This window comes from Cytobacillus oceanisediminis 2691 (assembly GCF_007678455.1).
Taxonomy (GTDB): domain Bacteria; phylum Bacillota; class Bacilli; order Bacillales; family Cytobacillaceae; genus Mesobacillus; species Mesobacillus oceanisediminis_A.
The window spans coordinates 1-55788 of the sequence record NZ_VEEP01000014.1; the positions used below are offsets into that span (position 1 = coordinate 1).

At 45.0% G+C, this 55788-nt stretch carries 70 protein-coding genes and 2 other annotated features (1 of these 72 only partly in view); of the genes, 4 read left to right on the forward strand and 66 right to left on the reverse strand.

The genetic code is table 11. The features are described 5' to 3' along the window. Nucleotides 1-173: 173 nt before the first annotated feature. The 3 genes from FS736_RS21715 to FS736_RS21725 form a co-directional block, all read right to left on the reverse strand. Complete coding sequence (locus FS736_RS21715; RefSeq protein ID WP_144481238.1) at nt 174-1232, reverse strand: Mrp/NBP35 family ATP-binding protein; 1059 nt, start codon at nt 1230-1232, stop codon at nt 174-176. Nucleotides 1233-1384: 152 nt separating this feature from the next. Next, the gene (cwlD, locus tag FS736_RS21720) at nt 1385-2101 is read right to left on the reverse strand and encodes an N-acetylmuramoyl-L-alanine amidase CwlD (protein WP_144481239.1); all 717 of its coding nucleotides are present in this window, start codon (nt 2099-2101) and stop codon (nt 1385-1387) included. 74 nt (nt 2102-2175) lie between these two features. Further along, complete coding sequence (locus tag FS736_RS21725; protein WP_144481240.1) at nt 2176-2619, reverse strand: YbaK family protein; 444 nt, start codon at nt 2617-2619, stop codon at nt 2176-2178. Between the two features lie 261 nt (nt 2620-2880). On the opposite strand from FS736_RS21725, the gene FS736_RS21730 reads away from it, so the two are divergent. From FS736_RS21730 to FS736_RS21740, 3 genes are all read left to right on the forward strand, one after another. Then, the gene (locus tag FS736_RS21730; protein WP_144481241.1) at nt 2881-3846 is read left to right on the forward strand and encodes a S8 family peptidase; all 966 of its coding nucleotides are present in this window, start codon (nt 2881-2883) and stop codon (nt 3844-3846) included. Next, nucleotides 3843-4616 (forward strand): endonuclease I family protein, encoded by a 774-nt coding sequence (locus FS736_RS21735; RefSeq protein ID WP_144481242.1) that lies wholly within the window; start codon nt 3843-3845, stop codon nt 4614-4616. Before FS736_RS21730 ends, FS736_RS21735 begins: the two co-directional genes overlap by 4 nt. Before the next feature lie 323 nt (nt 4617-4939). Next, nucleotides 4940-5623 carry a hypothetical protein gene (locus FS736_RS21740; RefSeq protein ID WP_144481243.1) on the forward strand — a complete coding sequence of 228 codons (684 nt, stop codon included), beginning with the start codon at nt 4940-4942 and terminating at the stop codon, nt 5621-5623. Nucleotides 5624-6036: 413 nt separating this feature from the next. Here the strand turns inward: FS736_RS21740 and rpsI are convergent, their stop codons facing one another. The 60 genes from rpsI to ispD form a co-directional block, all read right to left on the reverse strand. Beyond that, on the reverse strand, nt 6037-6429 hold the full coding sequence (gene rpsI, locus FS736_RS21745; RefSeq protein WP_023626399.1) for a 30S ribosomal protein S9: 393 nt from the start codon (nt 6427-6429) through the stop codon (nt 6037-6039). A gap of 20 nt (nt 6430-6449) precedes the next feature. After that, on the reverse strand, nt 6450-6887 hold the full coding sequence (gene rplM / locus FS736_RS21750) for a 50S ribosomal protein L13 (protein WP_079504238.1): 438 nt from the start codon (nt 6885-6887) through the stop codon (nt 6450-6452). A 173-nt stretch (nt 6888-7060) separates the two neighbouring features. Continuing rightward, complete coding sequence (gene truA / locus FS736_RS21755; protein ID WP_186326890.1) at nt 7061-7825, reverse strand: tRNA pseudouridine(38-40) synthase TruA; 765 nt, start codon at nt 7823-7825, stop codon at nt 7061-7063. A 5-nt stretch (nt 7826-7830) separates the two neighbouring features. Beyond that, the gene (cbiQ, locus tag FS736_RS21760; protein WP_144481244.1) at nt 7831-8628 is read right to left on the reverse strand and encodes a cobalt ECF transporter T component CbiQ; all 798 of its coding nucleotides are present in this window, start codon (nt 8626-8628) and stop codon (nt 7831-7833) included. After that, entirely contained in the window at nt 8625-9494 is an 870-nt protein-coding gene (locus tag FS736_RS21765) for an energy-coupling factor ABC transporter ATP-binding protein (protein WP_144481245.1), read from the reverse strand. Before FS736_RS21765 ends, cbiQ begins: the two co-directional genes overlap by 4 nt. Next, on the reverse strand, nt 9470-10309 hold the full coding sequence (locus FS736_RS21770) for an energy-coupling factor ABC transporter ATP-binding protein (RefSeq protein ID WP_144481246.1): 840 nt from the start codon (nt 10307-10309) through the stop codon (nt 9470-9472). The genes FS736_RS21765 and FS736_RS21770 overlap by 25 nt, the downstream gene beginning before the upstream one ends. A 617-nt stretch (nt 10310-10926) precedes the next feature. Continuing rightward, nucleotides 10927-11289: a 50S ribosomal protein L17 gene (gene rplQ / locus FS736_RS21775; RefSeq protein WP_144481247.1), complete on the reverse strand. Its 363-nt coding sequence runs from the start codon at nt 11287-11289 to the stop codon at nt 10927-10929. A gap of 76 nt (nt 11290-11365) precedes the next feature. After that, nucleotides 11366-12310, reverse strand: coding sequence for a DNA-directed RNA polymerase subunit alpha (locus tag FS736_RS21780; protein ID WP_144481248.1), 945 nt, complete (start codon nt 12308-12310; stop codon nt 11366-11368). A gap of 176 nt (nt 12311-12486) precedes the next feature. Then, nucleotides 12487-12876 (reverse strand): 30S ribosomal protein S11, encoded by a 390-nt coding sequence (gene rpsK, locus FS736_RS21785; protein ID WP_023626407.1) that lies wholly within the window; start codon nt 12874-12876, stop codon nt 12487-12489. Between the two features lie 24 nt (nt 12877-12900). After that, nucleotides 12901-13266 (reverse strand): 30S ribosomal protein S13, encoded by a 366-nt coding sequence (rpsM, locus tag FS736_RS21790; protein ID WP_144481249.1) that lies wholly within the window; start codon nt 13264-13266, stop codon nt 12901-12903. 23 nt (nt 13267-13289) lie between these two features. Next, a complete protein-coding gene (gene rpmJ / locus FS736_RS21795; RefSeq protein WP_003156543.1) occupies nt 13290-13403 on the reverse strand; it encodes a 50S ribosomal protein L36 in 114 nt (37 codons plus the stop codon). A gap of 34 nt (nt 13404-13437) precedes the next feature. After that, a complete protein-coding gene (gene infA / locus FS736_RS21800; RefSeq protein WP_009791305.1) occupies nt 13438-13656 on the reverse strand; it encodes a translation initiation factor IF-1 in 219 nt (72 codons plus the stop codon). Between the two features lie 216 nt (nt 13657-13872). Further along, nucleotides 13873-14619, reverse strand: a complete 747-nt coding sequence (gene map / locus FS736_RS21805; protein ID WP_144481250.1) for a type I methionyl aminopeptidase — start codon at nt 14617-14619, stop codon at nt 13873-13875. After that, complete coding sequence (locus FS736_RS21810) at nt 14619-15269, reverse strand: adenylate kinase (protein WP_144481251.1); 651 nt, start codon at nt 15267-15269, stop codon at nt 14619-14621. Before FS736_RS21810 ends, map begins: the two co-directional genes overlap by 1 nt. Before the next feature lie 56 nt (nt 15270-15325). After that, on the reverse strand, nt 15326-16621 hold the full coding sequence (secY, locus tag FS736_RS21815; protein WP_144481252.1) for a preprotein translocase subunit SecY: 1296 nt from the start codon (nt 16619-16621) through the stop codon (nt 15326-15328). Next, nucleotides 16621-17061, reverse strand: a complete 441-nt coding sequence (rplO, locus tag FS736_RS21820) for a 50S ribosomal protein L15 (protein WP_144481253.1) — start codon at nt 17059-17061, stop codon at nt 16621-16623. Before rplO ends, secY begins: the two co-directional genes overlap by 1 nt. 32 nt (nt 17062-17093) lie before the next feature. Further along, entirely contained in the window at nt 17094-17276 is a 183-nt protein-coding gene (gene rpmD / locus FS736_RS21825) for a 50S ribosomal protein L30 (protein WP_125482127.1), read from the reverse strand. A gap of 13 nt (nt 17277-17289) precedes the next feature. After that, a complete protein-coding gene (gene rpsE, locus FS736_RS21830) occupies nt 17290-17790 on the reverse strand; it encodes a 30S ribosomal protein S5 (RefSeq protein ID WP_144481254.1) in 501 nt (166 codons plus the stop codon). Nucleotides 17791-17814: 24 nt separating this feature from the next. Then, the gene (rplR, locus tag FS736_RS21835; protein ID WP_144481255.1) at nt 17815-18174 is read right to left on the reverse strand and encodes a 50S ribosomal protein L18; all 360 of its coding nucleotides are present in this window, start codon (nt 18172-18174) and stop codon (nt 17815-17817) included. A 32-nt stretch (nt 18175-18206) separates the two neighbouring features. Beyond that, nucleotides 18207-18743: a 50S ribosomal protein L6 gene (gene rplF / locus FS736_RS21840; protein ID WP_144481256.1), complete on the reverse strand. Its 537-nt coding sequence runs from the start codon at nt 18741-18743 to the stop codon at nt 18207-18209. Between the two features lie 32 nt (nt 18744-18775). Continuing rightward, the gene (gene rpsH, locus FS736_RS21845) at nt 18776-19174 is read right to left on the reverse strand and encodes a 30S ribosomal protein S8 (RefSeq protein WP_023626417.1); all 399 of its coding nucleotides are present in this window, start codon (nt 19172-19174) and stop codon (nt 18776-18778) included. 30 nt (nt 19175-19204) lie between these two features. Next, nucleotides 19205-19390: a 30S ribosomal protein S14 gene (rpsN, locus tag FS736_RS21850; protein WP_009499044.1), complete on the reverse strand. Its 186-nt coding sequence runs from the start codon at nt 19388-19390 to the stop codon at nt 19205-19207. 25 nt (nt 19391-19415) lie between these two features. Then, entirely contained in the window at nt 19416-19955 is a 540-nt protein-coding gene (gene rplE / locus FS736_RS21855) for a 50S ribosomal protein L5 (protein ID WP_041966519.1), read from the reverse strand. Nucleotides 19956-19981: 26 nt separating this feature from the next. Next, nucleotides 19982-20293, reverse strand: a complete 312-nt coding sequence (gene rplX, locus FS736_RS21860) for a 50S ribosomal protein L24 (RefSeq protein ID WP_144481257.1) — start codon at nt 20291-20293, stop codon at nt 19982-19984. Nucleotides 20294-20327: 34 nt separating this feature from the next. Further along, nucleotides 20328-20696, reverse strand: a complete 369-nt coding sequence (rplN, locus tag FS736_RS21865; protein WP_044393899.1) for a 50S ribosomal protein L14 — start codon at nt 20694-20696, stop codon at nt 20328-20330. Between the two features lie 40 nt (nt 20697-20736). Beyond that, nucleotides 20737-21000 carry a 30S ribosomal protein S17 gene (rpsQ, locus tag FS736_RS21870; RefSeq protein ID WP_023626421.1) on the reverse strand — a complete coding sequence of 88 codons (264 nt, stop codon included), beginning with the start codon at nt 20998-21000 and terminating at the stop codon, nt 20737-20739. Between the two features lie 19 nt (nt 21001-21019). Then, nucleotides 21020-21220 carry a 50S ribosomal protein L29 gene (gene rpmC, locus FS736_RS21875; RefSeq protein ID WP_079504261.1) on the reverse strand — a complete coding sequence of 67 codons (201 nt, stop codon included), beginning with the start codon at nt 21218-21220 and terminating at the stop codon, nt 21020-21022. Then, nucleotides 21210-21644, reverse strand: a complete 435-nt coding sequence (gene rplP, locus FS736_RS21880; RefSeq protein ID WP_102264859.1) for a 50S ribosomal protein L16 — start codon at nt 21642-21644, stop codon at nt 21210-21212. The genes rpmC and rplP overlap by 11 nt, the downstream gene beginning before the upstream one ends. A 1-nt stretch (nt 21645) precedes the next feature. Beyond that, nucleotides 21646-22302: a 30S ribosomal protein S3 gene (rpsC, locus tag FS736_RS21885; RefSeq protein ID WP_144481258.1), complete on the reverse strand. Its 657-nt coding sequence runs from the start codon at nt 22300-22302 to the stop codon at nt 21646-21648. A gap of 3 nt (nt 22303-22305) precedes the next feature. Further along, a complete protein-coding gene (rplV, locus tag FS736_RS21890) occupies nt 22306-22647 on the reverse strand; it encodes a 50S ribosomal protein L22 (protein WP_079504264.1) in 342 nt (113 codons plus the stop codon). 18 nt (nt 22648-22665) lie between these two features. Further along, entirely contained in the window at nt 22666-22944 is a 279-nt protein-coding gene (rpsS, locus tag FS736_RS21895) for a 30S ribosomal protein S19 (RefSeq protein WP_044393904.1), read from the reverse strand. Nucleotides 22945-23001: 57 nt separating this feature from the next. After that, a complete protein-coding gene (gene rplB, locus FS736_RS21900) occupies nt 23002-23832 on the reverse strand; it encodes a 50S ribosomal protein L2 (protein WP_144481259.1) in 831 nt (276 codons plus the stop codon). A gap of 29 nt (nt 23833-23861) precedes the next feature. Next, nucleotides 23862-24146, reverse strand: a complete 285-nt coding sequence (gene rplW / locus FS736_RS21905) for a 50S ribosomal protein L23 (protein ID WP_144481260.1) — start codon at nt 24144-24146, stop codon at nt 23862-23864. Further along, entirely contained in the window at nt 24146-24769 is a 624-nt protein-coding gene (gene rplD / locus FS736_RS21910; RefSeq protein WP_144481261.1) for a 50S ribosomal protein L4, read from the reverse strand. The genes rplW and rplD overlap by 1 nt, the downstream gene beginning before the upstream one ends. 26 nt (nt 24770-24795) lie before the next feature. Further along, entirely contained in the window at nt 24796-25425 is a 630-nt protein-coding gene (gene rplC / locus FS736_RS21915) for a 50S ribosomal protein L3 (protein WP_144481262.1), read from the reverse strand. A gap of 38 nt (nt 25426-25463) precedes the next feature. Next, nucleotides 25464-25772 (reverse strand): 30S ribosomal protein S10, encoded by a 309-nt coding sequence (rpsJ, locus tag FS736_RS21920; RefSeq protein ID WP_009791329.1) that lies wholly within the window; start codon nt 25770-25772, stop codon nt 25464-25466. A 985-nt stretch (nt 25773-26757) separates the two neighbouring features. Beyond that, nucleotides 26758-27945, reverse strand: a complete 1188-nt coding sequence (tuf, locus tag FS736_RS21925) for an elongation factor Tu (protein ID WP_144481263.1) — start codon at nt 27943-27945, stop codon at nt 26758-26760. A gap of 123 nt (nt 27946-28068) precedes the next feature. Next, entirely contained in the window at nt 28069-30147 is a 2079-nt protein-coding gene (fusA, locus tag FS736_RS21930; RefSeq protein WP_144481264.1) for an elongation factor G, read from the reverse strand. Between the two features lie 48 nt (nt 30148-30195). Further along, nucleotides 30196-30666, reverse strand: coding sequence for a 30S ribosomal protein S7 (gene rpsG, locus FS736_RS21935; RefSeq protein WP_023626435.1), 471 nt, complete (start codon nt 30664-30666; stop codon nt 30196-30198). Between the two features lie 40 nt (nt 30667-30706). Continuing rightward, a complete protein-coding gene (rpsL, locus tag FS736_RS21940) occupies nt 30707-31129 on the reverse strand; it encodes a 30S ribosomal protein S12 (RefSeq protein WP_023626436.1) in 423 nt (140 codons plus the stop codon). 101 nt (nt 31130-31230) lie between these two features. After that, nucleotides 31231-31479: a 50S ribosomal protein L7ae-like protein gene (locus FS736_RS21945; protein WP_144481265.1), complete on the reverse strand. Its 249-nt coding sequence runs from the start codon at nt 31477-31479 to the stop codon at nt 31231-31233. A 180-nt stretch (nt 31480-31659) separates the two neighbouring features. Continuing rightward, a complete protein-coding gene (gene rpoC, locus FS736_RS21950) occupies nt 31660-35262 on the reverse strand; it encodes a DNA-directed RNA polymerase subunit beta' (protein ID WP_144481266.1) in 3603 nt (1200 codons plus the stop codon). Nucleotides 35263-35375: 113 nt separating this feature from the next. Beyond that, nucleotides 35376-38939 carry a DNA-directed RNA polymerase subunit beta gene (gene rpoB / locus FS736_RS21955; protein WP_144481267.1) on the reverse strand — a complete coding sequence of 1188 codons (3564 nt, stop codon included), beginning with the start codon at nt 38937-38939 and terminating at the stop codon, nt 35376-35378. A 245-nt stretch (nt 38940-39184) separates the two neighbouring features. Next, a complete protein-coding gene (locus FS736_RS21960) occupies nt 39185-39787 on the reverse strand; it encodes a class I SAM-dependent methyltransferase (RefSeq protein WP_144481268.1) in 603 nt (200 codons plus the stop codon). A 316-nt stretch (nt 39788-40103) separates the two neighbouring features. Beyond that, nucleotides 40104-40469 (reverse strand): 50S ribosomal protein L7/L12, encoded by a 366-nt coding sequence (gene rplL, locus FS736_RS21965; RefSeq protein WP_144481269.1) that lies wholly within the window; start codon nt 40467-40469, stop codon nt 40104-40106. Nucleotides 40470-40526: 57 nt separating this feature from the next. Further along, nucleotides 40527-41027, reverse strand: coding sequence for a 50S ribosomal protein L10 (gene rplJ, locus FS736_RS21970; protein WP_144481270.1), 501 nt, complete (start codon nt 41025-41027; stop codon nt 40527-40529). A gap of 32 nt (nt 41028-41059) precedes the next feature. Continuing rightward, nucleotides 41060-41196: a sequence feature (ribosomal protein L10 leader region), on the reverse strand. A gap of 50 nt (nt 41197-41246) precedes the next feature. Continuing rightward, nucleotides 41247-41939 (reverse strand): 50S ribosomal protein L1, encoded by a 693-nt coding sequence (gene rplA / locus FS736_RS21975; protein WP_125482148.1) that lies wholly within the window; start codon nt 41937-41939, stop codon nt 41247-41249. A 227-nt stretch (nt 41940-42166) separates the two neighbouring features. Then, nucleotides 42167-42592, reverse strand: coding sequence for a 50S ribosomal protein L11 (rplK, locus tag FS736_RS21980; RefSeq protein WP_144481271.1), 426 nt, complete (start codon nt 42590-42592; stop codon nt 42167-42169). Between the two features lie 173 nt (nt 42593-42765). Next, nucleotides 42766-43299, reverse strand: coding sequence for a transcription termination/antitermination protein NusG (gene nusG, locus FS736_RS21985; protein ID WP_144481272.1), 534 nt, complete (start codon nt 43297-43299; stop codon nt 42766-42768). Nucleotides 43300-43575: 276 nt separating this feature from the next. Continuing rightward, nucleotides 43576-43758, reverse strand: coding sequence for a preprotein translocase subunit SecE (gene secE, locus FS736_RS21990; protein ID WP_144481273.1), 183 nt, complete (start codon nt 43756-43758; stop codon nt 43576-43578). 51 nt (nt 43759-43809) lie between these two features. Beyond that, a complete protein-coding gene (rpmG, locus tag FS736_RS21995; RefSeq protein ID WP_079504286.1) occupies nt 43810-43959 on the reverse strand; it encodes a 50S ribosomal protein L33 in 150 nt (49 codons plus the stop codon). 146 nt (nt 43960-44105) lie between these two features. Continuing rightward, the gene (sigH, locus tag FS736_RS22000) at nt 44106-44756 is read right to left on the reverse strand and encodes an RNA polymerase sporulation sigma factor SigH (protein ID WP_079504287.1); all 651 of its coding nucleotides are present in this window, start codon (nt 44754-44756) and stop codon (nt 44106-44108) included. Between the two features lie 68 nt (nt 44757-44824). Beyond that, a complete protein-coding gene (locus FS736_RS22005; protein WP_144481274.1) occupies nt 44825-45334 on the reverse strand; it encodes an NYN domain-containing protein in 510 nt (169 codons plus the stop codon). Between the two features lie 2 nt (nt 45335-45336). Next, nucleotides 45337-46122: a 23S rRNA (guanosine(2251)-2'-O)-methyltransferase RlmB gene (rlmB, locus tag FS736_RS22010; RefSeq protein ID WP_144481289.1), complete on the reverse strand. Its 786-nt coding sequence runs from the start codon at nt 46120-46122 to the stop codon at nt 45337-45339. Nucleotides 46123-46321: 199 nt separating this feature from the next. Then, the gene (locus FS736_RS22015; RefSeq protein WP_144481290.1) at nt 46322-46726 is read right to left on the reverse strand and encodes a Mini-ribonuclease 3; all 405 of its coding nucleotides are present in this window, start codon (nt 46724-46726) and stop codon (nt 46322-46324) included. 3 nt (nt 46727-46729) lie between these two features. Then, nucleotides 46730-48127: a cysteine--tRNA ligase gene (gene cysS / locus FS736_RS22020; protein ID WP_144481275.1), complete on the reverse strand. Its 1398-nt coding sequence runs from the start codon at nt 48125-48127 to the stop codon at nt 46730-46732. Then, on the reverse strand, nt 48108-48803 hold the full coding sequence (gene cysE / locus FS736_RS22025; RefSeq protein ID WP_144481276.1) for a serine O-acetyltransferase: 696 nt from the start codon (nt 48801-48803) through the stop codon (nt 48108-48110). Before cysE ends, cysS begins: the two co-directional genes overlap by 20 nt. Before the next feature lie 428 nt (nt 48804-49231). Beyond that, nucleotides 49232-49471 (reverse strand) — a binding site (T-box leader). Between the two features lie 68 nt (nt 49472-49539). Further along, nucleotides 49540-50997, reverse strand: coding sequence for a glutamate--tRNA ligase (gene gltX / locus FS736_RS22030; protein WP_144481277.1), 1458 nt, complete (start codon nt 50995-50997; stop codon nt 49540-49542). A 73-nt stretch (nt 50998-51070) separates the two neighbouring features. Further along, entirely contained in the window at nt 51071-51553 is a 483-nt protein-coding gene (ispF, locus tag FS736_RS22035; RefSeq protein ID WP_144481278.1) for a 2-C-methyl-D-erythritol 2,4-cyclodiphosphate synthase, read from the reverse strand. A 43-nt stretch (nt 51554-51596) separates the two neighbouring features. Next, nucleotides 51597-52292 (reverse strand): 2-C-methyl-D-erythritol 4-phosphate cytidylyltransferase, encoded by a 696-nt coding sequence (ispD, locus tag FS736_RS22040; RefSeq protein WP_144481279.1) that lies wholly within the window; start codon nt 52290-52292, stop codon nt 51597-51599. Nucleotides 52293-52421: 129 nt separating this feature from the next. Here ispD and FS736_RS22045 point away from each other — a divergent pair, with 129 nt between their 5' ends. After that, nucleotides 52422-52607, forward strand: coding sequence for a hypothetical protein (locus FS736_RS22045; protein WP_144481280.1), 186 nt, complete (start codon nt 52422-52424; stop codon nt 52605-52607). A 128-nt stretch (nt 52608-52735) separates the two neighbouring features. Here FS736_RS22045 and FS736_RS22050 read toward each other — a convergent pair whose 3' ends face one another. From FS736_RS22050 to radA, 3 genes are all read right to left on the reverse strand, one after another. Further along, on the reverse strand, nt 52736-53827 hold the full coding sequence (locus FS736_RS22050; RefSeq protein ID WP_144481281.1) for a PIN/TRAM domain-containing protein: 1092 nt from the start codon (nt 53825-53827) through the stop codon (nt 52736-52738). Nucleotides 53828-54107: 280 nt separating this feature from the next. Beyond that, entirely contained in the window at nt 54108-55181 is a 1074-nt protein-coding gene (gene disA, locus FS736_RS22055; RefSeq protein ID WP_144481282.1) for a DNA integrity scanning diadenylate cyclase DisA, read from the reverse strand. A gap of 4 nt (nt 55182-55185) precedes the next feature. Continuing rightward, nucleotides 55186-55788, reverse strand: partial view of a DNA repair protein RadA gene (gene radA, locus FS736_RS22060; protein ID WP_144481283.1) — the 3' portion only. The gene runs 777 nt beyond the window's last position; only the last 603 of its 1380 coding nucleotides appear in the window; its start codon lies beyond the right edge, outside the window; the stop codon is at nt 55186-55188.

Sequence of the window (55788 nt, forward strand, 5' to 3'; positions counted from 1 at the left end):
GGCGCAGCTGGTCAGGTGAGACCCCGCAAGAGCGAAGCGATGAGGAGGCTCAGCGCCAGCCCCGCGGAAAGCGAAGCGCCTGGAACGGAAATCAACGGACTATTTTTACAAGCAGTCTAAAAAATAAAGAGGGTGCCCAAAAGTTTATACTTTTGGGACACCCTCTTTTCCTATTACTTGTTCTCAAGCATTTGTACGACTTCCTGGGCAATATTTGTATAGATTGCGCCAATTTTATCATCTTCTTGATAAATGGATGGAGCGAAGTCGTTTTCATTCCAGGTTGGCTGGCCTAATGGCAGCTTGCCCAACAGCTTTGTATTAAGCTCATCGGCTAATTTTTCACCGCCGCCTTGTCCAAAGACATACTCTTTTTCCTCAGTCAGCTTGCTTTCAAAGTATGACATATTCTCAATAACTCCAAGGATTTCATGGTCCGTCCTAAGCGCCATCGCACCTGCACGCGCGGCAACAAATGCAGCTGTCGGATGCGGAGTCGTCACGATGATTTCTTTACATGAGGGCAGCATAGTGTGGACATCCAATGCCACATCCCCTGTTCCTGGAGGGAGATCCAATAGCAGGTAATCCAGCTCGCCCCATTCTACTTCATTGAAGAAGCTGTTCAGCATTTTGCCAAGCATTGGCCCTCGCCAGATGATTGGTGCATTATCCTCAACGAAGAAGCCCATCGAAATGACCTTCACGCCATGTCTCTCAACTGGAATGATTCTTTCCCCTCTTACTACAGGACGCTTCGTGATTCCCATCATATCAGGTACACTGAACCCATAGATATCCGCGTCAACCAGTCCAACCTTTTTGCCTAATTTCGCGAGTGAGACAGCAAGGTTAACTGATACGGTAGATTTCCCTACTCCCCCTTTGCCGCTCGCGATGGCAATGAAGGTTGTTTTGCTGCTTGGAGAAAGAAGGCTGTCCTCTTCTTCTGGTGCTGCTGTCTGGAATTTCGATAGAACTTCTGCAGGCAGGTCAAAGAATCGCAAGCCTACGGAAGCCGCTCCAGCGCCTTTTAGGATATTGACGATTTCCGTTTGCAGCTGCAGCTGTTCTGCCGTGCCCGTTTTCGCAATGCCAATTTTAACGCTTACATGATTCTTTTCTTCTTTGATCTTTATTTCTTCGATGGCATTCAGCTCTTCGAGTGTTTTATGTAAAAATGGATCTTTAAGGTCTTTTAGGCTTTCACGTACTTTAGCTTCAGTAATCATATTGACACCGTCCTTTGTAAAATTTATCTCCATTGCCAGTATACCATATTGATAAAATTCCTAAGTGTTAAACCTATCACACATTTCTGAAAGATATTTTTTCCAATAGGATTTATTTTCCCCAATAAAAAAAGAAGGATGCATCACCCTTCTCACTTTTCCCAGAATTTTTGTTCGTCAGTAAAATACCTGAGCATTCCTTCATAAATGGAGGCTGCAACTTTTTCCTGGTATGGCTCCTGTTTGAGGTTTGCCGCTTCTCCTGGATTTGACAGGAAGCCGATTTCTATCAGGACTCCAGGCTTATTCGTATGCTTCAGCAGGTATATGCTGTTTGCTGACTTTGCATCCCGGTCCGTGTTTTCAAGGTTCCGGCGCAATTCATCCTGGATGAGCTTGGCGGCTCGTTTGTTTTCTTTGTAATTGGTTGAATAAAAAGTCTGTGCACCTCTCCATTTTGAGGACGGGATCGCATTTAAATGGATTGTCGCAAAAAAATCAGCTTCAGATTCATTGATCAGATTGAGACGTCTCTTTAAATCCTGGACCTTTCGTTTGCTGTATCCCTTGAGGCCCTTATCCGCAAGGTCGACATCCGTCTCGCGCGTCATGATGACAAGCGCGCCTTGCTGCTGAAGGTAATCCCGGAGCTTGAGGGAAACATTCAGCGCGATTTCTTTTTCAAAAGGATCGTCATCCCCCGCCCCCGGGTCGACTCCTCCATGCCCCGGGTCCAGATAAATGATTTTCCCCGAAAGCGGCAGATTCCAGGATTCCCATGAATCATTTTCGGTAAAATCATACTGCAATATAAGGAACAGCACAGCGAGGCCGGCTGCAAATAATCCGATTTTAAGTTTTTTCAGCATGTTCTAAACCATCCTTCCAGCTAGTCCCTGATAATAAACTATATGGGACAGGTAGACGGTTTAGAACTATGCTGTTAATGCAGTCTCAGCTTATATTTCTTTTCACCCTTCATGAAGCCATCTCTCCACCAGCTGTCGACATACTGTTCACAAAGGTAGTAAAGCTCTTCTGATCCAACTCCCTCTTCTCCCTTCCCCCAAAACAGGAAAAAGTTGTACAGGGTATCAATCAAATGCCGCTCTTCTTTTTCACAGCGAGGCTTTACCGCTTCCATCGGCTCGCCGAAGTAACCTAAGCGGCTGAACTTGGCGCCAAGTAAATATGCTTCAATTGCTACATCATAACAGGCTTCCTCGATTCCTGAATTCATGATGAGGTTTGAGGTCAGCCTTGAAGAGCCAAAATATTGTTTCACCCTGGCCTGCAGGATGTTAATGGTTAGTTCACGGAGCATCGAACGCTCATATTTAACTTGTTTCTGTTTTCTTTTATCTATAAATGTCGTTACGACGTTCAAAGTATTCTCACCCCTTAGGAAGTAGTGTTCAACCTGCGGGAGTCTGTAATACAACCCAGAACGACGTTTCCTTTTCCAGTTTTCTCAGTCGTTTACTGAATAATATGGTTCCGGACTCTTTAGGATAAAATGCCCATTTATGGTTATTTTCTTACTATTAAAAATCACTACTATTGAAACTGTTCTTTAATTTTCAGAATTGTTAGACTTGTTATTACAACTAGAACTCGCTTCAATTTTAATCTCTGAGGAGGGAAAGATATGGAGCAAGATGTTCGCGTAATTCCTTACAAAGTAATCGCAGAAGCTGAAGAAACTAATGAGGTACCTCAAGGTGTAGAGTTAATCCAGGCACCGAAGCTTTGGGACAGAACCAAAGGGAAAGGCATTAAAGTTGCTGTGCTCGACACAGGCTGTGAAACAACCCACCCTGATTTAAAGGACCAAATTATCGGCGGCAGGAATTTTACCGACGACGACCGCAGCAATCCGGATATTTATACTGATTATAACGGACATGGGACCCACGTTGCAGGGACGATCGCTGCCCATGAAAATGATGATGGTGTAATAGGCGTCGCCCCAGAGGCAGGACTGTTGATCGTAAAAGTATTGAACAAGGCCGGCTCTGGGAAATATGAGTGGATAATCAAAGGGATTCAATATGCGATTGACCAGGAAGTGGATATAATCTCCATGTCGCTGGGCGGTCCCGCTGATGTCCCTGAATTGCATGAAGTGATCAAAGCCGCTGTTGAAAAAAATATTCTCGTCGTATGTGCAGCAGGCAATGAAGGTGATGGTGATGACTCGACCAACGAGTTTGCCTATCCTGGCGCCTATAATGAAGTCATCAGTGTTGGAGCCGTAAACCTGGAAAGAGGTTCATCGGAATTCACCAACTCGAATAATGAGGTGGATGTCGTGGCGCCGGGAGAGCGGATCACGTCCACTTATCTGAATGGTAAATATGCCACATTGAGCGGAACCTCAATGGCTGCACCACACGTATCCGGCGCCCTTGCTTTAATCAAAACACTCGCAAATGCCCAGTTTGAGCGTGATCTGACTGAGCCTGAATTATATGGACAATTAATTAAGCGTACGGTCCCGCTCGGAAATTCACCTAAGCTTGAAGGCAATGGCCTTGTCTATCTCACAGTTCCGGAGCATCTTGCTGAAATCTTTAGCCAGAGCTTCAAAACGATGGTTATGGATGCGATATGATTCTCTCGGCCAGTGAGGCGTACATTCATAACATCGAGAATAAGCCGTATTATGATGCAGAAATGGACGCGAAAATGCGCGATAGATATTATTGTGACGCTGTTTTCGTTCCAGAGGAGCTCCATTTGCTGCTGACAAGAACCCACACCAACCATCTAAAATACTCGCCGCATGAGTATGTTTATCCTTGGGTGGACCTGCAGGAGAACCTTCAACTGAAGAGCCTCTACTCCGGCCAGGAACTCGACCCCGTTGAGGTGATCGAGGAGGACTTGCGGCTCTTCAAAACTTTGAAGGAGGGAGGTTTTTCAGCTAGTTCTGATATTCTTTTCAATACAGAACATGTTGTACCCCAATCGTGGTTTGATGGAAAGGAGCCAATGCGAGGCGACCTGCATCACCTGTTTGCCTGCGAGCCAGCATGCAACAGCATGAGAAGCAATCATCCGTTTTACGATTTCCTGACCTATGAACCTGAGCTTGCTGCATCTGGAATAAGGTCTGGCTGCGGAATGGTAGAAGAAGGTAAATTTGAACCCGAATACGGTAAAGGAATTGTTGCAAGAGCCGTGTTTTATTTCACTTTGAGATACAAGGATGTCATCCAACTTGATGCTCAGATGAACTTCGAGGTTCTGCTTGGCTGGCACCAAAATCACCCGGTTACCTTGTATGAAAAGCATCGGAATGCCGCCATCCAGGAATTGCAGGGAAACCGCAACCCTTTCATTGATTTTCCGGAGATGACAGAAGTAATGTTAGGCTTATAAAAAGGAATCCGCCTGAGTGAGATTAAGTTCAGGCGGTTTTTCATGTTGCACAGTATTAATAAAGATCTTAATCCCAGTTGACACCGATTCTACCCCGATGGGTCACTTATAAACCCCATTACTTCTTATTTGTTCTCCCCTTGAGCTAAAATAGCCAGCTTTGATTTTAAGTGCACCCGCTAAAAAACCGTAATTGGTTTTTTCCTACATTCGTTTCCGCCATCCCGGATTTTTCATTCTCATATTTCCTCTAATTGCTAACGCCATTACGATGACTGTCAGGGCAAGCTAATTCAGAATACAGAACGAAGGGATGGATTTCTATGTCGATGGAATGGTTTGATCGGGTAGTCGGTGAGTTGCAGGATCATCTTGAGTCTATTTGTGAAAAATATGACCAGGAAGGCCAGATGGCGGTTGAAAGAGGATCCAAGCATCCACGAATTCAGTTCTTTGTGGACTATGATGATGGTGAAAGAGATTATTTTTATATATTATACTTTGACCCGCATAATGAGGAATTTTATACAGAGACCTTTGACGAAGAGCTCGAGCAGCCTGCCAGAGTGATTCTTTCGGATATTGATGACATTGTTGATGCGGTCCATGAGGGCTTCCATGACTACATAAACGATGACGAGGAGATTGAAGTCGTTTATGCTGCGGATAATGATGACAGCTTATACTCGGACACAGACGAAGAGGACGATGAAGATCTTTATATGACTGAAATCATCGATGACGACATCCTTGAAGAAATCGATGTTGAGTGGGAAACTCCTGAGGTCACCGCCTTTTTTAAGGAGGATGACGTGGAAGTGACGTACCAATTCGGACTGGTCGAGGCAACTGGAGACGGTGTCCTTCGCCGTATCAACCGGATTTGGACTGAAGATGATGAAATGTTCAAAGACGAAACGAACTTTATTTTCACCAAAGAAGAAGCACCGACAATCATCGCCATGATCGCGAGCCATATGGATTCAATGCAGGGTTACGAAGATTAATTCATGAAAGCGGAGGCGAAAAATGCTGCCTCTGCTTTTTATTAGGCTGGTTTTCGCGTCAATCGGCTGCTTTTCGAATATGTAATTCATAAATTTTAGACCTAAAAGTATAAATTTAGCCGGTTAGAATGTAACAAATATAGCCTCCAACCTATGCTTCTTACACAATAAAATTTTATTTGGCGATAATCAGATTTTATTGGCGGTTTTCACAATTTTATTGGCGATTGTCTCTTTTTATTGGCGATAATTTATTTTTATTGGCGATTTTCAGATTTTATTGGCGGACTGGAAATTCTGCGCGTTTTTTTCCAGTTAACAGATTCCAATTGGCCCCTTCCGCCAGACAGTCATCAGCGCATGTAATAAAAAAAGACCCCCAACCAGGTTGGAAGTCTTTCCGAAGCGTAAAATTAACGCTTTGAGAACTGAGGTGCACGACGAGCGCCTTTAAGACCGTATTTCTTACGTTCTTTCATACGAGCGTCACGAGTAAGAAGTCCTGCACGCTTAAGTGTTGGACGGAATTCTGGGTCAGCTTGAAGTAACGCACGAGCGATACCGTGGCGGATTGCGCCAGCCTGGCCAGTGTATCCACCGCCATTTACGTTAACGTGGATATCGTAGCTTCCTACAGTTTCAGTAGCAACAAGCGGCTGCTTAACTACTTCACGTAGTGCTGCGAATGGGATATAATCTTCAATTTCACGATCGTTGATTGTAATTTTTCCAGTGCCTGGTACTAAACGAACTCGCGCAACGGAGCTCTTACGACGACCGGTACCGATATATTGAACCTGTGCCAAGTTAATTACCTCCTTAATAATTATCCGCGAAGTTCGTAAACTTCAGGTTGTTGTGCTTGATGTGGATGCTCGTTACCAGCATAAACATGAAGCTTTTTAAACATTTGGCGTCCAAGAGAGTTCTTTGGAAGCATGCCTTTGATTGCAAGTTCAAGCATCTTTTCAGCGTAGTTTGTACGCATTTCAAGAGCTGTTCTTTGCTTCAATCCACCTGGGTGCATTGTGTGGCGGTAGTAGATTTTGTCAGTCAATTTCTTGCCTGTAAGTTCGATCTTAGATGCGTTGATGATGATTACGTGATCACCAGTGTCAACATGTGGTGTGAAAGTTGGTTTATGTTTACCACGTAGAATAGCTGCTACTTCAGTAGAAAGGCGACCTAGAGTCTTGCCTGCAGCATCAACTACGTACCATTTACGTTCGATATTGTTGGCATTTGCCATAAACGTTGTACGCATGAGTTTCCCTCCTAAATAATCAAAAAAAAATCAAGTTCATTTTAGTATATTTTCAAACACGATAAAGCTCTTCCGGGGCTGATCGTGGGTTTAAAATACATACATATGATATCTTAACCTGTGGTTGAGAGATTGTCAACACCAGGATTAGTTGTCATATCATTTTTTTGAAATTAATTTTCGAATTGATGGTCTTCTTCATCATAAAAAACCTTCCACAGATACAGTCCGTGTCCAGGTGCGGTCTTGCCGGCCTGGGTACGGTCTCGGGCCACGAGCACCTGATGCATGCTGCCGGCAGCTCTCCTGCCTGTTCCTACCTCCAGCAATGTTCCGACAAGGATCCTTACCATATTGTAAAGGAAGCCATTACCGACAAACCTGAATTCCAGCAGACCATTCTCTTCAGAAAATTCTATTTCCTGCAAGGTTCGCACCCGGTCTTCCACTTCTGTTTTCGCCGAGCAAAAACTAGTGAAATCATGTGTGCCAAGCAGCTGTGTTGCTGCTTCCTTCATGGCTTCAAAATTCAATTCGTACGGAAATTGATAGGCATAATTCCGCTGGAAGGGATCGCGATGCTTTGCCAGCAACAGAAAGTAGCGATACTCCTTGCCAACCGCATCAAAGCGGGCATGGAAATCAGGCCTTGCCAATTCCACTGAATGCACAGCAATATCACTAGGCAGCAGGGAATTGAGCGCGATTTGCCATCTGGCCGGCTCAATTTCCAGCATCGTGTCAAAATGGATCACCTGGCCGCGGGCATGTACTCCTGCGTCTGTACGGCCTGATGCGCTCACCCTGATGCTTGTCCCTTTATTCAGCTTCTCCAGAGCCTTTTCCAGCTCACTCTGGACCGTCCTTTTGCCTGGCTGCACCTGATAGCCGGAAAAACCGGTCCCATCGTATGAAATTAGACATTTGATTCGCGGCATAATGATTACCCTCTTAAAACGAATAGTAGAACCGTGACAGCTGCCAGGAAGAGAAGCATCGCGGTATCGACCATGCCCCATGTCAATTGTCGGTACTTCGTTCGTCCTTCGCCGCCCTTATAGCCTCTTGCCTCCATTGCGACAGCAAGCTCCTCTGCCCGCTTGAACGAGCTGATGAACAGCGGAATCAATAATGGCACGATCGCCTTGATCCGCTCTTTGACAGGGCCGCTGTTATACTCTACTCCGCGTGCTGTCTGAGCCTTCATGATTTTATCGGTTTCCTGCATGAGCGTCGGGATGAATCTCAACGAAATCGACATCATTAAAGCGAGCTCGTGGACAGGGAACTTGAATTTTTTCAAAGGATTCAGCAATGTCTCGAGTCCATCGGTAATCTCGATCGGCGTCGTCGTCAAAGTCAAAAGAGACGTCATGAGAATCAGCAGCAGGAATCTGAGGGAGATGAATATCCCCTGCCTGAGGCCTTCCTCATAGATTTTCAGCCAGCCAAGCTCGAAGACGATATCGCCTTCTTTGGTCATGAAGATATGGAGCAGGAATGTAAACAGCACGAGCAAAAACACTGGCTTAAGCCCGCCATACAGGAATCTTAACGGAATCCTCGACAAACCTACCATTAGAAATGTGTAGGCTGCAATTACAGCATAGGTCGGTACATTGTTGGCAATAAATACTATGATAACAAACAGGAAGACCATGATCAGCTTTGAACGCGGGTCCATCCGGTGAAGAAGTGAATCTCCAGGCACATAACGGCCAAAAATCATTTTCTCCATCATTTTTGACCGCCCCCTTTCACGAACTCTGCGACCATTTCCGCGAGCTCCTCTTCTGAAAGGCTGACCTTACTGAATTTCGTATCAAATGCTTTTTCTATCTTCAACTGCAGGCCGACAACTTCGGGTACATCGAGCCCAAGTTCCAGCAAAGCGACTGGATCGGCAAAAATCTGTTCGGGTGTTCCCTTTGTAAAAACCTTGCCCTGATGCATGACAACTATTTCATCCGCATACCTGGCGGCGTCCTCCATGCTATGGGTGACAAGAACGGTAGATAAATTCCTTTTTTTATGAAGAGTATAAAATAAGTCCATAATTTCTTTCCGTCCGCGAGGGTCCAACCCTGCAGTCGGCTCGTCCAGTACGATGACTTCAGGCTCCATCGCCAGTACACCCGCGATGGCCACACGCCGCATCTGACCTCCTGAAAGGTCAAAAGGCGATTTTTCAAGGATGTCTTCAGGCAATCCTACCAACTTGAGCGCTGCGATGGCTCGAGTCTTCGCGTCCGCTTCAGTAACACCGAAATTCATCGGGCCAAACATGATATCCTTTTCCACTGTCTCTTCGAATAACTGGTGCTCCGGGAATTGGAAGACAATGCCCACCTTTTCGCGGACACCCTTCAGGTTCTTCTCTTTGCGTCCTGCCTTGATTTCCCTGCTGCCGATCAGGACGGAGCCTTTTGTGGGTTTCAAGAGCGCATTCAAGTGCTGGAGAACGGTAGACTTTCCTGAACCTGTATGACCGATTACAGCAAGATATGTTCCTGAAGGGATATCGATTGATACATCGGATATCGCAAGACGTTCGAACGGGGAATCAGCCTGGTAACGATATTCTACATTTTTGAGTGAGATGTCCATAATTCCGTCACCAGCTCTTCTTCTGTCAAATATGTTTTCGTAAGTCCTATTCCTTTTTGACGCATGATTTTACTCATTTTTACCGGGAAAGGGATATCCAGACCCAGCTTAACCAATTCTTCATCCATCTCGAAGATCTGTTCGGGAGTTCCTTCACGATAGAGCTCCCCTTTGTTCATGACGATGATCCTGTCTGCTTTGGCAGCTTCCTCAAGGTCATGCGTGATCGAAATGACCGTGATGTTTTCGCGGTCTTTCAATTCGCGTACGGTTTCGATTACTTCTGCACGGCCGCGTGGATCAAGCATCGATGTAGCCTCGTCCAAAATGATGATGGCCGGCTGCAAGGCAATCACACCCGCGATGGCGACACGCTGTTTCTGGCCGCCTGACAGATGGTGCGGCTCTTGATTCAGAAAGGTTCCCATTTTGACTTTATCAAGTGAAGTCTGTACACGCTCTACCATTGTCTCCTGCGGCACGCCGTGATTTTCCAGACCAAAAGCCACATCATCCCTTACCGTAGTTCCAACGAACTGGTTATCAGGATTTTGAAAGACCATTCCTACATTTTTTCTAACTTCCCACACTGTATCTTCAGACAGTACCGTTCCGCATACTGCGATTGTTCCCTCCTGGGGGAATTGAAGCCCATTCAATAATTTTGCCAGCGTCGATTTGCCTGAACCATTATGACCGACAATCGCCAGCCATTCGCCTTCTAAAATATCAAAGGTGATATTTTTCAGCGCAGGCGTCTGCTGTCCCTCATAGCTGAAGGATACACCCTCTATACTCACTAGTGGTTTGCTCATCTCCGCCCTCCTCTCGACTCTTCTTCACTGTCTCTTCTCTTTTTAATATTCTGCTAGTCATCATTATACAAGACTGTTTTCGTAAAGATTGTTTTTAAAATCTTAAAGCCGATTTTAACAAGCAATTTTGCAGTTCGTTTTTAAGTGTGCAAGCTCTTTTCTCATTATAAGCTTTAATTTTATATAGAAAACTAGGTCATTCAATCCCATTTTGTAGTCAATAGCAACAAAGTTTGAGAAAAGAGCCTTATACAAAAATCTCTGGATATAAAAAAAGCCTGCACCTCTCCCCGAGCGGAAGCGATCCGCGAATTGCAAGTCCTTAAAAGGACTGGGGAGAAGTGCATGAGCTAGACGAGACAGGCAGAACAGCTCCGGTACGTAATCGATCCATGATCAACCCGCGCCGATCCAAAGTTCTTAAAGTTCCCTGGAATAACCGGCCGATGGGGCCAGTGAACTCTTCTTTCCCAGTGGCCTGCGCATCATAACGCTCGTTTTTGGCTTGTGCTGCTTTTTTTAAGTTTTTGCAAGGGACTTAGCCCTTATAGTAAAAAAAGGGGATGAAACAAGTTTGTATAAACTGTCCATCGCCCTTGTTTGAGTGTTTAATGGTATTAAACTAACTCGATAATTACCATTGGCGCACCGTCACCGCGGCGTGGTCCAAGTTTCATGATACGAGTGTATCCACCTTGACGCTCAGCGTAACGAGGAGCGATGTCAGCGAATAGTTTTTGAACTGCATCCTGGTTTGTTTCTGCGTTTGCAACTTCGTGGCGAACCCAAGCAGATGCTTGACGGCGAGCGTGAAGGTCTCCGCGCTTTCCAAGAGTAATCATTTTCTCAACAACTGAACGAAGCTCTTTCGCACGTGTTTCAGTAGTTTCAATACGCTCATTGATAATCAAATCAGTTGTTAAGTCACGTAGCATTGCTTTACGCTGGGCACTTGTGCGTCCTAACTTTCTGTATCCCATGAGTGTTTCCCTCCTTTGTTGAAGTCGTAAGCCGGCAGCGATAGGACTGACAGCAAAATGCCTAGTTAATCAATAACTAGTCATCTTTGCGTAAGCCTAAGCCTAGCTCTTCTAGTTTTGCTTTCACTTCTTCTAGTGATTTTCTGCCAAGGTTACGCACTTTCATCATATCTTCTTCTGTCTTGTGAGCAAGCTCCTGGACAGTGTTGATACCAGCACGCTTTAAGCAGTTATATGAACGAACAGAAAGATCAAGTTCCTCAATCGTCATCTCAAGGACTTTTTCTTTTTGGTCTTCTTCTTTCTCTACCATGATCTCAGCATTTTGAGCTTCGTCAGTCAGACCGACAAAAATGTTCAAGTGCTCAGTCAGGATCTTTGAACCTAGTGCAATAGCTTCCTTAGGACCAGTGCTGCCATCTGTCCATACGTCAAATACCAGCTTGTCATAATTCGTCATTTGCCCTACGCGTGTATTTTCTACTTGATAAGATACTCGTGAAACCGGTGTGTAGATAGAGTCGATTGGAATGACACCGATCGGCTGGTCTTCACGCTTGTTCTGGTCAGCAGGATTGTATCCGCGTCCTCTTCTTGCATTCAGGCGCATACGCAATGAGCCTTTGCTTGATAGAGTAGCAATGTGAAGATCCGGATTAAGGACTTCGACATCACTGTCATGCGTGATGGATGCTGCAGTGACTGGACCCTCGCCCTGTACATCGATTTCAAGTGTCTTCTCTTCATCAGAGTAGATCTTCAACGCTAATTTCTTAACGTTTAAAATGATTGATGTTACATCTTCTACGACGCCTTCAATTGTTGAGAACTCATGAAGTACTCCATCGATTTGAATCGATGTGACAGCTGCACCTGGGAGTGAGGATAATAGGATACGACGTAAGGAGTTACCCAAAGTTGTACCATATCCACGCTCAAGCGGTTCTACGACAAACTTGCCGTACTTGGCATCATCGCTGATCTCAACCGTTTCGATTTTTGGTTTTTCTATTTCGATCATCAAATATACCCTCCTTCAAAACGTCGAAACCCCGGCAGGTTTTTTCCCTTACCGAAATTCCCCCATGTATACGTTCCCGTTTGTGCACAACAACTGGATTAATGATTTCTGTATACCTAGAAAATATTTGTATCATATCCCATTATAGACAGGAGTACAAATTCTATACAGAAAAATTAAACACGGCGACGTTTTGGCGGGCGGCAGCCGTTATGTGGAACTGGAGTAACGTCTTTGATCGCAGTTACTTCAAGACCTGCTGCTTGAAGAGCACGGATTGCTGCTTCACGGCCAGCACCTGGTCCTTTAACAGTAACCTCAAGAGTTTTCAGACCATGTTCCATAGAAGTCTTAGCTGCAGTTTCTGCTGCCATTTGTGCTGCGAATGGAGTGGATTTACGTGAACCCTTGAAACCAAGCGCACCTGCACTAGACCATGATAATGCGTTACCATGTACGTCTGTAATTGTTACGATAGTGTTGTTGAAAGTTGAACGAATATGCGCAACTCCACTTTCAATATTCTTTTTGACGCGGCGTTTGCGTGTATTAGTTTTACGAGCCATTTAAATGTTACCCTCCTTTACGGATTATTTTTTCTTGTTAGCTACAGTCTTACGAGGACCTTTACGAGTACGTGCGTTGTTCTTCGTGTTTTGTCCGCGAACAGGCAATCCACGACGATGACGCAAGCCACGGTATGAACCGATCTCCATTAGACGCTTGATGTTTAGTGAAACTTCACGGCGAAGGTCACCTTCAACCTTTAACTTGTCGATGATATCACGGATTTTGTTAAGTTCTTCTTCAGTAAGGTCGCGAACGCGAGTTTCTTCAGAAACACCAGCCTCAGCAAGAACTTTCTCAGCAGTTGATCTGCCGATTCCGAAAATATATGTTAAAGCAATAACTACACGCTTTTCACGTGGAATATCTACACCAGCAATACGTGCCATCTAGATGCGCACCTCCTTTAATATTAACCTTGTTTTTGTTTATGTTTAGGGTTTTCACAGATCACCATTACTTTGCCTTTTCTGCGGATAACTTTGCACTTTTCACAGATTGGCTTAACAGATGGTCTCACTTTCATTACTCTAACCTCCTTGATAGTACGGAGTCACGGTTTATTTAAAGCGGTAAGTAATTCTTCCGCGAGTCAAATCATATGGAGAAAGCTCAACTGTTACTTTATCTCCAGGCAGGATCCGAATGAAGTGCATTCTGATTTTGCCGGAAACATGAGCCAACACTGTATGACCATTCTCTAATTCTACCTTAAACATTGCATTCGGCAAAGTTTCTATTACTGTGCCTTCAATTTCAATTACATCATCTTTCGCCATAAACTGGTCTCCCTTCTTTATTCAAATTCGTATTAAATCATAGCCCGCTTACGCGGAATGGAACTTTCTATTGTGATACGGCATCCAATCGAGAATATTGATGAAAAATATTCAACCTTATGATTATAACATAAAGCTGGCTTCCCGTCCGCATAGAAAAATCATTTTTGCCTATTTAAAGACTAAAAAACAGAATCAGACGGCTGAACACCGTGATCAGGCTTTTGTTAAGATCTCAAAACCAGTTTCAGTGATCGCAATGGTATGCTCAAAATGAGCACACATTTTACCGTCAACCGTTACAACAGTCCAATTATCGGCTAACGTATTTACATAGCGGCTTCCTGCATTCACCATCGGTTCTATGCATAGAACCATTCCAGGCTTCAGCCTCGGTCCTCTGTTAGGAGGGCCGTAATGAGGAATTTGCGGGTCTTCATGCAATTCTTGCCCAATTCCATGGCCGACATACTCACGAACAATAGAAAAGCCTTCTGATTCCACATACGTTTGAATTGCATGGGAGATGTTCGAAAGACGTTCCCCTGGCTTAGCTTCTTTCAGGCCCGTGAACAATGACTCTTCTGTCACGTCCAACAGACGCTGGGTTTCTTCATCAACCTTTCCAACCGGGTAAGTCCAGGCGGAGTCCCCGTGGTATCCGTTGTACTTTGCACCGATGTCAATGCTGATGATGTCGCCTTCTTTAAGAACCCGATTTCCAGGTATCCCGTGAACTAGTTCTTCATTAACGGATGCACAGATGCTGCCGCGAAAACCATTATAACCTTTAAAAGAAGGAGTTGCACCTTGTTTGCGGATAAAATCCTCAGCAATGGCATCCAGCTCTTTGGTTGTAATGCCAGGAGCAACGTGTTTTTTCAACTCCTGGTGTGTCAGCGCTACAATGCAACCTGCTTCCCGCATAATTTCTATTTCACGAGGGGTTTTGCATATGATCATTAATTTAAGCCCCCAAGCAATTCTTCGATATCAGCAAAAACGACATCAATGTCCTGCTGACCGTTGATATTGCGTAAGTAACCTTTATCTTCATAGAAGTTCAACAGAGGCTTTGTTTGCTGGATGTTAACGTCCAGACGGTTTTGAACTGTTTCTGCGTTATCATCAGCGCGCTGGTAAAGCTCGCCGCCACAACGGTCACAAACGCCTTCCTTTGCAGGAGGATTGAACACAAGGTGGTATGTCGCTCCACAGTTTTTACAAATCCTGCGTCCTGTCAAACGCTCCATGAGGATACTCTGATCCACATCAATGTTGATGACATAATCAATTTTTTTGCCAAGATCAGCAAGCATGCTGTCCAGTGCTTCAGCCTGTGCAACTGTGCGCGGGAATCCATCAAGAAGGAATCCATTTTCACAGTCTTCTTTGCTTAAGCGTTCACGGACAATCCCGATCGTAACTTCGTCAGGAACCAGCTCTCCCTTGTCCATAAATGATTTTGCCTGTAATCCAAGTTCCGTTCCTTCTTTGATAGCTGCACGGAACATATCTCCAGTTGAGATATGAGGGATGTTGTATTTACCAACAATTTTATCGGCTTGCGTGCCCTTACCGGCACCCGGAAGCCCCATCAGAACCAAATTCACAAGTTTTCCCCCCTCAGTCTCTATTAAAGATTCAAGGGACACAAGTCCCCTAAATCTTATTTTATAAAGCCTTTATAATGGCGTTTTACAAGCTGAGCTTCAAGCTGCTTCATCGTTTCAAGCGCAACGCCGACAACGATCAGCAAGCTAGTTCCGCCAATCTGAACCGATTGAGGCAGACCAGCGAATTTAATGAAAAACACTGGCAGCACAGAGATTACTGAAAGGAAAATCGCACCAACCAAAGTCAGGCGGTAAAGAACCCTTGTCAAGTATTCCTGTGTGTTTTTTCCTGGACGTATACCAGGAACATATCCACCCTGCTTCTTCAGGTTCTCGGCGACTTGTTCAGGATTGACCTGGATGAACGCATAGAAATACGTGAACGCGATGATTAGTGCCACATAGACGATCATACCGATCGGCTGTGTGTAATCAAACGTCTTCTGAATCCAGAGTGTCACATCATTCGTGCCGAAGAACTGAGCGATTGTCGGAGGTGTAACGACAAACGAAATCGCGAAGATAACCGGGATGACACCAGCAGCGTTCACTTTCAAAGGAAGGTGAGTGTTCTGGCCGCCAACCGCGTTGTTTCCTACGCTCATGCGTTTAGCGTACTGGATCGGTATTTTACGTGTTGCCTGCTGGATGAAAATAACACCCACAACGATTGCGATAACAGCAATCAGAATCAGCAATACAGTCACAATGCGCAGGAACAGAGCGTCGCCTGCATCAGAGAACTGCTGTGCATAAATCTGATTGACCATTGTCGGAATTCCGGCAGCAATACCTGCAAAGATAATGATTGAAATACCATTTCCTACACCTTTTGCCGTGATCTGCTCACCGAGCCACATCAGGAATGCAGTTCCAGCTGTCAGAACAAGGGCAATCATCAGGTAAGAAGTGATACCGGCATTTTGGATCAATAATCCTCCTGCCATATTGTTAAAGCCATAAGACATACCGAGTGCCTGGATAAAACCAAGAACGATCGTGAAATAGCGGGTAAACTGAGCTAATTTACGGCGTCCGACTTCTCCTTGTTTGGACCATTCAGTAAACTTTGGCACAACATCCATCTGCAAAAGCTGGATGATGATTGAAGCAGTGATGTACGGCATGATTCCCATCGCGAAGATGGAGAAGTTCTGCAGCGCACCGCCGCCAAAAGTATTCAGCACACCGAAGACACTCATGTCATCCTGTGCTTTCAAAATATCTGCATTTACGTTCGGTACAGGAATAAATGAACCGAGACGAAATACAATCAACATTAAAAGGGTGAAGAGAATTTTATTTCTAATTTCACCCACGCGCATAAAATTGGAGATTGTCTGGAACATTAAATCACCTCAGTTTGACCGCCGGCAGCTTTGATCGCTTCCTCGGCTGCAGAGGAGAACTTATGAGCTTTAACAGTCAATTTCTTCTCAAGGCTTCCCTTAGCAAGGATCTTAACTCCTGCTAGTTCCTTCTTGACAAGACCTGTTTCGATTAGAAGTTCTGGAGTTACTTCTGTTCCATCTTCGAATACGTTCAGGCTATCTAGGTTAACGACTGCGTATTCTTTGCGGTTGATGTTCGTGAAACCGCGTTTAGGCAAGCGTCGGAATAAAGGAGTTTGACCACCTTCAAAACCAGGGCGTACACCGCCGCCAGAACGAGCGTTTTGACCTTTATGACCTTTACCAGCAGTTTTACCTTGACCAGAACCGATACCACGTCCAAGACGCTTACGTTCTTTACGAGAACCTTCTGCAGGCTTTAATTCATGAAGTTTCATGTTGGCACCTCCTTATTTTAAAAAGGTTAAAATTATTTTTCAGTTACTGTAACCAGGTGAGAAACTTTGTTGATCATGCCGCGGATTGCTGCATTATCAACCTTCTCAACTGTTTGGTTAACTTTACGTAAGCCAAGGGCTTTAACTGTTTCGCGCTGATCTTGCGGACGGCCGATCAGGCTGCGAGTGAGGGTAATTTCTAATTTGTTAGCCATTTGATTTCCCTCCTTATCCTAACAGTTCTTCCACAGATTTACCGCGTAGTTTTGCTACGTCCTCTGCACGCTTAAGTTGAGATAAACCTTCTAGAGTTGCACGAACCATGTTGATTGGAGTGTTCGTTCCTAGAGACTTAGACAGGATATCAGCAACACCTGCTAATTCTAGTACCGCACGAACTGGTCCACCAGCGATAACTCCTGTACCTTCAGAAGCAGGCTTCAGAAGGATCTCACCAGCACCAAAGTGTCCGATAACTTCGTGAGGAATTGTAGTACCAACCATAGGTACTTGGATTAGGTTCTTCTTCGCATCTTCGATAGCTTTGCGAATCGCTTCAGGTACTTCTTGTGCTTTACCAGTACCCATGCCGACATAACCGTTTTTATCTCCTACTACTACTAGAGCAGAAAAACGGAAACGGCGTCCACCTTTAACAACTTTAGCAACACGGTTAATCGTAACTACGCGTTCTTCAAGTTCAAGTTTGTTTGGATCAATACGACGCATCTTTTTGTGTCCCTCCTTTTTCTATTAAAATTCTAAGCCGTTTTCGCGGGCAGCATCAGCAAGTGCCTGGATGCGGCCATGATAGAGGTATCCGCCACGGTCAAATACTACTGACTTATAACCTTTTTCCACAGCACGCTTAGCGATTAATTCACCGATTTGCTTTGCTGATTCCAGGTTATTGCCTTCAACGTTCACTTCTTTATCTAAAGTAGAAGCACTCGCTAGAGTTACTCCATTTACATCGTCGATTAATTGAGCATAAATGTGCTTGTTTGAACGGAACACATTTAGACGAGGACGAGCTTCAGTTCCGCTAAGTTTCGCACGGACACGAGCGTGTCTCTTACGGCGAGTAGCGTTTTTATCAGCCTTCGTAATCATTTACGTCACTCCTTTCGTTAACCTATGCGGCATTACTTACCTGTTTTACCTTCTTTGCGGCGTACATATTCGCCTTCATAACGAATACCTTTGCCTTTGTAAGGCTCTGGTGGACGTACGTCACGGATGTTAGCAGCCAATGCGCCAACACGCTCTTTATCAGTACCTTTAATAACGATCTTCGTATTAGAAGGAACTTCGATTTCAAGGCCTTTTTCTGCCTCGATTTCAACCGGATGAGAGTATCCTACGTTAAGTACAAGCTTGTTACCTTGCTTAGAAGCACGGTAACCGACACCTACTAGCTCAAGGCCTCTTTCGAATCCTTTAGATACACCCTCAACCATGTTAGCAAGAACCGCACGAGTCGTTCCGTGCAATGCACGATGTTCTTTGTTATCAGTTGGACGAGAAATGTTGACTACGTTCTCTTCGACCTTGATTTCGATGTCAGAGTGAAAAGTACGAGACAATTCACCTTTTGGTCCTTTTACTGTTACGTGATTGTTATCAAGAGTAACAGTAACACCAGCTGGAATTTCAATTGGTTTTTTACCTACGCGTGACATTTGTTGCACCTCCATTCATTCAGAAAAATCTATTACCAAACGTATGCTAAAACTTCTCCGCCCACTTGCTTAGCGCGAGCTTCTTTGTCAGTTAAAACGCCGTTTGAAGTTGATACTAGTGCGATACCTAAACCGTTAAGTACACGAGGTACTTCAGTTGATTTTGCATAAACGCGAAGTCCTGGCTTACTGATTCTCTTAAGACCAGTGATAACACGCTCGTTGTTTGCACCGTACTTCAAGAAGATACGGATGATACCTTGCTTATTGTCTTCGATATATTCAACGTCACGCACGAAACCTTCACGCTTAAGGATCTCAGCGATTTCTTTTTTAATGTTAGAAGCAGGTACTTCTAATTTTTCGTGACGAACCATATTCGCGTTACGAATACGAGTTAGCAAATCTGCAATCGGATCTGTCATGACCATTTAATTTACCTCCTTCCAGAGCTTTCAGTTTTACCAGCTAGCTTTTTTCACACCAGGAATTTGTCCTTTGTATGCTAATTCACGGAAACAAATACGGCAAAGCTTAAATTTGCGGTATACAGAGTGCGGACGGCCGCAGCGCTCACAGCGAGTGTACTCTTGTACTTTGTATTTAGGCGTGCGTTTTTGTTTCGCAATCATTGATTTCTTAGCCACGTTTTCGCCTCCCTCTTATTAGAGATTACTTTTGAAATGGCATTCCGAATTGTGTTAATAGTTCACGAGCTTCTTCATCAGTGTTAGCAGTCGTTACAATAACAATGTCCATGCCACGTACTTTGTTTACTTTATCGTAATCAATTTCAGGGAAGATTAACTGTTCTTTAACACCAAGTGTGTAGTTACCGCGTCCGTCGAAAGACTTCTTGGAGATACCGCGGAAGTCACGTACACGTGGTAAAGATACTGAAATTAACTTGTCGATGAATTCGTACATGCGCTCACCGCGAAGAGTTACTTTCGCACCGATTGGCATACCTTCACGAAGGCGGAAGCCAGCGATTGATTTCTTAGCACGAGTCACAACTGGCTTTTGACCAGTGATCGTTGCTAATTCCTCAACTGCAACATCAAGAGCTTTAGCGTTGGCAACAGCGTCACCTACACCCATGTTGATTACGATCTTTTCAAGTTTAGGAACTTCCATAATTGACTTATAGTTAAACTTGCTCATAAGAGCAGGAGTAATTTCATTGTTGAACTTTTCTTTTAGGCGGTTCATCGATTGTACCTCCCTTCTTCAATAGACTATTTATCTAGAACTTCACCGGATTTTTTAGCAACGCGTACCTTTTTGCCGTTCTCGACAGTGTATCCAACTCGGGTTGGCTTGCCGGATTTCGGATCTACAGGCATTACGTTTGATACATGGATAGGTGCTTCCTGGTTCAAGATTCCACCTTGTGGATTTACTTGAGAAGGCTTAGCGTGTTTTTTCACGATGTTGATTCCTTCTACAAGAACACGGCTTTGCTTTGGATAAGCTTCAAGGATGATCCCTGATTTGCCTTTGTCCTTACCAGAGATGACCATTACTTTGTCACCTTTTTTTACATGCATCTGTGTGCACCTCCTTAAAGGCATTTGAAATAGATTATAGTACTTCTGGAGCTAATGAAACGATCTTCATGAAGTTGTTGTCACGAAGCTCACGTGCAACTGGTCCGAAGATACGAGTACCACGAGGACTCTTATCGTCACGGATGATTACACAAGCATTCTCGTCAAACTTAATGTAAGTACCGTCAGTGCGGCGCATACCAGTTTTTGTACGAACGATAACTGCTCTGACAACGTCACCTTTTTTAACAACGCCACCTGGTGTTGCTTGTTTCACTGTGCAGACGATGACGTCACCAATATTAGCAGTCTTACGGCCGGAACCGCCAAGAACCTTAATAGTAAGAACTTCACGAGCACCTGAATTGTCAGCAACTTTTAAACGTGTTTCCTGTTGGATCATGCGAGTAACCTCCCTTCGGAATAAACCTTAATCCGAACAATTAGATAATAACAGCTTTTTCCACCACTTCTACAAGGCGGAAACGTTTTGTGGCAGATAGCGGACGAGTTTCCATGATACGAACTACATCGCCGATTTTTGCCTCGTTTTGCTCATCATGAGCCTTGAACTTCTTAGAGTATTTTACACGCTTGCCGTATAAAGGATGCTTTTTGTAAGTCTCAACAAGAACAGTAACAGTTTTGTCCATCTTGTCAGATACTACGCGTCCAGTATAAACTTTGCGTTGGTTGCGTTCACTCATTGTGAGAACCTCCTCTCAATTATCTGTTAACGCCGATTTCTCTTTCACGAATTACAGTTTTCATGCGAGCAATCGCTTTGCGTACTTCACGAATGCGAGCTGTGTTTTCAAGTTGTCCAGTCGCTAATTGAAAGCGCAGGTTGAATAGCTCTTCTTTTAAAGATTTAACTTTTTGTTCAATTTCAGCAGTGGTAAGGTCACGAATTTCATTAGCTTTCATTAGATTCACCACCAATTTCTTCTCGTTTAACAAACTTGCACTTTACAGGAAGCTTGTGTGATGCAAGGCGTAATGCTTCGCGTGCGATCTCTTCAGAAACGCCAGCAACTTCGAACATTACTTTGCCTGGTTTAACAACTGCTACCCAACCTTCAGGAGCACCTTTACCAGAACCCATTCGGACTTCTAGAGGCTTTGCAGTATATGGCTTGTGAGGGAAAATCTTGATCCAGACTTTACCGCCACGTTTCATGTAACGAGTCATTGCAATACGGGCAGATTCGATTTGGCGGTTTGTGATCCAAGAAGCTTCAAGAGCTTGCAAACCGAATTCACCGAAGTTTACTTCAGTACCGCCTTTAGCTTGACCGCGCATCTTGCCACGGTGTTGACGGCGATATTTAACGCGTTTTGGCAATAACATATTATTTGCCTCCTTCCTCAGTTTTCTTCTTCGTAGGAAGGACCTCTCCACGATAAATCCATACTTTAACGCCTAGCTTACCGTAAGTTGTATCTGCTTCAGCAGTAGCATAATCGATATCGGCACGAAGAGTATGAAGTGGAACTGTTCCTTCGCTGTAATGTTCTGAACGAGCGATGTCTGCACCGCCTAGACGGCCGGATACCATTGTCTTGATACCTTTAGCGCCAGCACGCATTGCACGTTGGATAACTTGCTTCTGTGCGCGACGGAAAGATACACGGTTTTCCAATTGGCGTGCGATGTTTTCAGCAACCAATTTCGCATCGATATCAGCTTTTTTGATTTCAAGAATGTTTATATGAACACGTTTGCCTGTTAGTTCGTTTAGCGCTTTACGAAGTGCTTCAACTTCTGTTCCACCCTTACCGATAACCATTCCTGGCTTCGCAGTGTGAACAGTTACATTCAAGCGGTTTGCAGCACGCTCGATTTCTACTTTAGAAAGAGAAGCATCGCGTAAACGCTTAGTGATGTACTCACGAACCTTAAGGTCTTCGTGTAAAAGATCAGCGTAGTCTTTGCCTGCGTACCATTTTGATTCCCAATCACGGATGATTCCGACACGCAAACCGACTGGATTTACTTTTTGACCCACTGATTATCCCTCCTTCTTTTCTGATAAAACGATTGTAATGTGGCTAGTACGTTTGTTAATTGCACTTGCACGGCCCATAGCACGTGGACGGAAACGTTTCAACGTTGGTCCTTCGTTAGCGTAAGCTTCGGATACGACAAGGTTATTAACATCCATCTCATAGTTGTGCTCTGCGTTTGCTAATGCAGATTTCAACACTTTTTCTACGATTGGAGAAGCTGCCTTTGGGGTAAGGTTTAAGATAGCAACTGCTTCACCAACTTGCTTTCCTCGAATTAAATCTAGAACTAAGCGAGCTTTACGAGGAGCAATACGAACTGTTCTTGCAACAGCTTTAGCTTGCATTTGGATGCCCTCCTCTCATTAACGTCTTGTTTTCTTATCGTCATTACCATGACCTTTGTAAGTACGAGTTGGAGCGAATTCTCCAAGCTTGTGGCCTACCATGTCTTCAGTGACATAAACAGGTACATGTTTGCGACCATCGTAGACAGCAATCGTGTGTCCGATGAATTGTGGGAAGATCGTAGAACGGCGAGACCAAGTTTTAACAACTTTCTTGCCTTCAGTTTCATTTAACTTTTCGATCTTTGTGATTAAGTGCTCATCAACAAAAGGTCCTTTTTTTAAGCTGCGACCCATGATTGAACCTCCCTTCGTGATTGCCCTACGGTTCCCGCGAACCGTAGCTCAATCCCGTTATTTTTTACGACGACGTACAATAAACTTGTCGGATTTGTTCTTCTTCTTACGAGTCTTAGCACCAAGAGTTGGTTTGCCCCATGGTGACATTGGAGACTTACGTCCGATTGGTGAACGTCCTTCACCACCACCGTGTGGGTGATCGTTAGGGTTCATTACAGATCCACGTACTGTTGGGCGCTTGCCTAACCAGCGTGAACGACCTGCTTTACCGATGTTGATCAATTCGTGCTGTTCGTTGCCGACTTGACCTACAGTTGCACGGCACTCAGCAAGGACCATACGTACCTCGCCTGAGTTCAAACGAATCAATACATATTTACCTTCTTTACCAAGAACCTGTGCTGAAGTTCCAGCAGAACGAACCAATTGTCCGCCTTTGCCAGGCTTCAATTCGATGTTGTGTACGACTGTACCAACTGGAATGTTAGCTAGTGGAAGAGCGTTACCTACCTTGATGTCAGCTGTTGGGCCAGACATAACTTCCATACCTACTACTAGGTTTTTAGGAGCTAGGATATATCTCTTTTCACCATCTACATAATTAATTAACGCAATGTTTGCTGAACGGTTTGGATCATACTCAATTGTGGCAACGCGTCCTGGAATGCCATCTTTTGTACGTTTAAAATCGATGATTCTGTACTGACGCTTATGGCCGCCACCTTGATGACGAACAGTTAACTTACCCTGGTTGTTACGACCGCCTTTTCTGTGCAACGGAGCAAGCAAGGATTTTTCCGGCTTGTCAGTTGTAATTTCAGCAAAATCAGATGCTGTCATATTACGACGACCGTTGGAGGTAGGTTTGTACTTTTTAATCGCCATTTCGTTTCCCTCCTCTTCTTATTGAATTATTATACTTCGAAGAATTCGATTTCTTTGCTGTCTTGAGTAAGCTTTACGATAGCTTTACGACGCTTGTTAGTGTAACCGCCGAATTTGCCCATACGCTTGAACTTACCTTTGTAGTTCATGATGTTAACTTTTTCAACTTTTACGCCGAAAATAGTTTGAATAGCATCTTTAACTTGAGTTTTGTTCGCTCTTGTGTCGACTTCGAAAGTGTATTTCTTCTCAGCCATTAGATCTGAAGAACGTTCTGTAATAACGGGGCGCTTAATGATATCACGTGCATCCATTATGCAAGCACCTCCTCTACTTTTTCAACAGCTGCTTTTGTCATGATCAGCTTATCATGATTTAAAACATCTAGTACGTTGATTCCATCAGCAGTAACAACAGTTACTCCAGGAATGTTACGTGCAGATAGTGCGACGTTTTCTTCAAGACCTGCTGTTACGATCAATGCTTTCGTGTTAACTGAAAGACCAGTTAGTACACTCTTGAATTCCTTTGTCTTTGGAGCTTCGAAAGCTAGGCTCTCAAGAACAAGGATGTTCTCAGCTTGCACTTTTGATGATAAAGCAGATTTGATTGCCAAACGACGAACTTTCTTAGGCAGTTTATAGCTGTAGCTGCGTGGAACTGGTCCGAATACAGTACCGCCTCCGCGCCATTGTGGAGATCTGATAGATCCCTGACGAGCACGGCCAGTACCTTTTTGACGCCATGGTTTGCGTCCACCGCCCGCTACTTCAGAACGAATTTTAGTTTTATGAGTTCCCTGACGTAATGAAGCTCTCTGCATAACGACTGCTTCGAACATTACGTGGTTGTTAGGCTCAATACCAAATACTGAATCGTTAAGTTCGATTTCTCCAACTTGTGAACCAGCTTGATTGAATAATGCTACTTTAGGCATTCTTGTTTCCTCCTTTCCTGTAAAAATTACTTAGCTTTTACAGCAGTTTTGATTTTTAGAAGGGCTTTTCTAGCACCTGGAACGTTTCCTTTGATTAGAAGAAGGTTGCGTTCAGCGTCAACTTTGACGATTTGCAGGTTTTGAACAGTGATCTGCTCTCCACCCATGCGACCAGGTAGCAATTTACCCTTGAATACGCGGTTTGGAGCAACAGGACCCATTGAACCAGGGCGGCGGTGGTAACGAGAACCGTGAGCCATTGGTCCGCGAGATTGTCCGTGACGCTTGATAGCACCTTGGAAACCTTTACCCTTTGAGATTCCTGTAACATCTACGATATCGCCTTCTGCGAAAATATCAACTTTGACTTCCTGACCAACTTCATATCCTGCTACTTCGACACCATTGAATTCCTTAACGAAGCGCTTAGGAGCAGTGTTTGCTTTTGCAACGTGTCCTTTTTCAGGCTTGTTGGAAAGCTTTTCGCGCTTGTCTTCAAAACCTAACTGGATCGCTTCGTAGCCATCTGTTTCAGCAGATTTCACTTGAAGAACAACGTTTGGAGCAGCTTCTACAACAGTTACCGGGATAAGGTCGCCGTTTTCAGCAAATACTTGAGTCATACCGATCTTTCTTCCTAAGATTCCTTTGGTCATTTCAGTCACACCTCCTGTGATTTATAATGTTTTATTGATTAAAGTTTGATTTCGATATCTACACCTGATGGCAGGTCTAAACGCATTAGTGAATCGACCGTTTGCGGAGTCGGATTGATGATGTCAATCAGACGCTTATGCGTACGCATTTCGAACTGTTCACGAGAATCCTTGTACTTGTGCACCGCACGAAGAATTGTGTAAATGGACTTTTCTGTAGGTAGTGGGATTGGACCAGACACTGCCGCACCAGAACGTTTCGCAGTTTCAACAATTTTCTCTGCAGATTGATCAAGAATCCTGTGATCATAAGCTTTCAAACGGATACGAATTTTTTGTTTTGCCATTACTTTCCCTCCTTTTCGCCTATTTTAAAATAGACATTCTCCGCGAAAATTTCCCACACACTCGCCATGGCAAAGCGGCCGGGTGTGTCAGCAACCTTCCGCATCATCGCAGTCAAAGACCAACATTGTCTATTATACATAAAACATAACGCCAGCGCAACCTATATTCCGCAAAATCATTATGTTTAACACACTTTTACTATTATAGCGGGCGTTTATGTATTTTACAAGTGTAGATGAAGATTTCTAACTATTTAGATGTCGTGAAAAATATTCCTTTTGCATGAGTTGATATATATATAGAAGAAAAAGAATTGAAATTGCTTTTGAAGGGGTTGTTTAAATGGTGTACGGGTCACTTTTATTGACCAGTTGCGGTCTATTTCATGCCGGTTATTTACTTAGGGAATTTACTCGCTGGGTTATCTTACTCTTTTAGCTCTCTTATGCTAATTAATGTTTTCGGTCTTCATTTGATGGACTTTTAATTTCACCTTGAATCGTTTGCTTCATTATATCGTTACAGTATTGCCTTTAACGATTAAACCTGTTTATCTGCTTTAATGTTACGATAATCTCGCTCACTTCTTTTTTATCCGCTCATTATCTCCATTAATGTATCGATAATCTCCCCCAATTCTTTTTTATCCGCTCATTATCGCTTTTATGGTACGATAATCCCGCTCACTTCTTTTTTATCGGTACATTATTGCTTTTAATGTATCGATAATCTCGCTCACTTCTTTTTTATCCGTAAATGATTTGCCTTGAAAGTTATAATATTGTTCATTTCTATATTTCCGTTCATTATCTGCCTTAAGGTAACAATATCCCCGTTCGGTGCATTATCAGCATTTATAGATACGTAAGTTCATCAATCTCTAAATTACTTTTTTAATAGAGGATAATCTCACTTCTCATCTAACAGAAAAATAAAAAAGCAGCTGGATCGTCACCCAGCTGCTTTCATTGTTTCTATTTAAAATTACTCTTGGATAGTCGCAACTACGCCAGCGCCTACAGTACGGCCGCCTTCACGAATTGAGAACTTAGTTCCTTCTTCGATAGCGATTGGAGCGATTAGTTCAACAGTCATTTCGATGTTGTCGCCAGGCATAACCATTTCTACGCCTTCAGGAAGGTTACAGATACCAGTTACATCAGTTGTACGGAAGTAGAACTGAGGACGGTAGTTAGTGAAGAATGGAGTGTGACGTCCACCTTCTTCTTTTGAAAGAACGTATACTTCAGCTTTGAACTTTGTGTGTGGCTTAACAGAACCTGGCTTAGCAAGTACTTGACCACGTTGGATATCTTCACGAGCTACCCCACGAAGAAGTGCACCGATGTTGTCTCCAGCTTCCGCATAGTCAAGAAGCTTACGGAACATTTCTACACCTGTTACAGTAGTAGATTTTGGCTCTTCAGTCATACCGATGATTTCTACAACGTCACCGACTTTAACTTGTCCACGCTCAACACGTCCAGTAGCAACTGTTCCACGGCCAGTGATTGAGAATACGTCCTCAACAGGCATCATGAAAGGCTTGTCAGTGTCACGTTCTGGAGTTGGGATGTACTCATCAACTGCAGCCATAAGCTCGTTGATTTTTTCTTCCCATTCTGGAGCTCCTTCAAGAGCTTTAAGAGCAGAACCTTTGATAACTGGGATGTCATCGCCAGGGAAGTCGTATTCAGAAAGAAGGTCACGTACTTCCATTTCTACTAGTTCAAGAAGTTCTTCGTCGTCAACCATGTCACACTTGTTCATGAATACAACAAGGTAAGGTACGCCTACCTGACGAGAAAGAAGGATGTGCTCACGAGTTTGTGGCATTGGGCCGTCAGCAGCAGATACTACAAGGATACCGCCGTCCATTTGTGCAGCACCAGTGATCATGTTCTTAACATAGTCAGCGTGTCCTGGGCAGTCAACGTGTGCATAGTGACGAGTTGCAGTTTCGTACTCAACGTGTGCAGTTGAGATTGTGATTCCACGCTCGCGCTCTTCTGGAGCAGCGTCGATTTGGTCGTAACCGCGTGCTTCACCGCCGCCTACTTTAGAAAGAACAGTAGTGATAGCAGCTGTTAGAGTTGTTTTACCATGGTCAACGTGACCAATTGTACCAATGTTAACGTGTGGCTTAGAACGATCGAATTTAGCTTTTCCCATTAGAAAAATCCTCCTTTGATATATGAAAATTAAGTATATTTTAATGTGCTGTGAAATAGGCGAGCCTATCCCACAGCGTATGCTTACATTAGTAGTTATACTTGATTAAAAGATGAAAATCAATTATTCACCTTTATTTTTTTTGATGATTTCTTCAGAAACAGATTTAGGAACTTCTTCGTAGTGGTCGAAGTGCATTGAGAATACACCGCGTCCTTGTGTGCTTGAACGAAGAGCAGTTGCATAACCGAACATTTCTGATAGTGGAACCATCGCACGAACAACTTGTGCATTACCACGAGCATCCATACCTTCGACGCGTCCGCGACGAGCAGTGATCATACCCATGATATCTCCAAGGTATTCTTCAGGAATTACAACTTCTACCCTCATGACTGGCTCAAGGATAACCGGCTTACACTTGGAAGCCGCATTCTTAAGTGCCATTGAAGCAGCGATTTTAAACGCCATTTCAGAGGAGTCAACATCGTGGTAAGAACCATCGAATAGTCTTGCTTTGATGTCAACAAGTGGATATCCTGCAAGTACTCCGCGATCGAGAGCGTCTTCAAGACCAGCTTGAACCGCTGGGATGTATTCACGTGGAACAACACCACCGACGATACCGTTCTCGAATTCGAAGCCTTTTCCTTCTTCGTTTGGAGAGAACTCAATCCAAACGTGTCCGAATTGACCACGTCCACCGGATTGGCGAGCGAATTTACCTTCAACCGAAGCTGATTCGCGGAAAGTTTCACGGTATGCAACCTGAGGTGCACCAACGTTAGCTTCCACTTTAAATTCACGACGCATACGGTCAACGATGATATCAAGGTGAAGTTCACCCATTCCAGCGATGATTACCTGTCCAGTTTCCTGGTCAGTATGCGCGCGGAATGTAGGATCTTCTTCTTGAAGTTTTTGCAATGCAGTTGTCATTTTGTCCTGGTCAGCTTTTGACTTAGGCTCAACTGATAACTGGATTACTGGTTCTGGGAACTGCATGGACTCAAGAATAACTAGAGACTTTTCATCACATAGAGTGTCACCAGTAGTAGTATCTTTCAAACCAACAGCTGCAGCGATGTCACCGGCGAAAACCTTTGAGATTTCCTGGCGGCTGTTTGCGTGCATCTGAAGGATACGTCCGATACGCTCACGCTTTCCTTTTGTTGAGTTCTGTACATATGAGCCAGACTCAAGAGTACCAGAGTAAACGCGGAAGAACGTTAACTTACCAACATAAGGGTCAGTCATAACTTTGAACGCAAGAGCAGAGAATGGCTCGTTGTCGTCAGAGTGACGCTCAACTTCTTCATCAGAATCCGGCAGAGTACCTTTGATTGCTGGTACATCCAGTGGAGATGGAAGGTAGTCGATAACAGCGTCAAGCATTAGCTGAACACCTTTGTTTTTGAATGCTGAACCACAGATAACTGGGTAGAATTCAACGTTTGTTGTACCTTTACGGATTGCAGCTTTGATCTCTTCGATAGTAAGCTCTTCTCCGCCAAGGTATTTTTCCATTAACTCTTCATCAAGCTCAGCTACCGCTTCGATTAGCTTTTCACGGTATTCTTCAGCTTGTGCTTTATATTCTTCAGGAATCTCACCTTCAGTAATTTCAGTACCTAGGTCATTTCCGTAGAAGATAGCTTTCATTTCAACAAGGTCGATGATTGCTTCAAACTCATCTTCAGCTCCGATTGGAAGCTGGATTGGATGAGCATTCGCTTGAAGACGGTCATGGATAGTTGAAACAGAGTATAGGAAGTCCGCGCCTAGCTTATCCATTTTGTTAACGAATACTACACGTGGAACTCCGTAAGTAGTAGCCTGGCGCCAAACTGTTTCAGTTTGAGGCTCAACACCTGACTGTGCGTCAAGTACTGCTACTGCACCATCAAGTACACGAAGTGAACGTTCAACTTCAACAGTGAAGTCTACGTGTCCTGGTGTGTCGATGATGTTAACGCGGTGTTCTTTCCAAGAAGCTGTAGTTGCAGCAGAAGTGATCGTGATTCCACGCTCTTGTTCCTGCTCCATCCAGTCCATTTGAGAAGCACCTTCATGAGTTTCGCCGATTTTATGAATACGGCCTGTATAATATAGAACACGCTCAGTAGTTGTTGTTTTACCAGCATCAATGTGAGCCATGATCCCAATATTACGAGTTTTTTCTAAGGAGAACTCTCTTGCCATTTGGTCTTTCTCCTTCCTAGTATGAGTGTTTTTAGATTGAAGGTAAGATTACCAACGATAGTGAGCGAATGCTTTGTTTGCTTCCGCCATTTTGTGTGTATCTTCGCGCTTCTTAACAGAAGCACCAGTGTTGTTAGCAGCGTCAAGAATTTCGTTAGCAAGACGCTCTTCCATTGTCTTTTCCCCACGAAGACGTGAGTAGTTGACCAACCAGCGAAGACCAAGAGTTGTACGGCGGTCTGCACGCACCTCAACTGGTACTTGGTAGTTAGCTCCACCTACACGGCGTGCTTTTACTTCTAGAACAGGCATGATGTTCTTAAGAGCTGCATCGAATACTTCGATTGGCTCCTTGCCTGAACGCTCACGAATGATATCAAAAGCTGAATAAAGGATCTTTTGTGATTTACCTCTCTTGCCATCGATCATCATTTTGTTGATCAAACGAGTGATAAGCTTTGAGTTATAAATCGGATCCGGCAATACGTCTCTCTTTGCAACTGGACCTTTACGTGGCATGTAATTTCCTCCTTTCAAAAAGGGTTAATAGTTTTGGTTATTATTTCTTAGCTGCTTTTGGTCTCTTAGTACCGTACTTAGAACGGCCCTGCATACGGTTGTTTACACCAGCAGTATCAAGAGCACCACGAACGATGTGGTAACGCACACCCGGTAAGTCTTTTACACGTCCTCCGCGGATAAGAACAACGCTGTGCTCTTGAAGGTTGTGCCCGATACCAGGGATATAAGCTGTTACCTCGATTCCGTTAGTCAAACGTACACGAGCGTATTTACGCAACGCTGAGTTCGGCTTCTTTGGAGTCATAGTACCAACACGAGTACATACACCACGCTTTTGTGGAGATGAAACGTTAGTTTGTGCTTTTTTGAAGCTGTTGTAACCTTTATTTAGCGCCGGAGATTTTGACTTCTCCTCTTTTGAGCTACGTGGCTTGCGCACTAATTGGTTAATTGTAGGCATGATCATTTTCCTCCCTTCACATTTTGTGTAAGCCCACACATCCAGGTGGTTCATTTTTTTACAAAAAACAAAGTTCTTGCAGTTGACTGCAAAAACAGTTTTTACTTGGTTATCGCTACAGCTGAGGCGCCGACGGCAATTCCGCATGCCTTCCCTAATTTTTTCATAGAGTCGACATAGGTGATGGCGGTGTTCATTTCCCTGGCAGCTTGCAATAGATTCGCTGTCACTTTCGTGTCAGCATCCTTTGCAATGACCAGTTCGATTACTTCGCCAGCCTTCAGTGCTTTCACTGTTTGCTTTGATCCTACTATAATCTTGTTAGCTTGAGCTACTTTTTCATAAGACATCGATATCCTCCAAAGTAACCGGTAAATAGGAGCACCTTTGAAATAGTAACATTTAGTGCAAGGTATGTCAACAGCATTAAAAAACTTTTTTCGCTAATGTGTTTCTTTATTCATAGATTCGCTCATATTTTTTAAAAAGGCGGCACTTTCTGCCGAAGCAGAGAGTACCGCGCTTTTACTTTATTCTACAGTGATGGCATCTTCAGCATTTTCTTCTTCCGTTGAGATTGGCTCAGCTCTTCTGTAGCGCTGCATACCAGTTCCTGCTGGAACAAGTTTACCGATGATAACATTTTCTTTCAGGCCGAGAAGTTCATCTCGCTTGCCTTTGATCGCTGCATCTGTAAGCACTCTTGTTGTTTCCTGGAAGGATGCTGCGGACAGGAATGAATCTGTCTCAAGTGATGCTTTTGTGATACCAAGCAATACTGGACGTCCTGTTGCAGGCATTTTACCTTCAAGAAGCGCTTTGCGGTTCGCGTCAGTGAACTGATGGATTTCAAGCAATGTGCCTGGCAGTACATCTGTTTCACCAGCGTCGATTACCCTGATTTTGCGCATCATCTGGCGAACCATTACTTCTACGTGCTTATCCCCGATCTCAACACCCTGCATACGGTATACCTTTTGAACTTCTTTCAATAGGTATTCCTGCACGGATTGAACATCTTTGACTCTTAAAAGTTCCTTAGGGTCAATTGAACCTTCAGTGAGTTCCTGACCGCGTTCAACATGGTCATTTATAGCAACCTTTAGGCGTGCTGTATATGGCGCATTGTATGTGCGGCTTTCGATTTCACCCTGGATCACGATTTCCTGCTGACGGTCTTTTCCTTCGTTGATGCCTACTACGACACCTTCCAATTCAGAGATGACAGCCTGACCTTTAGGATTACGCGCTTCAAACAATTCCTGGATACGCGGAAGACCTTGTGTGATATCGTCTCCTGCAACACCGCCGGTATGGAATGTACGCATTGTAAGCTGTGTGCCCGGCTCACCGATTGACTGCGCAGCAATGATGCCGACTGCTTCGCCAACTTCGACTTCCTGGCCAGTTGCCAGGTTGCGTCCGTAACATTTCTTACATACGCCGTGGCGTGTATTACATGTGAATGCAGAACGAATCCAAACTTCTTCGATACCTGCTTCTGTTACTTCAACAGCAAGGTCTTCTGTAATCAAGCCATTTTCAGGTACAATTACAGCCTTTGTTTCAGGATGCTTGATTGCCTTTCTTGCATAACGGCCAATCAATCGCTCATCAAGAGGTTCGATTACTTCAGTACCATCTTTAAGAGATTTGATAAACAAGCCTCTGTCTGTTCCGCAATCGTCTTCGCGAACGATGACATCCTGGGCTACGTCTACAAGACGGCGTGTCAGGTAACCTGAGTCCGCAGTCTTAAGTGCTGTATCGGCAAGACCTTTACGAGCACCGTGAGTAGAGATAAAGTACTCCAATACTGTAAGACCTTCACGGAAACTTGACTTGATCGGCAATTCGATGATCCGTCCCGCCGGGTTGGCCATCAGACCACGCATACCAGCAAGCTGCGTGAAGTTGGACGCGTTACCACGGGCACCGGAGTCACTCATCATGAAGATTGGGTTGGAATTATCCAGTGATTTCATCAGCTTCGCCTGGATATTATCCTTCGCCTGGCTCCAGATAGAAATAACACGGTCATAACGCTCATCCTCGGTAATCAAACCGCGTCTGAACTGCTTAAGAACATTATCGACCTTCGTTTGTGCTTCTGAAATGATTTCCTGCTTCTCTTTAAGAACCACGATATCAGCCACACCGACCGTAATACCCGCTTTAGTGGAGTATGTGAAGCCAAGTCCCTTCATACGGTCAAGCATTTTTGAAGTTTCGGTGATCTTGAACTTCTTGAAAACTTCAGCAATGATGTTTCCAAGAATTTTCTTCTTGAATGGATCAACCAATGGCATACTCTTGATAACTTCCTTGATATCAGCGCCTTTTTCCACAAAATACTTCTCAGGAGTTTTCTCCTCAAGGTTTTGCTTGGAAGGTTCGTTGATATATGGGAAGGACGCTGGAAGGATTTCATTGAAAATCAACTTACCAACAGTCGTGATCAAGAGCTGGCCATTTTGCTCTTCAGTGAATGTCTGGTTGCCAAGTGATGATGCGGCAACAGCAACACGTGTATGAAGATGCACATAGCCATTTTGATAGGCAACTAATGCTTCGTTTGTATCCTTGAAGACCATACCTTCACCGACAGCGCCTTCTCTTTCAAGTGTCAGGTAGTAGTTACCCAATACCATATCCTGTGAAGGAGTTACAACTGGCTTGCCGTCCTTAGGGTTCAGGATGTTCTGTGCTGCAAGCATCAACAAGCGTGCTTCTGCTTGTGCTTCAGCAGAAAGCGGAACGTGGACAGCCATCTGGTCACCGTCGAAGTCAGCGTTATATGCTGTACATACGAGCGGGTGAAGACGGATTGCTCGTCCTTCTACCAATGTCGGCTCGAATGCCTGGATTCCAAGTCTGTGAAGAGTCGGTGCACGGTTCAGCAATACTGGGTGCTCCTTGATGACATCTTCAAGTACATCCCAGACTTCCGGCTGGACGCGCTCGATTTTACGCTTGGCAGACTTTATATTATGGGCTAAGCCCTTTTGGACAAGTTCTTTCATGACAAACGGCTTGAACAGCTCAAGAGCCATTTCTTTTGGCAGTCCGCACTGGTACATGTGCAGGTTAGGCCCTACGACGATAACAGAACGGCCAGAGTAGTCAACACGCTTACCAAGAAGGTTTTGACGGAAACGACCTTGTTTACCCTTCAGCATATGAGAAAGGGACTTCAATGGACGGTTACCTGGTCCGGTTACCGGACGTCCGCGGCGGCCGTTATCAATCAGCGCATCAACAGCTTCCTGAAGCATACGCTTTTCGTTCTGGACGATGATGCTTGGAGCACCAAGGTCAAGAAGTCGCTTAAGACGGTTATTACGGTTGATTACACGGCGATACAGGTCATTCAGGTCAGACGTTGCGAAACGGCCGCCATCAAGCTGTACCATCGGGCGAAGTTCCGGCGGGATAACAGGGAGAACATCAAGGATCATCCATGATGGCTCATTGCCTGATCCACGGAATGCTTCTACTACCTCAAGGCGCTTGATCGCACGAGTACGACGCTGGCCCTGTGCAGTTCTCAATTCTTCCTTCAGCATATCTGCTTCTTTATCAAGGTCGATATCAGAAAGCAGCTTTTTGATTGCTTCAGCTCCCATGGCAGCCTGGAACTTATTGCCGTATTTTTCACGGTAAGCACGGTATTCTTTCTCTGATAACAATTGCTTCTTTTCAAGAGCAGTGTCACCAGTTTCCGTTACCACATACGAAGCAAAGTAAATAACTTCTTCAAGTGCACGCGGAGACATGTCAAGGACTAGTCCCATGCGGCTAGGAATACCTTTGAAATACCAAATGTGAGAAACAGGAGCCGCAAGCTCAATGTGTCCCATTCTTTCACGACGGACTTTTGCACGAGTTACTTCAACACCGCATCGGTCACAGACAACGCCCTTGTAGCGGACTCTCTTGTACTTTCCGCAGTGACATTCCCAGTCTTTTGTCGGTCCGAAGATCCGCTCACAGAATAAGCCGTCTTTTTCTGGCTTTAAAGTACGATAGTTGATTGTTTCTGGCTTTTTAACCTCACCGAAAGACCATGAACGGATCTTGTCTGGTGAAGCGAGGCCAATTTTCATGTACTCAAAATTATTAACATCTAGCAAGGGGCCTACCTCCCTTTTAATCTAGGGTTTTACCCTTATGGCCATCCAAAAAGGAACACACGTGGACAATACTGTTATTCAACTGTTTGTACACGTGTGCCAATTAGATGGACCTATTCTTTCATTCCCACTTTTTCTGAATCCATTTCTTCTGCTTCAGGAGCAATTGTCAATGTTTCAGCATGCTGCATCTCTTCATCCTCATCGAAGTCGCGCATTTCGATTTCTTTTTCATCGCCTGAAAGGATCTTTACGTCCATACCAAGACTCTGAAGCTCTTTCATCAATACTTTGAATGACTCAGGAACACCTGGTTCTGGTACGTTTTCACCTTTAACAATCGCTTCATATGTTTTAACACGTCCAACAACATCATCGGACTTGACAGTTAAGATTTCCTGCAATGTGTATGCAGCGCCGTATGCTTCAAGCGCCCAAACTTCCATCTCCCCGAAACGCTGTCCGCCGAACTGGGCTTTACCGCCAAGCGGCTGCTGCGTAACAAGTGAGTATGGTCCAGTAGAACGAGCGTGAAGCTTATCGTCTACCATGTGGGCAAGCTTGATCATGTACATGACACCGACAGATACACGGTTATCGAAAGGTTCGCCTGTACGGCCATCATAAAGGATGGTCTTAGCGTCCCTTGCCATGCCTGCTTCCTCGATTGTCGCCCAGACATCCTCTTCAGTGGCACCATCGAAAACAGGAGATGCAACATGGATTCCAAGGTAACGCGCAGCCATGCCCAGGTGAAGCTCAAGCACCTGTCCGATGTTCATACGTGATGGTACCCCTAGTGGGTTAAGCATGATATCGACTGGTGTTCCATCCGGCAAGAAAGGCATATCCTCTTCCGGAAGGATTTTTGAGATAACCCCTTTGTTACCGTGGCGTCCTGCCATTTTGTCACCTTCAGAAATCTTACGCTTCTGAACGATGTATGCACGGACAAGCTGGTTTACGCCAGGAGGAAGCTCGTCGCCATCTTCACGGTTGAACACTTTGACGTCAAGGACAATCCCGCCGCCGCCGTGTGGAACACGCAATGAAGTATCACGCACTTCCCTTGCTTTTTCACCAAAGATTGCATGAAGGAGACGTTCTTCCGCAGTCAATTCAGTAACCCCTTTTGGTGTTACCTTACCTACTAGAAGATCTCCATCTTTTACTTCAGCACCGACACGGATGATTCCGCGCTCATCAAGGTTTCTTAATGCATCTTCCCCGACGTTCGGGATATCACGTGTGATTTCTTCAGGTCCAAGCTTTGTATCGCGGGACTCTGACTCATATTCTTCTATATGGATCGATGTATATACATCGTCTTTAACGAGGCGCTCACTCATGATGATCGCATCCTCGTAGTTATAACCATTCCATGTCATGAAGCCAACAAGGACGTTACGGCCAAGTGCCAGTTCACCTTTTTCCATTGACGGGCCATCTGCAAGGATTTCCCCTTTGGTTACACGGTCGCCAATACTTACGATTGGGCGCTGGTTGTAGCATGTTCCCTGGTTGGAACGGATGAACTTCAGCATACGGTACTTATCAAGGTCACCCTTGACTTCCTGTCCGTCTACTTCCTTGACGCGGCGTACCCAGACTTCACGGGCTTCCACATGCTCGACAATCCCCTCATGCTTACAGATGACTGCAGCTCCGGAGTCTTTGGCAGAAACGTGTTCCATTCCAGTTCCGACTCTTGGTGCTTCAGGCTGCATCAATGGAACAGCCTGACGCTGCATGTTCGCACCCATTAGGGCACGGTTGGAGTCATCGTTTTCAAGGAACGGGATACACGCAGTGGCTGCGGATACAACCTGCTTCGGTGATACGTCCATGTAATCGACGCGGTCACGCATGACAACAGTATTTTCACCGCGGAAACGGGCAATTACTTCTTCATCAACGAAGGAACCATCATCAGCAAGACGAGCATTCGCCTGTGCCACTACATAGTTATCTTCTTCATCAGCTGTTAAGTAATCGAAATGGCTTGTCACTTTACCTGTTTCAGGATCAACACGGCGGTACGGAGTCTCGATGAATCCGAAGCGGTTAACCTTCGCGAAACTTGAAAGTGAGTTGATCAAACCGATGTTTGGACCTTCAGGCGTTTCGATCGGGCACATACGTCCATAGTGGGAGTAGTGAACGTCACGCACTTCAAAGCCTGCGCGTTCACGTGTAAGACCACCAGGTCCCAATGCAGAAAGACGCCTCTTATGTGTCAATTCAGCCAGCGGATTTGTCTGGTCCATGAACTGTGAAAGCTGTGAGCTTCCAAAAAACTCTTTAATTGACGCAATGACCGGGCGGATATTGATTAATTGCTGTGGTGTAATCGTGTTTGTGTCCTGGATGGACATTCTTTCACGGACTACACGCTCCATTCGGGACAAACCAATACGGAATTGGTTCTGCAATAGTTCGCCAACAGAACGAAGACGTCTGTTACCTAAATGGTCGATATCATCCGTGTCGCCAACACCATGCAGCAAGTTAAAGAAGTAGCTGATGGATGCAATGATATCAGCAGGCGTGATGTTTTTGATCGGTTCAGGGACATAGGCGTTTCCTAGAACATTAATCTCTTTCTCACCCTCAACATCGTTCGGTGAGTAGATTTTAATGCTTTGAAGCGTTACATCCTCTTCAACCACGCCGCCGTAAGGGCTGATTGTCTTGAAGCCAACATTGTTCTCAAGCGCAGGGATGATCTTATCCAAAGTACGGCGGTCAAGAGTGACGCCTTTTTCTGCGATGATTTCTCCTGTTTCAGGATCCACCAATGTTTCTGCAAGCTTTTGCCCGAATAAACGGTTTTTAATATGAAGCTTTTTGTTGATTTTATAACGCCCTACATTTGCAAGGTCATAGCGCTTTGGATCAAAGAATCTTGATACCAAAAGGCTTTTTGCATTGTCAACTGTAGGCGGTTCGCCAGGACGGAGACGCTCATAAATTTCAAGAAGCGCTTTTTCCGTACTTTCCGTATTGTCTTTTTCAAGAGTATTACGGATATATTCGTTATCACCGATCAGATCAATGATTTCTTGATCAGAACCGAACCCTAATGCACGCAAAAGAACCGTAACAGGGAGCTTCCTCGTACGATCGATCCTTACATATACAACATCCTTGGCATCTGTTTCATACTCTAACCAGGCGCCGCGGTTAGGAATAACGGTTGCAGTGAACCCTTTCTTCCCGTTCTTATCAAGTTTCCCACTATAGTACACACTTGGTGAACGCACTAGCTGGGAAACGATAACCCTTTCAGCACCGTTTATGACAAACGTGCCAGTTTCTGTCATAAGCGGAAAATCGCCCATGAAGACATCCTGGTCCTTTACTTCACCTGTTTCCTTGTTTACAAGGCGGACCTTTACCCGCAATGGTGCAGAGTAAGTAACGTCTCTTTCTTTTGATTCTTCCACTGGATATTTCGGTTCGCCAAGACTGTAATCGATAAACTCTAACGATAAGTTACCAGTAAAGTCTTCAATCGGTGAAATGTCCTGGAACATTTCACGGAGGCCCTCATCAAGAAACCACTGATAGGAAGAGGTTTGAATTTCAATCAAATTCGGCAATTCCAAAACTTCACTGATGCGAGCATAACTTCTACGTTGGCGGTGTCGTCCATACTGAACTAGTTGACCTGTCAACTGATTCACCCCTCAAATCAAGCGTTATTATTCATCTATCCCTGTCTTGTCCATGAAGTTTCCTCCATTTCAAAAGACAAAAAGAAAAAGGGTTTTCACCTAAAAACCACATTTCCTGCAACGAACAATTATTTTGTTAGTTTTCCCTTTATGCCCAAAATTATACAACTTTCGATGAAAATAGCAATTGAAAAGGAAACTAATATATTGGCATTTTATAATATTAACATAGCGGTTTTCTCACGTCAACATTTAACAGATTTGAGAATAAAGTATCCTTTACTTTTCGCCTCAACCTCTACATCGCCAAAAAGTTCTTTCATTTTTTCCATCGCTGATGGAGCACCCTGTTTTTTTTGGATGACCACCCAGAGCTCTCCACCTTCAGCTAAACGCTGAAAACTTTGTTCGAATATATCGTGAACGATTTTTTTGCCGGCTCGGATCGGCGGGTTGGTGAGGATTGCATCGAATCCGTCTTCTTCCACTCCATTCAGCCGGTCACTTTCATAGATTTTCACATTGTCCACTTTATTTTCGGACGCGTTTTCTTTCGCAAGCATAATCGCTCTTTCATTGACATCCACCATGTGGACCATCGCTTCTGGATAGGCCCTGGCAATTGAAAGTCCGATCGGTCCATAGCCGCAGCCTACATCGAGAACCATCCCATCAGCTTTCTTTAGTTCGAAGGTATCGATCAATAATCTCGAACCAAAATCGACTTCCTTTTTCGAAAAAACGCCGCTGTCCGTCTTGAAACGGAAGGTGTTTCCCTTCAATTCGCTTTGCCATTTCACAGGATTGCTTTCAGTGCTGGGTTTGCGGGAGTAATAATGTTCAGTCAAAATCTCTCACCTCCACGGGGACTCATTTGAAGAATGCGATCGTGGATTGCATTGCTACTGCGGTATTATAAACTCTTTGTGATTAAAAAGCAAAAAATCGAAAAGCGGAAGCGCCTTGGTCAGACCCGACAAGCGCTGGAGGGCAGATCAGTGAAGTCGTTTTTTGACTTCATTGATCGGACCGAAGCGTCTCGAGGGGCTAGGCGCTGAAGCTAGACACTTCTCGGAGTTAAGGTCATTTAACTTGATTCACCCACAAAGATATAAAGCGAAAAAAAAGCCCGCTTTAGCAGCGAGCTTTTTATTGTAAGGTTGATTACTTAACTTCTACGTTAGCTCCAACTTCTTCAAGCTTAGCTTTGATTTCTTCAGCTTCTTCTTTAGAAACGCCTTCTTTAAGAGCTTTAGGAGCGTTGTCAACAACTTCCTTCGCTTCTTTAAGACCAAGACCTGTGATTTCACGAACAACTTTGATAACCTTGATCTTCTGGTCGCCAGCAGATGCAAGAACTACGTCAAACTCAGTTTTTTCTTCAGCAGCGCCGCCAGCAGCAGCTCCACCCATCATTGCTACTGGTGCAGCAGCAGTTACGCCGAATTCTTCTTCGATTGCTTTTACTAGATCGTTAAGTTCTAAAACAGTCATATTTTTAACTGCTTCAATGATTTGTTCTTGAGTCATGATTTGTTTCCTCCTAATAGGTTAGTTTTTTATTGTTAAACGGTAATTATTTTTAGCTTACGCGCCTTGCTCTTCTTTCTGTTCTGCAACAGCTTTTGCAGCAAGAGCAAGATTGCGGATTGGAGCTTGAAGTACGCTGAGTAGCATAGAAAGTAGACCTTCGCGAGATGGCAGATCTGCAAGTGCCTTGATTTCTTCTACTGTAACGATGTTGCCTTCAACTACGCCCGCCTTGATTTCAAGGGCTTCATGCTTCTTAGCGAATTCGTTAAGAATCTTAGCTGGTGCAACGACATCTTCAGTACTGAACGCGATTGCGTTAGGGCCTGTTAAAGATGCGTTTAAGTCAGCAAGTTCAGCAGCTTCTGCAGCACGGCGTGTCATAGAGTTTTTGTAAACCTTGAATTCAACACCAGCTTCACGAAGCTCTTTACGAAGTTCAGTTACTTCAGCAACTGAAAGTCCACGGTAATCAACGACGATAGTTGATTTACTTTCTTTAAGTTTGCCAGCAATCTCGTCAACGATTTGCTTTTTCACTTCGATAATTGCGCTCATCCTTACACCTCCTGTAGATTTCTGCATTTATACCGATCAAATAAAAACCTCCGCATCAAGGCAGACGCGGAGGAAGTATACAATAGCAAGTATGTTGCTCTATCGTATGACCTCGGCAGGATATTAAGCATTAAGCCCCTGCTGTCTGCGGTACAAATGTAATTCTATTTTCACAACAAGAAGAATTATATACAATCCTTCGTTGATTGTCAAATACTATTATTTTACAGTTGAAGGATCAACTTTAACGCCAGGTCCCATTGTAGTAGAGATCGTAACGTTCTTCATGTATGTTCCTTTAGCTGCAGCTGGCTTGACCTTCATCATTGTTTCGAAGATTGTGTTGAAGTTTTCAACAAGCTTGTTGTCTTCGAAAGAAACTTTTCCGATAGGTACGTGGATGTTACCAGACTTGTCAACGCGGTATTCTACTTTACCAGCCTTGATTTCGTTAACTGCTTTTGTTACATCAAAAGTAACTGTGCCAGTCTTAGGGTTTGGCATTAAGCCTTTAGGTCCCAATACGCGACCAAGCTTACCAACTTCACCCATCATGTCAGGCGTAGCAACGATTACGTCAAAGTCGAACCAGCCTTGCTGGATCTTGTTGATGTATTCTGCATCGCCAACATAGTCTGCACCAGCAGCTTCTGCTTCTTTTAATTTTTCGCCTTTAGCGAATACAAGAACGCGTTGAGTTTTACCAGTTCCGTTTGGAAGCACAACCGCTCCACGGATTTGCTGGTCAGCTTTCTTAGGGTCTACACCCAGACGGAAAGCAGCTTCAACAGTAGCGTCAAATTTAACTGTGCTTGTCTTTTTAGCAAGCTCAATTGCTTCAGCAGCTGTATATGCTTGAGAGCGATCTACAAGCTTAGCAGCTTCAAGATACTTTTTACCTTTTTTAGCCATTTTTAGTTCCTCCTGTATTGTGGTTTTAACGGAATAACCTCCCACTTTGAAAAGCGGAGACGCAATGGCACATAGGCCATACGTCGGAGCTAGACAACGAAAGCGGTGGCACCTTGACGGCACCAGAGCTTGAAAAGCGAAGGCGCCATAAAGGCGCCGTTTCAGACAAAAGGTTGCGGGTGAAATCTAATTCAGCTCCGCAACCCATTCATCCTCTGCAGCAGAAATTAGTCTTCGATATTGATTCCCATGCTGCGTGCAGTACCTTCAACCATGCGCATTGCTGCTTCAACGCTAGCTGCGTTCAGGTCAGGCATTTTCTGTTCAGCAATCTCACGTACTTTATCACGCTTGACTGTTGCTACTTTATTACGGTTTGGTTCACCAGAACCAGACTGGATTCCAGCTGCTACCTTCAAAAGAACTGCAGCAGGAGGAGTTTTCGTAATAAATGTAAATGAACGGTCTTCAAAAACCGTGATTTCAACCGGAATGATCAATCCAGCTTGATCAGCTGTACGAGCGTTAAATTCCTTACAGAATCCCATGATGTTAACACCGGCTTGACCTAGTGCAGGTCCAACTGGTGGTGCCGGATTGGCTTTGCCAGCAGGGATTTGCAATTTAACCATTTTAATTACTTTTTTAGCCACGAGACACACCTCCTTAAAGTCCGTGATGTGGTAATAGGGGATTTTCCCCTCCCACTCATAATAAAAAGTCTTTATATAAAATAAAGAACTTGACATATATCTGTCAATCGTCCAAGACATACTGACCTATGAAATATTAACACTTTTTAAAGTTGATTTCAAGTTATTTCAGATTATAATTTTTCAATCTGGGAAAATTCAAGCTCAACCGGAGTATCGCGCCCGAACATATTGACAAGAACTTTAAGCTTCGCTTTATCCTTATCGATCTCTTCGATTGTACCCGTGAAGTTCGCAAACGGCCCTTCGCTGACTTGTACTGTCTCGCCAAGTTCGAAGTTGACATCTACCTTCTTCTCTTCAACGCCCATGCGCTTAAGGATGAAAGTTACTTCTTCAGGCAGCAGCGGTGTAGGTTTTGATCCAGCACCTGCAGAGCCGACGAAGCCCGTTACGCCTGGCGTATTGCGGACAACATACCAGGAATCATCTGTCATGACCAACTCTACTAAAACATAGCCAGGGAAAGTCTTTCTCTTCACAACTTTCTTTTTCCCATTTTTGAAATCTGTTTCTTCTTCTTCAGGAACGATCACACGGAAGATCTTATCTTGCATGCCCATTGTTTCAACACGCTTTTCAAGATTCGTCTTGACCTTGTTCTCGTAGCCCGAGTAAGTATGCACTACATACCAATTCTTTTCCATTATCGAGGACTAAATCGTCCGTCCCTCCCCATTTCCAAATGCACTAGAAAAGCGTAAGTGCCTTGGTCAGCCCCGACAAGCGCTGGAGGGCCAGGCAGTGAAGTCGTTCTTTGACTTCATTGACTGGACCGAAGCGACCTCGAGGGGCTAGGCACTGGAGCTATACAACATCTAATGTAATGGTGAATTTTTTTCAAGCAAATAAAAAACCCGTTATCCGGGCTTTTAAACTTGTCCTGCGTTTATATTTTCCATTATACCATGAGTGTGCAGTGGTTATTCAAGAATTAAGCGAATCAATTCAGAAATACCAAGGTCTAACACTGCGAAGAACAGAGCAGCAAAAGCAACTGTAGACAGAACTGTAATCGTGTAGCGAGTCAGTTCCTTGCGTCTAGGCCAGCTGACCTTTCTCATTTCACGTCCAACTTCACTGAAAAACTTAGTGATGCGCTGCATTTTGTAACCTCCAACTTATCGGAATTCCATATGATGATCTATCTGAAAACCTTATTTCGTTTCCTTATGAACTGTATGGGCACCACAGTTGCTGCAGTACTTTTTCAGCTCCAGCCGTTCCGTTTGCGTTTGCTTGTTGCTCGTAGTGGAATAATTGCGGGACCCGCATTCCTGACAAGCAAGAGTCACTTTGTTGTTCATTGACATCTACACCCGCTTCAATAGGCGGAATTCTATGAAACCGCCATCTATTATATCTTTAAAAAGATAACACGGCTGATAGATTGTGTCAACAAGAGCTTTTGGGAGTAAAAGTCAGTTTTATGGCTATTTTTCGTCAATTTCGCCTATACTGACAGCTCTCTCAGTTCAAGATACCTTTCAAGCTTCCGCTTCACACGCTGAAGCGCGTTGTCGATGGATTTGACATGGCGATTCAGCTCTTCGGAAATTTCCTGATAGGATTGTCCGTCCAAATACAATGCGAGCACTTTTCGTTCAAGGTCACTCAGCAGCTCTGACATTTTCACTTCAATCTGGTCAAACTCTTCCTGATTGATAAATAACTCTTCGGGGTCCATCACTTTGGCTCCGGATAAAACATCCATCAGTGTCCTGTCCGATTCTTCATCATAAATCGGCTTGTCCAGGGAAACATAGGAGTTAAGCGGGATGTGTTTTTGCCTTGTGGCCGTCTTGATGGCCGTAATGATCTGACGGGTAATGCATAGTTCTGCAAATGCTTTGAATGATGTTAGCTTGTCCTCCCGGAAATCACGGATTGCTTTATATAGCCCGATCATTCCTTCCTGCACGATGTCCTCTTTATCTGCTCCAATCAGGAAATATGAACGTGCTTTCGCCCGAACAAAGTTCCTGTATTTGTGAATCAGAAAATCAAGTGCATCACTTTCTCCTCTGTGAACTGCTTCAACAATTTCTTCATCTTCCAGCAATAAATAAGCGTCATTTAAACGATTCCCGATGTCAGCACTCATTTCGATCCCCCCGCCCGCACATACAGTTAGAAATATTATACAGCAGGCTTTTTTAAGGCGTCAACAGGTCATTGCTCTCCTCTGCGCCATTTTTCAAAAATTTCTGCCACTTCTTTTGTAAGCGGAATCTTTGCACTTGGCTTCTTTTCCTGGATCACTTTCACGCTTTTTTCTATTTTTTTACTGATTAAATTTGTTTCATTAAGCAGCTCCCTTGCTGATTTCCGTAAGGCTCCCTGTCCAAAAATCGCCCATTGCTCGGTATAGTCTGAGGTGGCTACATGAATTTGCGTTTGGCGGTTGCTTAGTTCGATTGCCAGCCTTTCAATCCTTTCATCTGCCGTTTCATTTTCTTTTGTAAAAATTACATCCACTTTATAATTTTTATATTTCTTTTGTGTGCCTGATACAAAATAAGCGTCGAAAACAATGATGACGCGATAGCCGGTATAAGCCTGGTACTCAGCCATGATTTCCACCAGCCTGTCCCTGGCCGCTGAGAGTTCTTTCTTCTTGAGGCTGACCAGTTCCGGCCATGCGCCGATAATATTGTAGCCGTCAACAAGCAGGATATCCATTCCTATTCCCCTAGAGGTTGACGTTTGCGGTAAACTTCATACATCAAAAGCGCTGCGGCCACTGATGCATTCAAGGAAGTCACATGTCCAGCCATCGGCAGGCTCAATAGGAAATCACATTTATCCCGGATCAGCCTTCCCATGCCTTTTCCTTCGCTGCCAATTACCAGGCCCAAAGGTAATGTGCCATCCATTTGGCGATAATCCTGTTTCGCCGATGCATCGGTTCCGGCAATCCAGACACCGCGTTCCTTCAGTTCATCGATTGTCTGTGCCATATTCGTGACCCTCGCAACCGGGATATATTCGATTGCACCCGTAGATAGTTTTGCTACTGTAGACGTCAGTCCCACAGCTCTCCGCTTAGGAATGATAATTCCATGCGCTCCTGAAGCATCAGCTGTCCTCATGATTGATCCAAGATTGTGAGGGTCCTCAATTTCATCAAGGAGCAAAAAGAAAGGAGCCTCATTTTTCTTTTCCGCTGCCGCGAACAGATCATCTATCTCCGCATATTCGTAGGCTGCTACCTGGGCGATGACACCCTGGTGATTGCCATCAGCAAGCTGGTCGATCTTCTTTTTCGGGACGAATTGAACCATAACATTGGCTTCCCTTGCCATTCCGATGACCTGTTGCATTTGTCCGCTCTGGGAGCCTTCCGCAATCAGGATCTTGTTGATGTCACGATCTGATTTCAGTGCTTCGATGACTGGATTTTTGCCAATGATATAATCCTGGTTTTCGTTTTGCTCCCGCTCATGTTCAGGTTTTTGCCTTTGCTTCATGTCACGGCCAGCTGCGGGTTTCTGGACACGCTTTGTATCATGGTCCTGGTTCCTGGCTTGTTTTCTCTTTGGTTTGTCTTCCGGTTTCTGCGCCAGGTTCCGCGCAGGTTTCCGGTTTTTATCGTCATCCTGCTTCTGCCTGGTGTTCCGGTTCTGTTTTTGCTTTTGTCTCTGGCTCATCTGGAACCCTTCCTCCTATCTATTCTTCAGCGAGTGCAAATACTTTGGCAATCAGTTCTTCTATCCGTCTTTCATTCCCTGCCAGATGCAAAGAGCCGATCAAGGCCTCAAAGGCTGTACTGTAACGATATGTTTGGACATCGGTGTTTTTCGGGACTGAGCCTGATTTCGCATTGCGGCCCCGTCTGACAATGGCCATCTCATGTTCTGACAGCTCTTCCATTTCCATCAATTTATGGAGGTACTTCGCCTGTGATTTTGCTGAAACATAAGCGGTCGCTTCCTTGTGCAGCTGGTTCGGCCGCACCTTCCCGCTGTGCAGCAGGTGATGCCGGACATACAGTTCGTACACCGCATCACCCATATAAGCAAGCGCAAGGCTGTTCAATTGTTTTTCATCCACTCGTTTTTCGTAATGCAGCATCATTTAGCCTCTTTTCCATCTGATGCCCTGAGGAGTGTCCTCAATGATGATGTTCATTTCCTTCAGCTGGTCACGGATTTCATCTGCCAGCTGGAAGTTCCTTTCCTTCCGTGCCTGGGTCCTTTTTTCGATCAGTGCCTCGATTTCTTCATCCAACAGCTCTTCATCCTTCAGTGACAGACCGAGAACGCCGAATAAAGCTTCAAATTCATTGATGAATGACTGGATCACTACTGCAGAAGTATTCTTCTCCATCAGGTACAGATTGGACAGCTTCGATAGGTCGAACAATACGGACACACCATTTGCTGTATTGAAGTCATCGTCCATTTCCTTGATGAACTGACTGCGGAGCGCAGCGATTTTATCGAGCCATTCCTGATTGTTATCGGTCAATTCAGCACTTGCATCCATGCGGTGTTTCAGGTTCTGGTAGGAAGTCTTCAGGCGCTCGAAGGCAGCCTTCGTATTTTCAAGCAGCTCCTCGCTGTAGTTGATTGGATTGCGATAATGCACGGACAGCATGAAGAACCTTAACACCTGCGGATCATGCTGCTTGATGATTTCATGCACGGTGACAAAATTGCCAAGTGATTTGGACATCTTCTCATTATCGATATTGATATAACCATTATGCATCCAGTATCGGGCAAACGTCTTTCCTGTCAATGCCTCTGACTGGGCAATTTCATTTTCATGGTGTGGGAATGCAAGGTCCTGGCCTCCTGCATGGATATCGATCGTATCTCCCAGATATTCACGGGCCATTGCCGAGCACTCGATATGCCATCCCGGGCGGCCTTTGCCCCAAGGACTGTCCCAGGAAATCTCGCCTTCCTTTGCTGTTTTCCAAAGAACGAAATCAAGAGAGTCTTTCTTCTTCTCACCGACCTGGATCCTTGCTCCAACCTTCAGCTCTTCGATGGATTGATGGGAAAGCTTCCCGTATCCTTCGAATTCCCTCGTGCGGTAATAGACATCCCCGCCAGATTCATAGGCAAAGCCTTTCTCAATCAGGGCGCCGATGAATTCGATGATCAAATCCATTGTCTCGGTCACCCTTGGATGAGCATCGGCCTTTTTGCAGCCAAGTGCGTGGACATCCTCGAAATAAGCATTGATGAAACGCTGAGCAATGGTCGGTACATCTTCGCCGAGTTCGTTCGCGGCTTTGATAAGTTTATCATCGACATCTGTGAAATTAGAAATATATCTGACCTCGTAGCCGCGGAATTCAAGGTAGCGGCGCACCGTGTCGAAAACAATAGCCGGACGGGCATTTCCGATGTGGATATAGTTATAGACGGTAGGTCCGCAGACATACATCTTCACTTTTCCCTCTTCCAGTGGGATAAACTCTTCTTTATTGCGGGTAAGTGTATTATAAATTTTGATTCCCATTTCCCATGCCCCTTCCTTGTTTCACAACTTCAATCTCTTCTTGTAATTTCACTAGTTCAAGTTCTTTTCTTAGTTTAACCAGTTCCTTTTCGATCTCCTGGCAGCGGTCAGAAACAGGGTCCGGCAAATCGCGATGATTGAAGTCCTTTTTGACCCTGACGCCATCCTGGATGACGATTTTTCCCGGAATGCCGACCACAGTAGAGTTCGGCGGCACATCCTTCAGGACAACCGACCCTGCCCCGACTTTAGAATTCTCCCCAATCGTGATCGAACCTAAAACCTTCGCGCCAGTCGCAATCAACGCATTGTCCATCACCGTTGGATGGCGCTTGCCTTTTTCCTTGCCGGTCCCTCCGAGGGTAACCCCCTGGAACACCGTCACATTATCACCGATTTCACAAGTTTCGCCGATGACGACGCCCATCCCGTGATCGATGAAAAACCTTCTGCCAATCTTTGCTCCCGGATGGATTTCAACCCCCGTAAAAAAGCGGCTGATCTGCGAGATGGCCCTTGCGATAAAATAAAACTTGCGCTTATAGAAAGCATGTGCCAAACGATGAGACCAGATCGCATGCAATCCAGCATATGTCAAAATCACTTCCAGCGCGCTTCTCGCAGAAGGATCTTGTTCAAACACAACTTCTATATCTTCCTTCATCATTTTAAACATGTTGAAACCCTCCTTCTTTTAAAAACTGATAGGGAATTTGCTCATTTGTGAGCACCTTTAGAGCGGAGATTTGGTTATAGCCCAATTGTTTTGGATGTATGTGACCGAAATCTTGATCCTCTGGCTTTTCCGGGCACATATCAATGTTTTATATGCCCCGTTTCCACCCTTTGCCCTGAGACCGGGCATATATCCATGTTTTATGTGCCCCGTTTTCATCCCTTTGCCTGAAACCGGGAACATATCCGTGTTTTATGTGCCCCGTTTTCATCCCTTTGCCTGAGATCGGGTACATATCGGTGCTTTATGTGCCCCGTTTCCACCCCTTGCCCTGAGACCGGGCACATATCCGTGATTATCTGACCGGTAAGTGGCCACTCAGACTATTCCCGGAGTACACCATATAAAAAAGCGCCCCTGTCGTAAACGACAGAGACGCTTTGTATGCGCGGTTCCACTCTGTTTAGGCCGCCTTCAAATCCTGGCATGGCCTCAACTTCCGCCTGTTAACGGGAGGTCCCGCCCAATACTACTATGGCTATGTTTGCCTTTTCGCACAGGGACTCTGAGGCGCATTTCAAAAAATGAGGGGCCTGAACCACTTTCAGCCGGTGATGGTTCTCTCTAATAAGCGTCATTCTTCTACTTTTCCTCTTCAACACTTTGGTTTTATAGAATTACTCTTACTATATTACATTTTTGAAATTCTGTTAACTAAAAGAGCTTAAAAAAGTTATTAGCCCAAAAGTTTCTGGATTCTTTCCTTGACCTTGTCTTTCCCGATCAATTCCATCGCAAGCATCAGGTCCGGTCCATGTGTCTGGCCTGTCGCAGCCGCACGAATCGGCATGAAAAGCTTCTGGCCTTTATGGCCGGTACCTTTTTGGACCGCCTTCACCGCTGCCTTGATTCCATCCGCCTTGAATTCTTCAAGCTGCTCGATTTCTCCAAGGAATGCTTTCAGCACTTCAGGAACCTGTTCGCCTGCAAGAACTTCTTTTGCTTCTTCATCATAGTTTACCTCATCGCGGAAAAATAAATCCGACATCTCGACGATTTCCGCTCCGAAGCTCATTTTATCATGATACAGGGAGATGAGGTTGCGTACCCATGCTTCCTCTTCTGCACTACGATTCTCGCTGACCTTTCCAGCTTTGACGAGGTGCGGCAGTGCAAGCTCGAAAACCCTGTCAAGATCTGCTTTTTTCATATATTGATTGTTCATCCAGGCAAGCTTCTGCTGGTCAAAGAGAGCCGGAGATTTTGAAAGTCTGGCAGGGTCGAAAATCTCGATGAACTCATCCTTTGAATAAATCTCTTCTTCACCTGATGGAGACCATCCAAGCAGGGTAATGAAGTTGAACAGTGCCTCAGGCAAATAGCCAAGCTCCTCGTACTGCTCGATGAACTGGATAATGGACTCGTCACGCTTGCTCAGCTTTTTGCGGCTTTCGTTGACAATCAGCGTCATATGGCCAAACACAGGCGGCTCCCAGCCAAGCGCTTCATAAATCACAAGCTGCTTCGGTGTATTGGAGATATGGTCATCCCCGCGAAGAACGTGGGAAATCTTCATTAAATGATCATCCATGACAACCGCATAGTTGTAAGTAGGCGTGCCATCCTTCTTGACGATGACAAAGTCACCCATTCCGTCTGATTCAAAGCTCACGTCGCCTTTTACCATATCATCGAACTTCAGGATCTGGCCTGCAGGCACTTTGAAGCGAAGACTTGGCTGGAGTCCTTCCTGTTCAAACTGCTCGCGCTGTTCTGGCGTCAGGTTGCGGCAGCGCCCTGAATAATGTGGAGTCTCATTGCGTGCAGCCTGCTCCTCGCGCTCAGCCTCTAGCTCTTCCTCGGTGCAATAGCACTTGTAGGCATGACCTTTATCAAGAAGCTCCTGATTATATTGCTCATATATGTGGTTACGCTCTGACTGGCGGTATGGTCCATATTCGCCGCCAACATCGACGCTCTCGTCCCAGTCGATTCCAAGCCACTGAAGATACTTCAATTGGCTCTGCTCTCCGCCTTCGATATTGCGTTTTTTATCTGTATCTTCAATACGGATAATGAACTTTCCGCCTCTGTTGCGTGCGAATAGATAATTGAATAATGCTGTACGGGCATTCCCGATATGTAAATGTCCAGTCGGACTCGGTGCGTAACGCACCCGGATATCTGCTGACATAGTGAATCCTCCTCTAATATAGCTGTCCATTATTGTATCACTATCAATATATAAAGCGGAAGTAGCACCGAATTTATTTCTCTGTCTGCTTCAGCAATACGGTTGCCTGGGAAGCAATCCCTTCACCTCGGCCCGGGAATCCAAGCTTTTCTGTTGTCGTCGCCTTGACGTTCACCTGATCCGGTTCCCCCTCAAGCAATCCCGCGATCCTCTCGCGCATCGCTTCAATATGCGGGGCCATCTTTGGCTGCTGGGCGATGATCGTGCAGTCGATGTTGACGAGTTCATAGCCTTTTCCCTTCACAATCTTCCATACATGCTCAAGCAATTTTGCCGAATCGGCGTCCTTGAATTCTGGGTCCGTATCCGGGAAATGCCGGCCGATATCTCCTTCGCCAATTGCCCCCAGGCATGCATCTGCTACCGTATGTAAAAGTACGTCAGCATCCGAGTGGCCAAGCAGCCCTTTTTCATATGGAATCGTGATTCCGCCGATGATCAGCGGGCGTCCTTCCGTCAGTTGATGCACATCAAAACCTTGTCCAATTCGAAACATAGTGAATTACTCCTTTAAAAGTGCTGTTTTTTCCATTCTATTTTCAAACACCGGATTCATTCCGTTTGCGCAGAATGGCCTCGGCAAAATATAAATCTTCTGGTGTTGTCAGCTTTATATTATCATAGTCTCCTTCTATGATGCTCACTGGATGGGGGATACGTTCAACCAGGCTTGATTCATCTGTCCCGATGAACTGTTCCCTCGCTGCCTTGTTATGCGCTTCGAGCAAAACAGAGACGCGAAAAGCCTGGGGAGTCTGGACGGACCACAGACTGGAGCGTTCGACTGTTTCAGAAACCTGATTGTTGGCCGCTTTCTTGATTGTATCTTTTACAGGAACAGCTACGATTGCCCCGCCATCCTTGCTTGCCGCATCCACGAGCTTGTGGATGGTCTCAATTTTGATGAATGGGCGTGCGGCATCATGCACAAGCACGATCCCATCCAGGGAACTTACGGCCATCAGCCCGTTGTATACACTGTCCTGCCTTTCCTTTCCGCCGGTGACAAGTGAAGATACCTTATGTATACCATACTCATTCAATAAAGATTTAAACTCTTGCTCATCATCGGGATGAATTGCAAGAATGATGCCCGTGCATTCGGGATCAGCTTCGAACACCTTTAGCGTGTGGATGAGGATTGGGGTTGCTTTGAGCGTCAGCAGCAGCTTATTTTTCCCTGCTCCCATCCTCTTGCCCTGACCTGCAGCAGGAATAATGACCTGATAAGGCATAAAGAAAACTCCTATCTATTTTGAAAAGCGCAAGCGCCATGGTCAGCCCCGACAAGCGCTGCCCTCCTAAAAACGCCACGTCCTGTGGCTGGCGGGTCTAGCACATCGTGTGCCACGGAGGGCCGCCCGATGAAGTCGTTCTTTGACTTCATCGGGCGGACTGAAACCGAAATGTGCAGCCGACTGCCCAGAAACACAGAAACTGGAGACTCCGTCAAAGAAGCGCTTTTTGCTTCTGTTGGCGGAGTTGAAGTTTCGGAGTTTCTAGGAGGCGCAACTAGACATGCGACTCGAGGGGCTAGGCGCTGGAGCTAGACATTTTTCAATTTTTCGAAGTGAAATACATATAAAGGGGCAGCCGAAGCCCTGCTTCATGCCTTCAAGGAACCGGTGAAGGAAGCGGGGATCAACTGCCCATAAAGGCTTTTTTCGTCATGTAAAAATCAACTGATTACGCTTTTTTCCACGAGTTTGGGTTTCGCGAAAATCATTCTTCCTGCAGATGTCTGCAGCACACTTGTCACGAGCACATCAATGCGTTTTCCAATATAATCGCGGCCTTCTTCGACAACGATCATGGTGCCATCATCAAGATAGGCGATGCCCTGGTTATGCTCTTTTCCATCCTTGATGACCTGAATGTTCAGCTCTTCTCCAGGAAGGACGACTGGTTTGACCGCATTGGCAAGATCGTTGATATTCAATACGGCCACCTTTTGCAATTCACAGACTTTGTTCAGGTTGAAATCATTCGTGACGACAACGCCATTTGTCAGCTTGGCCAGTTTCACCAGCTTGCTGTCGACTTCCTGGATATCATCAAAATCACCTTCATAAATTTCAACATTGATCTTAAGTTCCTTTTGAATGCGATTAAGGATGTCCAATCCGCGTCGGCCGCGATTGCGCTTCAACACATCGGATGAATCTGCGATATGCTGCAATTCTTCGAGGACAAATTGCGGGATTACAATTGTTCCTTCAAGGAATCCAGTCTGGCAGATGTCAGCAACCCTTCCGTCAATAATCACGCTGGTATCGAGAATTTTCCATTCTCTTGGACGTTCTTCTTTTTCCGTCTCTTCTTCAGCACCCTTTTTCTTCGACCTTGAAAATAAACCAAGCAGCTCATCACGTTTTTTGAAGCCGACCTGGAATCCCAGGTAACCAAATAAAAGTGTCAAAAGTGTCGGGGCAACAGTATTCACGACTGGCACCTGGATGGCATTCAATGCAAAACCAACCAAAAACGCCACGAGCAAACCAAAGAAAAGCCCGACACTGCCGAATAGGACATCCGTGATTGGTGCCTTGATCAGCGATTCTTCAGCCCACTTCACAAAATTGGTCACAGGATCGACGGCCCAAAAAGTAAGAAGATAAAAAATAAGTGCGCCCAAAACAGCAGTAACATAAGGATTATTGATGAGAGTCATATCTCCCGCGTTCATCAATGATAATAAATCAGGAATTAAGAATATACCAAGCGTTCCCCCAATGATCAGGAAGCAGGCTTGAATGATACGTCTTAACATCCTTTCACCTCCTTTTACTCATTATAAACAACTTCTAAAATTTGAAACCCTGCATATTGAAAACATTTTCGTTTTCAATCCATTTAATATACCCAAAGATTTATACGTTTCAACCTATGAAAAAGTTACGTTATTTGGCCAACATTTTTAATAGAAGCCGTTGTTAAAATATTCCTCTGAACAAAATAGTTAGCCAATATCCCTATAGGAGTAATCTCTTCTTTAAATTAGCACCGGCAAATGCGAGTGTCAATTAATAGGAAACCGCCAATGTGGTGCATTACATTTGGCGGTCTGCCATCAGCTGGTCCCTGATCAGTTTGAACCCTTCTTTGATTTTCCGCGCCCTTACTTCACCGATTCCCTCGACATCGTCCAGTTCTTCGACTGATGCGGAGATCATATTGGTAAATTTCCCAAATCGATTGACCAGATTTTCGGTGATGATCATCGGCAGCCGCGGAATTTTATTGAGCATCCGATATCCCCTTGGACAGATGAATTCGTCCATGTGCACATATCCCTGGTATCCGAGCAGTTTCAGGATGGTAGAATCCTCTATGACTCCCGACTTCGACAAGTCCTGGAACCTGGCCATCACATCCTCGGCCTTCATATCGTTTTCTGCAGAGTAATCCTTGATCACAAGCAGTGCCTCTCGTTCCATCTCAGATAACAGCTCCTGCATTTGCAGGCGAATCAGCCGCCCCTCCATGCCAAGCTCACTTAAGTATGTAAACAGCTCTGTCTTGATCCTCAGCACCATTTCGAAACGGTGGATGACCTGCAGCAAATCATTATAGGTGACAAGATTCTCGAATTCTAGGATTCCCAGATTGGTAATGCTCTGCTCGAGAACCACTTTGTATTTTTCGAGTGTCTGGATCGCCTGGTTGGCCTTTGTTAAAATGACGCCAATATCCTTCAGGGCATAACGAAGGTTTCCCTGGTAAAGGGTGATGACATTCCTCCGCTGGGAAATCGCAATGACCAGAGCCTTTGTCTGTCTAGCCACGCGTTCCGCTGTCCTGTGGCGCATCCCGGTTTCAGTTGACGGGACACCTGTATCGGGGGCAAGCTGGGCGTTGGCGAACAATATTTTACTGCCTGTATCATTAAGAATGATGGCGCCATCCATTTTCGCCAGTTCATAGAGAAAGCTCGGACTGAACCTGCAGTTAATCTCAAACCCGCCGTCCACGAGGTTTTTCACCTTCTCATTGTAGCCAAAAACAATCAGCCCGCCAGTATTGGCACGGAGAACATTATCGATTCCGTCCCTCAGCGGCGTACCGGGAGCGATAAACCGGAGGATTTCACCCAGCGCTTTTTCTTCAAGCTCCTTTTGTTCCAATCCATCAACCTCCTAAGGTGACTTTAAGTGCATGGCTGACAGATGATACACCAATCAACTCGACTCCCTGTGGAGGAGTCCATCCGCCAAGATTATTTTCTGGTAAAATAATTCTTTCGAAGCCCAGCTTGGCTGCTTCCTGAACACGCTGCTCGATCCTTGATACCCTTCGGACTTCCCCCGTGAGGCCAACCTCACCGATGATGCAATCAGAAGCACGAGTTGGCTTATCCCTGAAACTCGATGCGATGCTCACCGCTACAGCAAGGTCGATTGCCGGTTCATCCAGCTTCACCCCGCCGGCCACCTTCAAATACGCATCCTGATTGGCCAGAAGCAAACCGACGCGCTTTTCCAGCACCGCCATCAAAAGCGACACCCGATTATGGTCAATCCCGGTAGCCATCCTCCGAGGATTTCCAAAACTCGTCGGTGAAATCAGCGCCTGGATTTCAACCAGGACCGGCCGAGTTCCTTCCATCGAAGCGACAACCGTCGAACCGGAAGCACCCTGTGACCTTTCTTCCAAAAAGATCTCCGAAGGGTTCGCCACTTCCTCAAGGCCTGCTTCTTTCATCTCGAAAATGCCCATCTCATTCGTCGAGCC

What these genes read in the sequence shown, in the direction of transcription:
- infA (WP_009791305.1), bottom strand. Translation starts at nt 13,656, where the DNA reads ATGGCGAAAGATGATGTAATTGAAATTGAAGGCACAGTAATAGAAACT.
- rpsE (WP_144481254.1), bottom strand. Translation starts at nt 17,790, where the DNA reads ATGCGTCGTATTGATCCAAACAAACTTGAACTTGAAGAACGCGTAGTT.
- ispD (WP_144481279.1), bottom strand. Translation starts at nt 52,292, where the DNA reads ATGCCTTATCAGGTCATTATTCCTGCTGCAGGTCAGGGCAAGAGGATG.
- rplW (WP_144481260.1), bottom strand. Translation starts at nt 24,146, where the DNA reads ATGGATGCACGTGATATCATTAAGCGCCCCGTTATTACAGAACGTTCT.
- nusG (WP_144481272.1), bottom strand. Translation starts at nt 43,299, where the DNA reads ATGGAAAAGAATTGGTATGTAGTGCATACTTACTCGGGCTACGAGAAC.
- rplB (WP_144481259.1), bottom strand. Translation starts at nt 23,832, where the DNA reads ATGGCGATTAAAAAGTACAAACCTACCTCCAACGGTCGTCGTAATATG.
- FS736_RS21740 (WP_144481243.1), top strand. Translation starts at nt 4,940, where the DNA reads ATGTCGATGGAATGGTTTGATCGGGTAGTCGGTGAGTTGCAGGATCAT.
- FS736_RS21770 (WP_144481246.1), bottom strand. Translation starts at nt 10,309, where the DNA reads ATGAGCAAACCACTAGTGAGTATAGAGGGTGTATCCTTCAGCTATGAG.
- FS736_RS22050 (WP_144481281.1), bottom strand. Translation starts at nt 53,827, where the DNA reads ATGTTAAGACGTATCATTCAAGCCTGCTTCCTGATCATTGGGGGAACG.
- cysS (WP_144481275.1), bottom strand. Translation starts at nt 48,127, where the DNA reads ATGGGAATCAAAATTTATAATACACTTACCCGCAATAAAGAAGAGTTT.
- rplL (WP_144481269.1), bottom strand. Translation starts at nt 40,469, where the DNA reads ATGACTCAAGAACAAATCATTGAAGCAGTTAAAAATATGACTGTTTTA.
- gltX (WP_144481277.1), bottom strand. Translation starts at nt 50,997, where the DNA reads ATGTCAGCAGATATCCGGGTGCGTTACGCACCGAGTCCGACTGGACAT.
- rplD (WP_144481261.1), bottom strand. Translation starts at nt 24,769, where the DNA reads ATGCCTAAAGTAGCATTATTCAATCAAGCTGGTTCACAAGTTGGAGAA.
- tuf (WP_144481263.1), bottom strand. Translation starts at nt 27,945, where the DNA reads ATGGGAAAAGCTAAATTCGATCGTTCTAAGCCACACGTTAACATTGGT.
- rpsL (WP_023626436.1), bottom strand. Translation starts at nt 31,129, where the DNA reads ATGCCTACAATTAACCAATTAGTGCGCAAGCCACGTAGCTCAAAAGAG.
- rplF (WP_144481256.1), bottom strand. Translation starts at nt 18,743, where the DNA reads ATGTCACGCGTAGGTAAAAAACCAATTGAAATTCCAGCTGGTGTTACT.
- rplP (WP_102264859.1), bottom strand. Translation starts at nt 21,644, where the DNA reads ATGTTATTGCCAAAACGCGTTAAATATCGCCGTCAACACCGTGGCAAG.
- rpmG (WP_079504286.1), bottom strand. Translation starts at nt 43,959, where the DNA reads ATGAACAACAAAGTGACTCTTGCTTGTCAGGAATGCGGGTCCCGCAAT.
- rplJ (WP_144481270.1), bottom strand. Translation starts at nt 41,027, where the DNA reads ATGAGCGCAATTATCGAAGTGAAAAAGCAAATCGTTGACGAGATTGCT.
- rplV (WP_079504264.1), bottom strand. Translation starts at nt 22,647, where the DNA reads ATGCAAGCTAAAGCTGTTGCAAGAACAGTTCGTATTGCTCCTCGTAAA.
- fusA (WP_144481264.1), bottom strand. Translation starts at nt 30,147, where the DNA reads ATGGCAAGAGAGTTCTCCTTAGAAAAAACTCGTAATATTGGGATCATG.
- rplO (WP_144481253.1), bottom strand. Translation starts at nt 17,061, where the DNA reads ATGAAACTTCATGAATTAAAGCCTGCAGAAGGTTCTCGTAAAGAACGT.
- rpsH (WP_023626417.1), bottom strand. Translation starts at nt 19,174, where the DNA reads ATGGTCATGACAGATCCGATTGCAGATTTGCTAACTCGTATTCGTAAC.
- FS736_RS22045 (WP_144481280.1), top strand. Translation starts at nt 52,422, where the DNA reads ATGAAGTCGTTCTTTGACTTCATCGGGCGGACTGAAACCGAAATGTGC.
- FS736_RS21735 (WP_144481242.1), top strand. Translation starts at nt 3,843, where the DNA reads ATGATTCTCTCGGCCAGTGAGGCGTACATTCATAACATCGAGAATAAG.
- rpmD (WP_125482127.1), bottom strand. Translation starts at nt 17,276, where the DNA reads ATGGCTAACAAATTAGAAATTACCCTCACTCGCAGCCTGATCGGCCGT.
- truA (WP_186326890.1), bottom strand. Translation starts at nt 7,825, where the DNA reads ATGCCGCGAATCAAATGTCTAATTTCATACGATGGGACCGGTTTTTCC.
- map (WP_144481250.1), bottom strand. Translation starts at nt 14,619, where the DNA reads ATGATCATATGCAAAACCCCTCGTGAAATAGAAATTATGCGGGAAGCA.
- FS736_RS21945 (WP_144481265.1), bottom strand. Translation starts at nt 31,479, where the DNA reads ATGTCTTATGAAAAAGTAGCTCAAGCTAACAAGATTATAGTAGGATCA.
- cwlD (WP_144481239.1), bottom strand. Translation starts at nt 2,101, where the DNA reads ATGCTGAAAAAACTTAAAATCGGATTATTTGCAGCCGGCCTCGCTGTG.
- cysE (WP_144481276.1), bottom strand. Translation starts at nt 48,803, where the DNA reads ATGTTTAAAATGATGAAGGAAGATATAGAAGTTGTGTTTGAACAAGAT.
- rpmJ (WP_003156543.1), bottom strand. Translation starts at nt 13,403, where the DNA reads ATGAAAGTGAGACCATCTGTTAAGCCAATCTGTGAAAAGTGCAAAGTT.
- FS736_RS22015 (WP_144481290.1), bottom strand. Translation starts at nt 46,726, where the DNA reads ATGCTGCATTACGAAAAACGAGTGGATGAAAAACAATTGAACAGCCTT.
- rpsK (WP_023626407.1), bottom strand. Translation starts at nt 12,876, where the DNA reads ATGGCTCGTAAAACTAATACACGCAAACGCCGCGTCAAAAAGAATATT.
- rplA (WP_125482148.1), bottom strand. Translation starts at nt 41,939, where the DNA reads ATGGCTAAAAAAGGTAAAAAGTATCTTGAAGCTGCTAAGCTTGTAGAT.
- rpmC (WP_079504261.1), bottom strand. Translation starts at nt 21,220, where the DNA reads ATGAAAGCTAATGAAATTCGTGACCTTACCACTGCTGAAATTGAACAA.
- rplX (WP_144481257.1), bottom strand. Translation starts at nt 20,293, where the DNA reads ATGCATGTAAAAAAAGGTGACAAAGTAATGGTCATCTCTGGTAAGGAC.
- rpsS (WP_044393904.1), bottom strand. Translation starts at nt 22,944, where the DNA reads ATGGGTCGCAGCTTAAAAAAAGGACCTTTTGTTGATGAGCACTTAATC.
- FS736_RS21780 (WP_144481248.1), bottom strand. Translation starts at nt 12,310, where the DNA reads ATGATCGAAATAGAAAAACCAAAAATCGAAACGGTTGAGATCAGCGAT.
- FS736_RS21730 (WP_144481241.1), top strand. Translation starts at nt 2,881, where the DNA reads ATGGAGCAAGATGTTCGCGTAATTCCTTACAAAGTAATCGCAGAAGCT.
- FS736_RS22005 (WP_144481274.1), bottom strand. Translation starts at nt 45,334, where the DNA reads ATGGATATCCTGCTTGTTGACGGCTACAATATTATCGGCGCATGGCCG.
- cbiQ (WP_144481244.1), bottom strand. Translation starts at nt 8,628, where the DNA reads ATGATGGAGAAAATGATTTTTGGCCGTTATGTGCCTGGAGATTCACTT.
- FS736_RS21715 (WP_144481238.1), bottom strand. Translation starts at nt 1,232, where the DNA reads ATGATTACTGAAGCTAAAGTACGTGAAAGCCTAAAAGACCTTAAAGAT.
- secE (WP_144481273.1), bottom strand. Translation starts at nt 43,758, where the DNA reads ATGCAGCGCATCACTAAGTTTTTCAGTGAAGTTGGACGTGAAATGAGA.
- sigH (WP_079504287.1), bottom strand. Translation starts at nt 44,756, where the DNA reads ATGAGTGCTGACATCGGGAATCGTTTAAATGACGCTTATTTATTGCTG.
- FS736_RS21765 (WP_144481245.1), bottom strand. Translation starts at nt 9,494, where the DNA reads ATGGACATCTCACTCAAAAATGTAGAATATCGTTACCAGGCTGATTCC.
- secY (WP_144481252.1), bottom strand. Translation starts at nt 16,621, where the DNA reads ATGTTCCAGACAATCTCCAATTTTATGCGCGTGGGTGAAATTAGAAAT.
- ispF (WP_144481278.1), bottom strand. Translation starts at nt 51,553, where the DNA reads ATGTTTCGAATTGGACAAGGTTTTGATGTGCATCAACTGACGGAAGGA.
- rpsG (WP_023626435.1), bottom strand. Translation starts at nt 30,666, where the DNA reads ATGCCACGTAAAGGTCCAGTTGCAAAGAGAGACGTATTGCCGGATCCG.
- rpsJ (WP_009791329.1), bottom strand. Translation starts at nt 25,772, where the DNA reads ATGGCAAAACAAAAAATTCGTATCCGTTTGAAAGCTTATGATCACAGG.
- rplR (WP_144481255.1), bottom strand. Translation starts at nt 18,174, where the DNA reads ATGATTACGAAGGCTGATAAAAACGCTACTCGCCGTAAGAGACACGCT.
- rplM (WP_079504238.1), bottom strand. Translation starts at nt 6,887, where the DNA reads ATGCGTACAACGTTTATGGCAAATGCCAACAATATCGAACGTAAATGG.
- rlmB (WP_144481289.1), bottom strand. Translation starts at nt 46,122, where the DNA reads ATGAAGCAAAGGCAAAAACCTGAACATGAGCGGGAGCAAAACGAAAAC.
- rplQ (WP_144481247.1), bottom strand. Translation starts at nt 11,289, where the DNA reads ATGGGATACAGAAAGTTAGGACGCACAAGTGCCCAGCGTAAAGCAATG.
- rplN (WP_044393899.1), bottom strand. Translation starts at nt 20,696, where the DNA reads ATGATCCAACAGGAAACACGTTTAAAAGTTGCTGACAATTCAGGTGCT.
- rpsQ (WP_023626421.1), bottom strand. Translation starts at nt 21,000, where the DNA reads ATGAGTGAACGCAACCAACGCAAAGTTTATACTGGACGCGTAGTATCT.
- rplE (WP_041966519.1), bottom strand. Translation starts at nt 19,955, where the DNA reads ATGAACCGCCTAAAAGAAAAGTTCAACAATGAAATTACTCCTGCTCTT.
- rplC (WP_144481262.1), bottom strand. Translation starts at nt 25,425, where the DNA reads ATGACCAAAGGAATCTTAGGAAGAAAGATCGGTATGACTCAAGTATTT.
- rpsM (WP_144481249.1), bottom strand. Translation starts at nt 13,266, where the DNA reads ATGGCACGTATTGCTGGTGTAGATATTCCACGTGAAAAGCGTGTAGTT.